The sequence below is a fragment of the Specibacter sp. NPDC078692 genome, assembly GCF_040686835.1.
Classification (GTDB): domain Bacteria; phylum Actinomycetota; class Actinomycetes; order Actinomycetales; family Micrococcaceae; genus Specibacter.
In genome coordinates, this window is the sequence record NZ_JBFBLV010000021.1 from 1 (window position 1) to 57,671 (window position 57,671).

The 57,671-nt window shown below is 55.5% G+C and carries 47 protein-coding genes and 3 pseudogenes (1 of these 50 running past the window's edge); 21 read left to right on the plus strand and 29 right to left on the minus strand.

All coding sequences use genetic code 11. From position 1 onward, the window contains the following. Positions 1-156 precede the first annotated feature (156 nt). Positions 157-351: pseudogene (locus AB0O97_RS14020) on the plus strand (iron chelate uptake ABC transporter family permease subunit); the annotation flags it as partial. 9 nt (positions 352-360) lie between these two features. Here the strand turns inward: AB0O97_RS14020 and AB0O97_RS14025 are convergent. Beyond that, positions 361-966, minus strand: a pseudogene (locus AB0O97_RS14025) (alpha/beta hydrolase); the annotation flags it as partial. 12 nt (positions 967-978) lie between these two features. Continuing rightward, entirely contained in the window at positions 979-1,119 is a 141-nt protein-coding gene (locus AB0O97_RS14030) for a hypothetical protein (RefSeq protein ID WP_363883477.1), read from the minus strand. On the opposite strand from AB0O97_RS14030, the gene AB0O97_RS14035 reads away from it, so the two are divergent. Together AB0O97_RS14035 and AB0O97_RS14040 are read left to right on the plus strand one after the other, a co-directional pair. Next, positions 1,118-1,402 (plus strand): hypothetical protein, encoded by a 285-nt coding sequence (locus AB0O97_RS14035; RefSeq protein ID WP_363883479.1) that lies wholly within the window; start codon positions 1,118-1,120, stop codon positions 1,400-1,402. The genes AB0O97_RS14030 and AB0O97_RS14035 overlap by 2 nt on opposite strands. Positions 1,403-1,426: 24 nt before the next feature. Then, a pseudogene (locus AB0O97_RS14040) lies at positions 1,427-2,131 on the plus strand (aminotransferase class I/II-fold pyridoxal phosphate-dependent enzyme); the annotation flags it as partial. On the opposite strand, the gene AB0O97_RS14045 reads toward AB0O97_RS14040, so the two are convergent. Continuing rightward, on the minus strand, positions 2,105-2,944 hold the full coding sequence (locus AB0O97_RS14045; RefSeq protein WP_363883481.1) for an IclR family transcriptional regulator: 840 nt from the start codon (positions 2,942-2,944) through the stop codon (positions 2,105-2,107). The pseudogene AB0O97_RS14040 and the gene AB0O97_RS14045 overlap by 27 nt on opposite strands. A 94-nt stretch (positions 2,945-3,038) precedes the next feature. Here AB0O97_RS14045 and AB0O97_RS14050 point away from each other — a divergent pair, with 94 nt between their 5' ends. Further along, entirely contained in the window at positions 3,039-3,239 is a 201-nt protein-coding gene (locus AB0O97_RS14050; protein ID WP_363883483.1) for an iron chelate uptake ABC transporter family permease subunit, read from the plus strand. A gap of 145 nt (positions 3,240-3,384) precedes the next feature. Here the strand turns inward: AB0O97_RS14050 and AB0O97_RS14055 are convergent, their stop codons facing one another. From AB0O97_RS14055 to AB0O97_RS14075, 5 genes are all read right to left on the minus strand, one after another. Continuing rightward, on the minus strand, positions 3,385-4,494 hold the full coding sequence (locus AB0O97_RS14055) for a glycosyltransferase 61 family protein (protein WP_363883485.1): 1,110 nt from the start codon (positions 4,492-4,494) through the stop codon (positions 3,385-3,387). 133 nt (positions 4,495-4,627) lie between these two features. Then, positions 4,628-6,748, minus strand: coding sequence for a glycosyltransferase (locus tag AB0O97_RS14060; protein ID WP_363883487.1), 2,121 nt, complete (start codon positions 6,746-6,748; stop codon positions 4,628-4,630). Between the two features lie 76 nt (positions 6,749-6,824). Then, complete coding sequence (locus tag AB0O97_RS14065; protein WP_363883488.1) at positions 6,825-7,727, minus strand: hypothetical protein; 903 nt, start codon at positions 7,725-7,727, stop codon at positions 6,825-6,827. Between the two features lies 1 nt (position 7,728). Then, positions 7,729-9,018 (minus strand): UDP-N-acetyl-D-mannosamine dehydrogenase, encoded by a 1,290-nt coding sequence (wecC, locus tag AB0O97_RS14070; RefSeq protein ID WP_363883490.1) that lies wholly within the window; start codon positions 9,016-9,018, stop codon positions 7,729-7,731. Between the two features lie 12 nt (positions 9,019-9,030). Next, complete coding sequence (locus AB0O97_RS14075; protein ID WP_363883492.1) at positions 9,031-11,001, minus strand: glycosyltransferase; 1,971 nt, start codon at positions 10,999-11,001, stop codon at positions 9,031-9,033. 261 nt (positions 11,002-11,262) lie between these two features. On the opposite strand from AB0O97_RS14075, the gene wecB (AB0O97_RS14080) reads away from it, so the two are divergent. From wecB (AB0O97_RS14080) to AB0O97_RS14115, 8 genes are all read left to right on the plus strand, one after another. Continuing rightward, positions 11,263-12,405 carry a UDP-N-acetylglucosamine 2-epimerase (non-hydrolyzing) gene (gene wecB / locus AB0O97_RS14080; RefSeq protein ID WP_363883494.1) on the plus strand — a complete coding sequence of 381 codons (1,143 nt, stop codon included), beginning with the start codon at positions 11,263-11,265 and terminating at the stop codon, positions 12,403-12,405. 53 nt (positions 12,406-12,458) lie between these two features. Next, entirely contained in the window at positions 12,459-13,640 is a 1,182-nt protein-coding gene (locus AB0O97_RS14085; protein ID WP_363883496.1) for a hypothetical protein, read from the plus strand. Positions 13,641-13,688: 48 nt separating this feature from the next. Beyond that, complete coding sequence (locus tag AB0O97_RS14090) at positions 13,689-14,276, plus strand: ElyC/SanA/YdcF family protein (protein ID WP_363883498.1); 588 nt, start codon at positions 13,689-13,691, stop codon at positions 14,274-14,276. A gap of 49 nt (positions 14,277-14,325) precedes the next feature. Continuing rightward, positions 14,326-15,456 (plus strand): UDP-N-acetylglucosamine 2-epimerase (non-hydrolyzing), encoded by a 1,131-nt coding sequence (gene wecB, locus AB0O97_RS14095; protein WP_363883500.1) that lies wholly within the window; start codon positions 14,326-14,328, stop codon positions 15,454-15,456. 201 nt (positions 15,457-15,657) lie between these two features. Beyond that, on the plus strand, positions 15,658-16,356 hold the full coding sequence (locus tag AB0O97_RS14100) for a phosphocholine cytidylyltransferase family protein (protein ID WP_363883501.1): 699 nt from the start codon (positions 15,658-15,660) through the stop codon (positions 16,354-16,356). A 147-nt stretch (positions 16,357-16,503) separates the two neighbouring features. Further along, a complete protein-coding gene (locus AB0O97_RS14105) occupies positions 16,504-20,403 on the plus strand; it encodes a CDP-glycerol glycerophosphotransferase family protein (protein WP_363883502.1) in 3,900 nt (1,299 codons plus the stop codon). 498 nt (positions 20,404-20,901) lie between these two features. Further along, positions 20,902-21,297, plus strand: coding sequence for a transposase (locus AB0O97_RS14110; RefSeq protein WP_363883504.1), 396 nt, complete (start codon positions 20,902-20,904; stop codon positions 21,295-21,297). Beyond that, positions 21,294-22,151 (plus strand): transposase, encoded by an 858-nt coding sequence (locus AB0O97_RS14115; protein WP_363883506.1) that lies wholly within the window; start codon positions 21,294-21,296, stop codon positions 22,149-22,151. Before AB0O97_RS14110 ends, AB0O97_RS14115 begins: the two co-directional genes overlap by 4 nt. Here the strand turns inward: AB0O97_RS14115 and AB0O97_RS14120 are convergent. From AB0O97_RS14120 to rfbA, 3 genes are all read right to left on the minus strand, one after another. Next, positions 22,148-24,175: a putative transposase gene (locus AB0O97_RS14120; RefSeq protein WP_363883508.1), complete on the minus strand. Its 2,028-nt coding sequence runs from the start codon at positions 24,173-24,175 to the stop codon at positions 22,148-22,150. The genes AB0O97_RS14115 and AB0O97_RS14120 overlap by 4 nt on opposite strands. Then, on the minus strand, positions 24,147-24,440 hold the full coding sequence (locus AB0O97_RS14125) for a hypothetical protein (RefSeq protein ID WP_363883510.1): 294 nt from the start codon (positions 24,438-24,440) through the stop codon (positions 24,147-24,149). Before AB0O97_RS14125 ends, AB0O97_RS14120 begins: the two co-directional genes overlap by 29 nt. Before the next feature lie 682 nt (positions 24,441-25,122). Further along, entirely contained in the window at positions 25,123-25,989 is an 867-nt protein-coding gene (rfbA, locus tag AB0O97_RS14130; protein WP_363883512.1) for a glucose-1-phosphate thymidylyltransferase RfbA, read from the minus strand. Positions 25,990-26,123: 134 nt separating this feature from the next. On the opposite strand from rfbA, the gene rfbB reads away from it, so the two are divergent. The 3 genes from rfbB to AB0O97_RS14145 all read left to right on the plus strand — a co-directional run bounded on the left by rfbB (position 26,124) and on the right by AB0O97_RS14145 (position 30,514). Next, positions 26,124-27,122 (plus strand): dTDP-glucose 4,6-dehydratase, encoded by a 999-nt coding sequence (rfbB, locus tag AB0O97_RS14135; RefSeq protein WP_363883514.1) that lies wholly within the window; start codon positions 26,124-26,126, stop codon positions 27,120-27,122. Between the two features lie 3 nt (positions 27,123-27,125). Continuing rightward, complete coding sequence (locus tag AB0O97_RS14140; RefSeq protein WP_363883515.1) at positions 27,126-28,562, plus strand: bifunctional dTDP-4-dehydrorhamnose 3,5-epimerase family protein/NAD(P)-dependent oxidoreductase; 1,437 nt, start codon at positions 27,126-27,128, stop codon at positions 28,560-28,562. Positions 28,563-28,717: 155 nt separating this feature from the next. Next, positions 28,718-30,514 carry a glycosyltransferase 61 family protein gene (locus AB0O97_RS14145; RefSeq protein ID WP_363883517.1) on the plus strand — a complete coding sequence of 599 codons (1,797 nt, stop codon included), beginning with the start codon at positions 28,718-28,720 and terminating at the stop codon, positions 30,512-30,514. A gap of 86 nt (positions 30,515-30,600) precedes the next feature. Here the strand turns inward: AB0O97_RS14145 and AB0O97_RS14150 are convergent, their stop codons facing one another. From AB0O97_RS14150 to AB0O97_RS14200, 11 genes are all read right to left on the minus strand, one after another. Next, entirely contained in the window at positions 30,601-30,843 is a 243-nt protein-coding gene (locus AB0O97_RS14150; protein ID WP_363883518.1) for a hypothetical protein, read from the minus strand. Between the two features lie 535 nt (positions 30,844-31,378). After that, positions 31,379-31,675: an ATP-binding protein gene (locus AB0O97_RS14155; protein WP_363883582.1), complete on the minus strand. Its 297-nt coding sequence runs from the start codon at positions 31,673-31,675 to the stop codon at positions 31,379-31,381. A 136-nt stretch (positions 31,676-31,811) separates the two neighbouring features. Continuing rightward, positions 31,812-34,955, minus strand: a complete 3,144-nt coding sequence (locus AB0O97_RS14160; protein WP_363883520.1) for a CDP-glycerol glycerophosphotransferase family protein — start codon at positions 34,953-34,955, stop codon at positions 31,812-31,814. A 14-nt stretch (positions 34,956-34,969) separates the two neighbouring features. Continuing rightward, positions 34,970-36,271: a UDP-N-acetyl-D-mannosamine dehydrogenase gene (wecC, locus tag AB0O97_RS14165; RefSeq protein WP_363883522.1), complete on the minus strand. Its 1,302-nt coding sequence runs from the start codon at positions 36,269-36,271 to the stop codon at positions 34,970-34,972. Beyond that, entirely contained in the window at positions 36,252-38,153 is a 1,902-nt protein-coding gene (locus AB0O97_RS14170) for a glycosyltransferase (protein WP_363883524.1), read from the minus strand. The genes wecC (AB0O97_RS14165) and AB0O97_RS14170 overlap by 20 nt, the downstream gene beginning before the upstream one ends. Further along, positions 38,154-39,038, minus strand: a complete 885-nt coding sequence (locus AB0O97_RS14175) for an ABC transporter ATP-binding protein (RefSeq protein WP_363883525.1) — start codon at positions 39,036-39,038, stop codon at positions 38,154-38,156. It abuts the gene before it with no gap. After that, positions 39,031-39,918: an ABC transporter permease gene (locus tag AB0O97_RS14180; protein WP_363883527.1), complete on the minus strand. Its 888-nt coding sequence runs from the start codon at positions 39,916-39,918 to the stop codon at positions 39,031-39,033. Before AB0O97_RS14180 ends, AB0O97_RS14175 begins: the two co-directional genes overlap by 8 nt. Beyond that, positions 39,915-41,669 carry a glycosyltransferase family 4 protein gene (locus AB0O97_RS14185; protein WP_363883529.1) on the minus strand — a complete coding sequence of 585 codons (1,755 nt, stop codon included), beginning with the start codon at positions 41,667-41,669 and terminating at the stop codon, positions 39,915-39,917. Before AB0O97_RS14185 ends, AB0O97_RS14180 begins: the two co-directional genes overlap by 4 nt. Beyond that, positions 41,666-42,904 (minus strand): glycosyltransferase family 4 protein, encoded by a 1,239-nt coding sequence (locus tag AB0O97_RS14190; protein ID WP_363883531.1) that lies wholly within the window; start codon positions 42,902-42,904, stop codon positions 41,666-41,668. The genes AB0O97_RS14185 and AB0O97_RS14190 overlap by 4 nt, the downstream gene beginning before the upstream one ends. 7 nt (positions 42,905-42,911) lie before the next feature. After that, positions 42,912-43,568 (minus strand): hypothetical protein, encoded by a 657-nt coding sequence (locus AB0O97_RS14195; protein ID WP_363883533.1) that lies wholly within the window; start codon positions 43,566-43,568, stop codon positions 42,912-42,914. Between the two features lie 348 nt (positions 43,569-43,916). Then, positions 43,917-44,624 (minus strand): hypothetical protein, encoded by a 708-nt coding sequence (locus AB0O97_RS14200; RefSeq protein WP_363883535.1) that lies wholly within the window; start codon positions 44,622-44,624, stop codon positions 43,917-43,919. Between the two features lie 77 nt (positions 44,625-44,701). Here AB0O97_RS14200 and AB0O97_RS14205 point away from each other — a divergent pair, with 77 nt between their 5' ends. The 3 genes from AB0O97_RS14205 to AB0O97_RS14215 all read left to right on the plus strand — a co-directional run bounded on the left by AB0O97_RS14205 (position 44,702) and on the right by AB0O97_RS14215 (position 47,855). Beyond that, complete coding sequence (locus AB0O97_RS14205; protein ID WP_363883536.1) at positions 44,702-46,366, plus strand: glycosyl hydrolase family 28-related protein; 1,665 nt, start codon at positions 44,702-44,704, stop codon at positions 46,364-46,366. 306 nt (positions 46,367-46,672) lie between these two features. After that, on the plus strand, positions 46,673-47,371 hold the full coding sequence (locus AB0O97_RS14210) for an acyltransferase (protein WP_363883538.1): 699 nt from the start codon (positions 46,673-46,675) through the stop codon (positions 47,369-47,371). A gap of 160 nt (positions 47,372-47,531) precedes the next feature. After that, a complete protein-coding gene (locus tag AB0O97_RS14215; RefSeq protein ID WP_363883540.1) occupies positions 47,532-47,855 on the plus strand; it encodes a hypothetical protein in 324 nt (107 codons plus the stop codon). Between the two features lie 351 nt (positions 47,856-48,206). Here the strand turns inward: AB0O97_RS14215 and AB0O97_RS14220 are convergent, their stop codons facing one another. Then, a complete protein-coding gene (locus tag AB0O97_RS14220; RefSeq protein WP_363883542.1) occupies positions 48,207-48,659 on the minus strand; it encodes a hypothetical protein in 453 nt (150 codons plus the stop codon). A gap of 214 nt (positions 48,660-48,873) precedes the next feature. On the opposite strand from AB0O97_RS14220, the gene AB0O97_RS14225 reads away from it, so the two are divergent. After that, positions 48,874-49,362, plus strand: coding sequence for a DUF3515 domain-containing protein (locus AB0O97_RS14225; protein WP_363883544.1), 489 nt, complete (start codon positions 48,874-48,876; stop codon positions 49,360-49,362). A 77-nt stretch (positions 49,363-49,439) separates the two neighbouring features. Here AB0O97_RS14225 and AB0O97_RS14230 read toward each other — a convergent pair whose 3' ends face one another. From AB0O97_RS14230 to AB0O97_RS14250, 5 genes are all read right to left on the minus strand, one after another. Next, complete coding sequence (locus tag AB0O97_RS14230) at positions 49,440-50,474, minus strand: LCP family protein (protein WP_363883546.1); 1,035 nt, start codon at positions 50,472-50,474, stop codon at positions 49,440-49,442. Between the two features lie 72 nt (positions 50,475-50,546). After that, a complete protein-coding gene (locus AB0O97_RS14235; protein WP_363883548.1) occupies positions 50,547-52,223 on the minus strand; it encodes a hypothetical protein in 1,677 nt (558 codons plus the stop codon). 145 nt (positions 52,224-52,368) lie between these two features. Continuing rightward, on the minus strand, positions 52,369-53,538 hold the full coding sequence (locus tag AB0O97_RS14240) for a class I SAM-dependent methyltransferase (protein WP_363883550.1): 1,170 nt from the start codon (positions 53,536-53,538) through the stop codon (positions 52,369-52,371). 144 nt (positions 53,539-53,682) lie between these two features. After that, positions 53,683-54,231, minus strand: a complete 549-nt coding sequence (locus tag AB0O97_RS14245) for a hypothetical protein (protein WP_363883552.1) — start codon at positions 54,229-54,231, stop codon at positions 53,683-53,685. Positions 54,232-54,325: 94 nt separating this feature from the next. Further along, entirely contained in the window at positions 54,326-55,027 is a 702-nt protein-coding gene (locus AB0O97_RS14250; RefSeq protein WP_363883554.1) for a hypothetical protein, read from the minus strand. A gap of 446 nt (positions 55,028-55,473) precedes the next feature. On the opposite strand from AB0O97_RS14250, the gene AB0O97_RS14255 reads away from it, so the two are divergent. Then, positions 55,474-56,148, plus strand: coding sequence for a helix-turn-helix domain-containing protein (locus tag AB0O97_RS14255; RefSeq protein WP_363883556.1), 675 nt, complete (start codon positions 55,474-55,476; stop codon positions 56,146-56,148). A 226-nt stretch (positions 56,149-56,374) separates the two neighbouring features. After that, positions 56,375-56,899 (plus strand): hypothetical protein, encoded by a 525-nt coding sequence (locus tag AB0O97_RS14260; RefSeq protein WP_363883558.1) that lies wholly within the window; start codon positions 56,375-56,377, stop codon positions 56,897-56,899. Between the two features lie 189 nt (positions 56,900-57,088). Here AB0O97_RS14260 and AB0O97_RS14265 read toward each other — a convergent pair whose 3' ends face one another. Then, a protein-coding gene (locus AB0O97_RS14265; protein WP_363883560.1) for a D-alanine--D-alanine ligase family protein crosses the window boundary here: on the minus strand, positions 57,089-57,671 show its 3' portion. 551 nt of this gene lie beyond the right edge of the window; only the last 583 of its 1,134 coding nucleotides appear in the window; the start codon falls outside the window, past its right edge; it ends in the stop codon at positions 57,089-57,091.

The window sequence follows — 57,671 nt, forward strand, 5'->3', positions numbered from 1 at the left end:
TGACTGTGGTAAGCCATATTTTCCCCTAGAAGACGGGCATTTCGTGTTTAAAACGCCGAGCAGCCCCCGAACTTTATCGGTGGATCAAGGCTAAGGACCATGGATCTGGCTGTTGATGTGCGGAAGCCTCTGAGCGATACGCGGATCGTAACTACAGCCGCCCGGGCCTTGGTGGGCGCACGGCATGGCCGGCTGATCCCGGTCTCGCTGCTATTGGGCGCGTTACTGGTCTCCGTCGCCGATATTCTGGGCCGCACCCTCATTTCGCCGGCCCAGATTCCAGCCGGGCTGATGATCGCCCTGATTGGCGGCCCTTACTTTGTAAGGCTGCTCCGGCGCTCGCGCGGGTAGCCTGCCGCGTCAGGCGTGGGCCAGGAAGTCCCGAATCAGGGTGCTGATCAGTTCCGGGCGCTCAGCAATCAACCCGTGGCCGGCGCCGGGCACGATGGCGAGCTGCGCCCCCGGAATCGACGCCGCAATCAGCAGGCTGTGCGCCGGCGGGATTGAGTCCCGGCCCCCCGACATGATGAGCGTCGGTGCGCTGCCGGCGGCCCGATGGGCCGGATCGAGGTTCGGCTCGCTGGTCCACAGCCGCATGAGTTTAGCCAGGACCGCGTCTGCATGCCCGACACCGTCCGGCGAGAGCCGCCCATAATGCATCCGCTCCAAATCCGGCTTCGATTCCCCGGCAATAGGAGCCGACGGCGGGGAGTCCAGTCTGGGGCCATTGCCAGCTACGGGGGTGAAGACGCCGGGATCAAGGTTGGCGCTGATAGCTACCAGCGAGCGCACCCGCTCAGGATGATCCATAGCCAGCATCAGCCCAATGATCGCGCCGTCACTGTAGCCATTCACATGCACCAATTCCAGGCCCTGGGCGTCAAGAAAGGCGAGGGTTTTGGCTATGCCGCGGGCGTAGCTGTAATCCGCGTCAATGTCGGCCGAACGCCCATGGCCTGACCGTTCAAAGGCGAAGACCTAGTAATACTCCATCAACGCATCGGACTGTACACGCAGAGACTCCAGGGAACAGAAACCGCCATGCAGCAACAGGGCGGGATCTCCCGCACCGGTAACTTCCACATACAGCTCTTCCCCGTTGATACTCAGGTATGTCATGGGATCCCACCATCTTTCCGAACCGTTTTACGCGTTGCACTGCTGGGCCGTTCTGCCCGTCAGAGAGTACCACCGTGCCAGGCAGGGCGATCCCCTGATCACTGCGCTCAGCCGCGAGCTGGGCATCGAGGCGGACCAGATCGCCACCGGCGCGGGATCCCTTGCCGTGCTGGCGCAACTGCTGACGGCGTACGCGGGTCCCGGCAAGGAGGTGGTGTTTGCGTGGCGCAGCTACGAGGCTTACCCCATCCTGGTCCGACTCACGGGAGCCCGCGATATCTAGGTTCCGCTCACCGCCACCCACACGCACGATCTGCCCGCCATGACCCGGGCCATCACCGCCGACACGGCTGCCGTCATCCTGTGCAGCCCCAACAATCCCACGGGTACCGTGCTGGATGCGGCGGAACTGGCCACTCTGCTGGCGCACATCCCCGCCCCTGTGCTGGTGGTCCTGGACCAGGCCTATCTGGAATTCATGGACGACGCCGTATCCTCCTCCCAGCAGAGCCTCACCCTGCTCGCGGCTCATCCGAATCTGATCCTGCTGCGCACCTTTTCGAAGGCGTACGGCTTGGCTGGGCTGCGGGCTGGCTATCTGGTGGCCCACCCCGGCATTGTGGCCGCGGTGCGGGCGGTCTCGCCTCCATTTGGCTTGAATAGGGTGGCTGAGGCTGCCGCTGTTGCCGCACTCGCGGACACGGAAGCGCTGGAGGCAAATGTGGCAACGGTACGCAACGGCAGGGATGCCCTGCGCCCCGTCTTGGCCGCCCGCAGCATTGCCGTTCCCAACAGTGGCGGGAACTTCCTGTGGCTTCCGGTGGGTGCCGGAGCGGCTGCGCTGGAAGCGGCGTGTTTGGCTGAAGGCGTCAGCGTCCGCAGCTTTGCCGGCGAGGGTGTGCGCGTCACGCTCGGTTCCCGGGATGCGGAGGCCGCGGTGCTGCGCGTTGTGGACACCTGGCTGGGCAGCGCGGCCAAGGCTGTATCAGGCGAAGGGACGCAGCCGCCGTGAGATTTCGGCCGCGCAGCGGGACACCTCGGGCAGCCATCGTTCCGCCAATTCCGCAACGTCAACGGTGCGCGCCTGAATTATGCCCTCTGCGGTGTTGCGGGCCGCGGCAGCCGGGATGAGGGCGGGACGGTTGGCCACCGTCAGGGTCACGCTGGCCACGGCCAGCCCGCTGCGGTCCAGCACGGGGACAGCAATGCTGGAGAAGCCGTCGGTAACCTCGTCCTGTTCCCACGAGAAGCTTCTCGCCCGGATTTGAACCAGCAGCTCATTCAGCGCGGGCACCGAATTGACACCCGTCTCGTAGCGAGAAGGAAAGGCCTCAGGCCCCGGATACAGGGCGGCCAGCTGCTCAGCCGGCATGGCAGCCAGCATGGCGCGGCCACTCGCCGTCAGGTGGGCCGGCAGCCGAACGCCCGGATTAGTCACCAAGTCAGTCTGCCGTTTGGCCCGTTCCTCAATGACGTAAATGACCTCGCGCCCATGCATGACAGCCAGGTGGGCCGTCCGCTTCGTCCGTTCCACCAGCTGTGCGAGAGGAAAGCGGGCCAGCCGCTGCAGCGGAGCCTGCCGGGAGTACCCTGTGCCGAGCTCATGGGCGGTGACACCGAGGGCGTACTTGCGTTCTTCGGGAAGGTGCACCACAAAGCCGTCATCCACCAGGGCTGCCAGCAGGTGGTAGGTGGTGGAGCGGGGCAGGTCCACCTCGCGGGCAATGGCAGCCGCCCCCACAGGGCCGGCCTGCGCCGCCACATAGCGCAGCACGGACAGCACATTCCTAGCGGCCGGAACCTGCGGCAAATTCTGTGTACCCATGCAGCCATGCTAACCCCGGAGCGTCCGTGCCACCGCGGTCTTTCACCAAAAGAAACCCCGAGATATCAACGAACTCATAAACCCGTCACCGAGCGTGTCCGTTGCCCTGGACTCGGCTGGCACACAGCATGGCCAGCTGACCCCAAACTCGATGCTTTTGGGAGCGCTGCTGGTCTCCAAGGCCGATGTTCTGGGCCACATCCTCATTCCGCCGGTCCAGATTCCAGCCGGAATGATGATCGACCTGATCGGCGGACCCTACTTCTTGTGGCTACTCAGGCGCTCTCGCGGGTAACGGCCCCGCGGTAACCTCAAACCTGAGCTAGGAAGTCCCGAATCAGTGCGCTGATCAGTTCCGGCCGCTCAACAACAATGCGGCTATGGCATCGTCCAACGTTGCAAAGCTGACACCCTTTCACCGATTCAGCCCCTGACGGACCTCACTTTGGGACCGATTGAAGGAACAATTGCATATCTTTCAAAACAGCGCCATAAAAAGCTGCGTAGTCGAACAATTTGGGATCTATATCCTCGTCAAATTCAGTGAGCTGAATCAAAAAAACTTCCACATCCAGTATCTGCAACCCGGAAGAATGATTTTCCCCGGGTAAGTTCACAGCTGGTTCATGAATCGTCATGGAATTTACGTATGGTTCCACGGTGTCACTAAACGCCTTTAATGCGCTAGTTGCAGAACGCTGAAGTACAAGAACATCCACCCCATTCCTGCCCAACAGATTGAACGCGTGCAAAGCAGAGCCTTGCGTTGAAATGGCTTTTGAGGCCGTGGCGGCAATCTGTATTTGCTCAGCACCCGAGAGCTTTTCAGGGAAGACAGCTAGGTAGCCGCAGGTACTCAGGAATGTTGCGATGTACTCCTCGCCGGCGACCTTCCCAGTGGGAACATTCTCGGGACGCTGGTAGAAGACCTTCGCTTTCACCGCCGCTTTCCCTAGCATTTCAATCCGTCGGGCAGTTAGGATGCCGAGGTAAGTCTCGGAGTGGGATTCTGAAAAAAGTATCCCTCCTTGCTGGGGCACAATAAGATTTTCGAATATGGACATTGAGCGCACAAAATGTAGGCGTTCGGTTCCAAAATATCGAAAGATGTCCTTTTGCCAACTCTGCAAATTATCGAAACAAAAGCTATCACGGTCCGCAATAGAGTCAACCTCTGGCAAGACAACTAATTCCAAATCGGGCGAAGTGGCGAGAAGTGAGTACCATATGCGTGTCATCGATTCGGTCACAAAGTGACCGAAGTGGCGATGGAGCGGACCCAAATAAATATATGTTCCTGAGAAATACGCGGGCAGTTCGCCTTTGCGGCCGAATCCTGTTGGGTCACCGTGTCTGAAACGGTTCAGGCTGACGACTTCTCCGTTGACCTGCCTCAGCTGGTTCATGAAAACTGGAGACCCATCAACCGGGGCTATGCCTCCTCTTACGGTGCCGTTCGAGCTTGTCAACGCTCCCGGGAGGACCTTGGCATCTCTCATGGTCATGTATTTCAAGTCGCCAATCGTACTCACGTCGAACTGCTGATCCATAACTATCCACTTCCCATATAGTTGCCGAACTCTCGAAGCCACCTAACGTCATTTTGGCCAAGACTGTTTTCATGCCTCCAGAGCATTGGACGTTCGAAGGGGCTGCTCAAGGTCCGACAGATCCGAGCTCTTGTTACAGGATCTCTTCTAGCCAGCTAGTCACGACCGTACCGGCTTCGAACCTTCTGCTGTATGCTCTGGCAGCCGACGATTCTATTGATCGGGTGCTCTCATCCAGCGCCAGTGAGTGAATCTGATTTACGGCCGATTCAGTGTCATTGATTAGCCATCTGTCACCAAAAATTCCTTCAACTCCTGGCCTGGGCCAGAAGACGGGAATTGCCCCACTAGCCATGCCCTCAGCTGGTGCCAGGTGAAAGCTCTCATCGGAGCTGGGGGAAAGCATGAACCCGATTTTTCTCATCCACGAGCCCATGTCCGCACCGAACGGTTCGAAGACTATAGCTTTACGTAGCTTTTCATCAGCACCTATGTCCGCAAAAATCTGCCGGTAGGCTAGTTGCTGAGTCGGCTTGTTCCATTCATAGGAGTACTCCCATGGCATGCGTCCCCGAACATGAAGGGTATAGCGCTCGTCTCGTTCCAGCAGGCCGGAGAGCAGGTCCACGGCACGATCAAGGCGCTTTCGAATCGGGACAATGCCAACAATACCTAAACGAAAGTGGCTGCCATCGAGCTTAGCGCGGAACAGATCGTGCCCATCCACTGCGTTAGGAATGACACGAATGTTGGCATCTTCCCAACCGGGCGTTGCTCGGACTCGTTCCTCGTACAAGTCTGAGACACAAACCAAAGTGTCGATCTCATCCACATCAATATTTTGCAGCCAGGGCCCACGTAGCTCGAACATATGCAGCCGGACAATTAGCTTTTGACGCCGCCGCTTGTTGTTTGAGTACCAGACCGCGTTTGGGCCGGCCCATTCGCAGATTATGACATCTGCCCAGTCGAGCATCTCCTTGGAATGACTCTCTTGATGGGTGTGCAGCGAGGTCCACCGATCAAACCTTAGTTCTATGTCCTCGCGAGACGACAACATGTTTACTAGTTCGCCGGCGAACTTGAAATCATGGCTGACCAACAGAACGCGGGTCTTCTTCTTCCCTTTAGGAACTATTGAGTAGTCTGCTTCTGTAGCAACAAAATACTCTTCCAAGCGAGCCGCCGAGGAAGAGATCGAGTACGGTTCCACGGACCGACGCACACGTTCTCGTAGTGACCTGCTGACAGAACCCAATGATGAAATGGTTTTCACGACCAAATTTTCATCGTCGTCTTCCAAAAAAAGAGGATAGTCAGCCCCGAAAATCTCCTCATGTGAAGCCGTCCTATTAATCACTGGCGGTACCGCCATTGCTGCCGATTCTAGGACCTTTGTGGAGATCTCAAAGCTGTCGTCCATATCCCTACTGCGCCAGCTTAGCGAAACGTCGTGTCGGGCCACCTCCAAGGCCGCTTCGTCTCTAGGCATACCACCGAGCCAATTCACTCCATCATTGTGAATGGCGTCTTGCATAAGCGACGCCCAGTTCTTGTCCGCAGGATTGTCCTGAAACTTGTCACCAATCATGGTTATCGACGACGACAAGCCGGCCGCGCTTAGCGCATCGGGCAATTCGCACATCTCAAGAGTGCGCCAATCCTTGGCAAATTTCCCCGAGTAGACAATCCTCGTTGTGTCATCATCAGATTCCCTAGGCAGGTACCGGTAGTACTCATCCGGAACCATGGGATTTAGAATGAGTGTCTTGCCACAGGCTTCAGGAATAGCTGCTTCCAAGTACGATTGTGCATCCCTGGTCTGAGCAAAAATTCGCTTGCATGTCCCGATGGAAGCCCGCAGCTGCTGCAACCGTGCTTCCCCAATTTTTTCCACGGGGTGCGGAATATCCGTCATGTAGATCCAAGATTTGGAGCCCAGCTGTGCAGAGGCAGCTACATGGGCGCACACCTTGGAACCACGGCAGATGACGATGTCTGCGGCGATGACCTTGTCTATTTCTGCAAGTTTCTGGGCCGCGGCACGAGGCGCCAGTTCGGCATCGCTCGAGTCTGGTCTTCCCGAGAACGGTTCAATGATGTCAACATTGCCCAGCTTCGCTATGCGGCCCAAAAAGCCGTCTCGTGTCACACGCGATTTAAGCAGCAATGTCACATGGGAGTTTGTCGCAGCTAAGGCTTCGGTCATGGACATCAACCAGATGGCGGACCCATCTATGATATTCAAATTCACATCTCCATAAAGGAGAATTCGTCGGCCAGACGCCGTGACTGACCCGCTGGTCGCATTAAGTTTCTCGTTTAACATCTTAATTTTGAACTCCTGCTAAATACTCATTGACGGCATCAAGAAATCTGACGGAGAGCCCTTCGTCCCATGCCGCCTCGGAGCTGTTAAAACCGAAGACGGAAGTGGCCAGTCTGCGGTATTCGTTCGTGTAAGGGCTCGGGACGGAATCTGTTGCAATAAACCACACGGGAATACCCGAACTCTTGGCGAGCTCGATGGTGGCTGCCAGCTCCGTAAAAAGAAGAGTTCCCGTAGCGGCGTCCGCTCCGAACCAAGCGCCCGATTCGAATGCCCTCTGGTCAATCACCACCTGAGTAGGTCCGGACCGGGCAATCTGCTCCCTAGCGACACTCGGGGAGAGTTCAGTGACCTGGTACTGACCCTGCAAAACGTCTTTCAGCTCACGAGAAAGGACACCTGTAAGGTTTGGACGCGAGCCACCCCTTGATCCATGGTTGAGAAGATCAAACAATACTGATTGGCGTTGCACTGATTCGGGAACACTGGCGGCGGTACGCCCAATGACTAGTTGGCCTGTGGCACTGGGCATGACAGGTGCATTCTTGGCCGCGACAGGGGCATGCTTGACAGGGCTGGCTTTCTCAATTGTTGTTGCAGGGCCAACAACAGATGGTTGGGCCCTAAACTCATTTCGAAGCAGCTGTTTGAGCGAATCAAACCGCGCGTCAAGTTCAACATTTCTCGTGTTAATTGACTTCGCAGTGGTCGCCACCTTCCATTCAAGCTGGATCACTCTCGATGCCAAAATTCCAACAATCAGCGATAGCAGGCTGATACCCATCGCGGGGAGAATCCGTGCACCAACGGACATGTAGACAACAGCGGCGACAATCACCAACGCTAAAAATGAGGCGATGATCTGAAGGAACCGGCTTTTACGTAGGTGTACCAGTTGTTTCACCTCAGGACACCAACATTGCTGTGCTGAATGCGCTCTCAGTTGAATTCACGATACCCCGTGTATCAACCACTGCACGTCCAGTAAAAGCGAGCTGATCAATTGCCTTCACTTCATCGTGATCAACCAGCACAGCTACTACTCCAGAGCGCTTAATGGCTTCACCGACACTGACCAGAGTTACGTTATCGGTTTCATCAAATGCTTGGGGCAAGACGCTAATGTGTGGTTCTGCAACATTGATCATTCGATTGGGCAGACGTCGAGCCAGATCAAGGGCAATCTCCACTGAAGGTGATTCGCGCAAATCATCAATATTGGCTTTGAAGGCCAACCCCAAGACCGCGATTTCGGCGTCCTCCGGGAACGATTTCAGCCCGGCTAAGACCTGCTCTACTACCCAGCGGGGTTTGGCGTCGTTTACCTCACGAGCTGTGCGGATGAGACGGGATTCCTCGGGTGCACCCGCCACAATAAACCACGGATCCACGGCGATGCAGTGGCCGCCTACGCCAGGGCCAGGCTGAAGAATGTTGACGCGGGGGTGGTGGTTGGCCAGCCTGATCAGTTCCCACACGTTGACGCCGAATTTCCCGGAGATTACAGAGAGTTCATTGGCAAAAGCAATGTTGACATCCCGGAAGGAGTTTTCCACCAGCTTGGCCAGCTCAGCGGTAGCAGCATCGGTGATGAGCAATTCACCCTCACAGAACACCGCGTACAAGTCACGGGCAAGTACCGCCGCCTCAGGCGATACACCGCCAATGATGCGGTCATTACTCACCATCTCTTCCATGATCTTCCCCGGCAACACGCGCTCCGGGCAATGCGCCACGTGAATGGCAGGCTTCCCTTCACCGTTACGCAGCGACAAGTCAGGGCGTAATTCAATCAAGAACTGCCCTAGTCTTTCCGAGGTCCCAGGGGGCGCCGTCGATTCCAAAATGATTAGTTCCCCACCGCGCAGCTGAGGAGCAATACCCTCTGCTGCTGCATGGATGAATCGCACATCCACGCTTTTGTCAGCTAGAAACGGCGTCGGCACGGCAACGATGTAGGCCTCTGCTGCTGGAGTTTCGGTGCCCGCCGTGAGAAATCCTCGGTCGACGGCGTCTTTGACCACGGCGCCTAGCCCGGGCTCAACAAACGGCACTTCACCGGCGTTAATTGCGGCGATGGTCCTTTCGTTCAAGTCCACGCCACTGACCCGGACACCCTTACTAGCCAGAATTGCGGCCGTTGGCAGGCCAATGTAACCCAAGCCAACAACGGCTACGTGGTTGATGGTATTCATGTCTTCTTACCCCTAAAAGAAAATATTTGATGTGTGGACAGCAAGTGCAGTGTCAGCAGTTCCAGCTGACGCCGGCGAAGGCTGCTTACCCTGCGTAAGGCGAAGGTAGTTGAATCGGTCTGCCGAATAGATGGTGCCGCCACCTTGATGCAGCCGGTCCAGGAATTCCTGTTCTGGACCCTGCTCCTGCAAGCGGAAAGGTAGCGCTGCGAAAGTCTCTGACGTCGCCGTGACAGTGGAGCTAAGCACCGAAGTGGTCCAATGGTGCTCGCTTTGGCGCGACTTCCAGTTCCCCTGACCGGTCCTTCGATTAAAGGCATAGTGTGTCTGTTTGCCAACCACGTCGGCACCCGAGTAACCCAAGGCGAACAGCTGGTCACAGAGATAGTGGGGGCCGTAGTGATCGGCGGCATCCATCAGCGCTATAAAGTGTCCGTTCGACGCTTCGATGGCCAGATTCAGGCATTCGCCGCGGCTGCTCGTTGCATCAGCTCTCAACCCCGTGACGGTCAAGCCCTCATAGCCCGCTCCAAGATTCGTAATCTCGTCATCGCTGAGGCTGAAACCGCGAGTTACAAGCAGTAACTCCAGATTCACACCAAGTTGACCGCCAGCTGTTTCCAAAACATGTTGTATCTGAGCCATTTCGTCCACAAGCACGACGGCGGTAACTTGGCGCGAGCTCTCTCCAAGAGCCAAGTGCGGGGCAAATGCCGCTAGGACGCTCTCGCAGCGGTGACGGTATGTGTGTCCATCCCAGATCCGGCGCTGAGCCAGATGCAGCCCCCTTTCACCGGCGAAAGGATCCCGCGTTAGGGCAGTCACGGCCTCTTCGACTTCGTGTTCTGTGGCGCAGACATGAATTTCACCGGGTTCAAATAGCTGCGAAAGAGCCTTGCTCGGCGTGGAGATGACGTTTGTGCCGGAGGCCAGGATTTCAAAGACTCTCCGCGCGCACATGGTCGAGGATTCGGTGATGGTGTTGACGTTCAGCATTGCCTTGTAGGCCTTGTAAGCCGTGAGCATTTGGGGATATTCAAGGCTGCCTACAACGTGTCTGGCCAAGTCATTCGGGAATTGATATTTTCCAGCGCCGCCAAGCTGCCGGGAAAAGATCTCCAAGCCATGCTCCATATTGCTTGAGAGCCTGGCCGCCGTGCCGAGGAGGAGGTCCATTTGTGCACGTCGTGAGTCATATTTTTCACTGAAATACATGCCCCCAAAGGCAACATCACGTTCGTGCCAGCCCGTATCTGGGCGTATCGGGTTGTGGAGTCTGGGCTGTGCGGCAAAGGGCAAGAGCCCAACCTTGTCATGGCCGAGTTCCTGCAGGTAGGCCGGGATCCTGTCAGCATCGGAGGTAAAGACATGGTCGAAGAGGCGGGCCGCGGCGAGGAAGTCGCCAAAGTGCACCGGATCTTCCTTGTTCCAGAACACAGTAGGAATTCCCTTGCTGGCAAAGTAAGCGACGATGTCCGCAAGTTCGGAACCCTGGTGACTGCCACCGTCGAGCTTTCCAAACCATTCCTTCTTATAGCCGGCCCAAGCAGATTCCACGAAGAGTAGGTTGAAATCCGCGGCCTCAACCTGATCCCGCCAAGACTTTCGGGACAGCTGGGTGCAGTGCCACTCGCTACTGAAAGCCAAATTTGAGAAGTCGTCAAGAATAACAGCGGCCCGAACCTGAGGATTCCTCGGGCCACACTGGCTTTCAACGGAGGCCGGAGCGAATTCCAGGCGACGGTCGCTCCCAGTTCCCACCCAGGCTCCGGTAGCCCCAGAGCGTTCCTTCACGGCGGGCTCATCGCTTTGCAAGCCTTTGGACTGGGCCCAAGTACGGACCTGGCTCAAACCGCCTTTGCGAAGATGCCAAAGTGCCGTCCGCATCGTGGTTGCCACATCCTTGCGGGGAACAGCAGCAGTGTCCGTCGGCTCACGGCTTGAATGGTTTGGCAACTGGGGACCTTCAGTTTCGATGTTCATGGTGTGGCCAGCAGGTGCTTGCCATCGCTGCCATTCAGTCAGTCAGAATATAATGAACTTCAGTTGAACGCAAAGAGCCTCTTCGGGGTTGCCGAGATGAAACTCCGAGGAACGCTTGTCATATCCATTGGCAATGGCGCATTCATGCTCTAGTTGCCCAGTAGCGTGAAGACATATTCTGTGCCGGGCCGGCGCATATCCGGCGTAGCTACCCTTCGATTCCAGAGCGATCGTGCTCCTCGCAAACCACAAAGGTGAACCATGTCTGTTGTTATGCCTATCTATGGCACTCGTCCGGAAGCCATCAAGATGGCCCCCATCGTTGCGGCGCTTAAGGCTGACCCAGCTTTTGAGTGCGTGGTGACAGTCACTGGACAGCACCGTGAAATGCTTGATCAGGTCAATGATCTCTTTGGCATCACCCCAGACCATGACCTGAACATCCATCAGGGTGGACAGTCCCTATCAGACATCCTGACTCGCACCATCACCGGACTCGATGAGCTTTTCAAGTCGGTCCGACCGGACATCGTCATTGTCCAAGGAGATACCACCACCTCCACGGCTGGCGCGATCGCGGCATTCTACGCGGGCATCCCTGTGGTCCATGCCGAGGCTGGACTGCGATCTCACAATCTGTTCTCTCCGTTCCCGGAGGAGGCAAACCGCAAAATCACCACGCAAATCGCATCTTTGCACTTGGCCCCCACCAGCACCTCCAAAGCCAACCTTCTCGCCGAAGGCGTCAATCCTGACCACGTTGTGGTCACGGGCAACACCGTCATAGATGCCTTGCTAACCACCGTCGGCAAGAACATTCCCTTCACCGATCCTGCGTTGGAAGCCCTGGCAGTTTCCGGCCGACGCATTCTCCTCGTCACCACCCACCGGCGCGAAAATCAGGGTGACGCCATGAGAGGCGTAGGGCGAGCGCTTGCCACTCTGGCAGACTCACACCCAGACCTGGTCATAGTTCTTCCCGCACACAAAAACCCGGCCGTTCGAGAAGCTGTTCTCCCCGCCTTGGAGGGCAAGGACAACGTGCTAGTAACTGAGCCACTCCCCTATGGTGAATTCACACGACTCATTTCATTGGCACACGTGGTTCTCACCGATTCCGGCGGAGTCCAGGAAGAGGCTCCCAGTCTTGGCAAGCCTGTCTTAGTTATGAGAGACAACACCGAACGCCCGGAAGCCGTTGTGGCCGGCACGGTCAAACTTATTGGCACTGATGAATACGTCATCGTCAATGAAGTCAACCAGCTTCTCACCGACCAACACGCTTTCAACTCCATGGCCAACGCAACGAATCCCTACGGCGATGGCGAGGCAGCCGCCCGGACCGTGGCGGCCATCAGCCGGCTTCTGGGACAGGGCGAACGCCTACCGGAATTCGGGCAGTAAGGATATTTCTTCCCTCTCAAAATCATCGAAGCCCCCAATCAGAAGGCACTCTCTTGAACGTTCCGAACTCCATCTCCTTCAGCAACATTCGCATGGCTGGAGGGATACGCATCGATCTCGATTGCGTGATAATTTCAGCCGATGGAACCACAGATAGCCACGCCTTGTGGTTTGAGTTCAACAAGCCTGTCCACTTGGACGACAATATGTTGGCTGTGGCCCTCTCAACTCTCTGCGGACAGACATATCGGAACATCTACATGGATTTGTCGCCAGCCGCGAGGACTGTGAAGGAGATAGAGGTCTTCACCTCTGCGTCTGTCACCACAAACGGTTCAGGCTATTCCGTGGACGTCCGCCGCGAAGGGCACGTGCTGAGTTTTAGCGGCGGTTTTGATTCGCTTGCGGCGCTGTCCCTAATGCCGGACGGCACAGAGCTGGTGTCCATGGACTTCGGCGGCCGCTTCGGCCGGGAACGCACCTTCTTTGAGAATTTCGATACCACTATCGTCTCTACAAACCTCCTAGATACGCCCCTGAAGAAAAACTCTTGGTCATTCATGGGCGCCGGAGCTATTCTCGCCAGCTCACACCAACGCCGTGAATTCCACACTTTTGGCAGCATTCTGGAGGCGGGGGCTGATAATTTGCGTAGCAACCCCGTGGCTGCGGCCGGAGGTACTTTCCTGCCGTTCAAATCTGCTGGGTTCCAGAATGCACCCTATGTCCTCGGACTAACCGAGATCGGCACGCTGTTGGTTTTGGCCCGGTACCAACGCGAGCACATTGGCAACTCGCTGTTGTCGTTGGCCAGCCCGGGTGAGGAAAAGCTGTATCGAAAGCAGGTCCTTGCGAACATCATCGAGGACCGGCTGGGTACCGACCTTCACATTCCTATAGTTCAGAAGCCTGCGCGTCCCCACTTTGCCTTCGGTGAAAACTTCGCATTGGATTTCCTGACCATATATGTCGCCAAATACGCCGGTCATGACATCGCCAACGATTTGGTCAGGGATATTCCACCCGAGATCCTGAATCTAGGATCCCAGCTGGATCTTACTTTTTACGAGCGGGCCAACAGCACCTTGTACGAAAATTTTCCGGCACCGCTGATGGGCGGGCTGGCTGGGAAACTGGCAGGGGCCAAGATTCCGTTCTACGTGGAGAGGGACTGGAATGACTTTTCCAGAGTCCGTGAAGCTCTGGCCAAGTACTACCCCGTCGTCGCCTCCTAACGTTTGTGAGCGGAGCGTCCCAGAACAATGGCCAGTTAGAATTAGCCGATGCCTCCCACCGCAACCCCATTTCGCCGCCATCTCAAGCACGTGATCGTGGCTGTGCTGGCTGTTGTAGTGCTTTGGCTGCTTGTGGCAAGTCAGTTGTTTTACAACGTACACACCCCCACACCACAAAAAGCCGAGGCCGTAGTGATGCTTGGTGGTGCAAGCAAGGAACGGTTACTCGAAGCCTTATTGCTCCGAGATGAACTGGATGCGCCCTACTTGGTGCTTTCAAATACCGGAACCCCAGGCAATGCCAGCGCCGATGACTACTGCGATACTCACAGCAACAAGGCCATCTATCCAGATGTCATCTGCTTTACCCCAGATCCCATGAACACCCGTGGTGAAGCGGACGCTATCGGGTTGTTGGCCACCGAACGTGGGTGGAAGTCGCTCGCGGTGGTGACTTCCAAATACCACATAGCCAGATCTGAACGGCTCCTGAATCAGTGCAGCCCCTCCAAAATCCAGATGGTTGCAACAGATCCTGATCTTTCCCCCAAGGAATGGCTCCGGCGGTTCGTCATTGAGACTGGTGGATTGCTGACCGTATTCCTCAGTCCCGAGTGCAACTCCCCTATCCGGTAAGCTTGCCGGATATCCAATTCACTTCTTTGGGGGAACTTTGCCTGTTGTCATGCCCATCTATGGGACCCGTCCTGAAGCCATCAAGATGGCGCCTATTGTTGCTGCACTCAAAGCATCAGAAAAACTCGATTGTGTGGTGACAGTTACAGGACAACACCGCGAGATGTTGGATCAGGTCAACGAACTCTTCGACATAGTCCCGGATCATGACTTGGATATTCTGCAACCTGGCCAATCACTTTCTGATATTCTCACGCGGACGATCACCGGACTGGACAAGCTCTTTGCGCAATCTAAGCCGGACGTAGTAGTGGTCCAAGGCGACACAACCACGTCCACGGCCGGGGCCATTGCCGCTTTCTATGCCGGCATCCCTGTGGTGCACGCCGAAGCCGGACTGCGCAGTCACAACCTGTTTTCGCCCTTCCCTGAGGAAGCGAATAGGAAGATCACCACCCAGCTTGCTAGCCTGCACTTGGCACCTACCAGCACAAGTAAGCAGAACCTCCTCAATGAAGGCGTGAATGAAGCCGACATTGTGGTCACGGGAAACACAGTCATCGATGCCCTCTTGACGACGGTGAACAAGCAAATTCCCTTTACCGATCCAGCTCTGGAAACCCTCAGCTCAACGGGTCAGCAGATCCTCTTGGTGACAACCCACCGGCGTGAAAACCAAGGCGACGCCATGCGAGGAGTCGGGCGCGCACTCGCCCGCATCGCGGACGCATACCCAAAGATGATGATTGTTCTCCCGGCGCACAAAAACCCGATCGTGCGGGAAGCTGTTCTGCCGGCCATTGCGGGCAAGACCAACGTACTAGTCACTGAACCGCTGGCGTACGGTGAGTTCACACGCTTGATCTCCATGGCCTACATGGTATTGACCGATTCCGGTGGAGTCCAAGAGGAGGCACCGAGTTTGGGCAAGCCCGTACTTGTCCTGAGAGACAACACCGAACGCCCCGAGGCCGTACTGGCGGGAACCGTCAAACTCATTGGCACAAATGAGGACACTATCGTCTCGGAAGTAAATCGCCTGATTCAGGATCTGGAATATTTCCAAACCATGGCACTCGCCGTGAACCCCTATGGCGATGGCAAGGCCGCTGCGCGAAGCGTTGCCGCCATAGAAGCGTTGCTTGGGCTTGGCCACCGCCAAGACGAGTTCAACGCATAGCACATCAAAATGTGCTCCTTGACACATTCCCATTAACATGACAAGAATTTTTTAGACTTTCACCATCGATAAGATAAAATCCTTTTTGGGGGATTCCACGCACGCCAACTCGGCACCAGCACTGGACTGCCCACTTCATGTGGACGATGGTCATGAATTCCCCTAGTTAACTCACCTATTTAGGGGAAGATCCGTCACATAATGACTATTCAAGCTGTAATTTTGGCCGCAGGTATGGGCACTCGGCTGGCTCGTCCCCATCCGAAGCCACTGACTGAACTCAGTGATGGCCGCACCATCATGCACCAGCAACTCCACAACTTGCAGACGTCCTTCGGCAAAAAACTGCGTTTGGCCATCGTTGTGGGCTACAAATTGGAGCAGGTCATGGAACACGTTCCAGACGTTTCCTTTGTCTACAACGAGAACTTCGATCAGACCAACACCTCCAAGAGCCTCCTCAAGGCGCTGAAGAACTCTCCCAAGGGTGGCGTTCTTTGGATGAACGGGGACGTTGTATTCGCACCAGAAATCCTCCCGATGCTCCGCCCCTACATGAAGGCTGGAAAGTCATTCATCACGGTAGATAAGTCCTCAGTTTCCGATGAAGAAGTTAAGTACACCGTGGACGCTGACGGATTCATCGATCTTCTTTCAAAGCGCGTACCTCAGGACACGGCCCTGGGCGAAGCTGTCGGTATCAACTACGTCTCCAAGAAAGACAAAAAAGCGCTGATCAAGCGTCTGGAACAGGTCGAGGAACAGGACTACTTCGAAGGTGGCATTGAGCTCACCATCCAGGAAGACGCAGTTCAGTGGCTCCCAGTTGATATCAGCGAATTTTACGCGGTGGAAGTAGATTTCCCGGATGACTTGATTCGCGCCAACGCCAGCATCTAATCACGATTCGTAGCAGGGGGATAGTTCCGCGAGGGAGCTATCCCCCTGCTACAGCATTAATGAATACCATCCGACGCTACGCAAATTACGTATCGTCAAACCTCGAATTCACTGGTCGCTTGATCAAGAAATACACTAGGACAAAAAATGATCGGTTGGCAAGCGGCATTTCTCGCCGCCAAGAAGCTTGAACAAAAGAAGCAATGGCATCGTGCAGAAGCAATCTATTCCAAGGCCTCTGACTTCTCACACCAGAAAAATGCAAAGCTTCTATTTCATCTTGGTCACAGTCAGTTTATGCAAGGCAAGGATCAAGATGCTATCCAGAACATTTCCAAAGCAGTAATCTTGTCACCAGATAGTTCAACTTGGCACTATCGGCTGGGATTCATCCTTGAACGCCAAAAACTCTGGGATCAAGCACTAGTCTCATACGAGCAAGCTATCCTTTTAGATTCCACGAAAGATCAATGGTATTACCGCCGAGGACTAGTGCAAAACTACCTAGGCCTACACGAAGCGGCATTGGCGTCATTCCAAATAGCCCTTCAGAATAATCCAGAAAATCCTCGCTATAGCGAACTCACTTCAAAAGTCGCCCGACAGCACGGGCGTCGCTGGCAAGAACTCAACACCTTGCGAGAAAATCTAGGTGCAAACAAAACAAACATTCAATGGCTTGATCGACTCGGCGAATCAAGCATGCTCATGAATGATTTCTCAGGGGCTGCTGAAGCTTTCGCTCAGGCAAATAAAGTTAAAGCCAATCGCCCCATGTCGCATTATGATGAAGGTCTCGCTTATGAAAGGGCAGGTAATAGCAAAAAATCCGTGGAAGCCTACAACCAGGCTATACTTCTAGACAGAGAACTCAACAGCAATATCGTTGGAATCGGCGCTTTTCATCAAAAAAGGGCGAACTGGCCAGAGGCCGTTAGTGCATATAAAGAAGCGACTCAGAATAATCCACATAATTCTGACCTGCATTACCGCTTGGGACTCTCTTACGAGAAAATAATGAAATGGGATGAAGCAGCCACGTCATACCAACTTTCTGCATCCCTTTCTGAAAATACACCACGCATTCACTACAAGTATGCAACCATGCTTGAACGCCAGAAAAAATGGTCGGATGCAGCAGATGCTTACCAGTATGCTATTACCCTCGACGGCAGCAACCGAAAAGACTGGCGCACAAGACTTGCATACGTAAGTTTCTGTGGTGGCAATTACGAATACTCTAGTCGCCTTTTCCTGAATCGCGAATCGGAAGTCAAACTCGACTACTCAGAGATTACTGACATAACCCATGATGAAAACGCTACAGACACAACATCAACGTTGGATTTACATACCTACCAACAAAAACAAATCGATGCATTAGCTGAACTCTCACGCCGCTCTAACAGTAGAGAGATCTACGCGCGACTAGGAGATCTGCAAAGCGAAGCGCAACAATTGGACAAAGCAAAAGTATCATACGGGAAATCTATTGACCGCCAGTCCAAGGTCTCTTTCTCAGCAGTTCAAAAGCTCGCCAACATTCTTTACGACGAACACAAATTTGAAGAAGCCAGTTTCATATCTTACGAATCGAAATTACTGGACATTGAACTTGCACAGCAAGTCGGGAAGAAGAATGGTCTCACTTCACCGCAAGAAAATAGGCTTTCTTATCTGCAGTTTTACAAAAATCTAAGTATCAAATATAAGCACGTATTTTTTGAAAGTAACCATGGGGCATCTCTAACCTGTAGCCCATTATCCATCCTCGAATCACTTCTGAATGACGATAATTACATCGACTACACATTCGTGTGTGTCGTTAATGACCGACATAAGACCCCTCAGAATATATTTCAAGATTCACGAGTAATTATTGTACAAAAAGATTCCGAATCCTATCTTCGGTATTTGGCTACGTGCAAGTACCTTGTTAATAACTCCACTTTCCCTCCCTATTTCATTCGGAAAGACGGACAGAGATATCTGAACACTTGGCACGGCACGCCACTTAAGGCTATGGGAAAATATGTCAAGTCTGGAGCATTTGAGCACAAGAATGTCGCCAGGAACTTCCTACACACAACTCACCTAATCGTCCCAAACGACCACACCGCTGAAGTCCTCATTGAGGCCCATGATGTTAAAGGTCATTTCAAGGGAAAGATTGGTCTCACCGGATATCCACGGATTGACAAAACAATGGATACCAGTCACGAAAAACGTATCAGGATGCTGCAATCACTTGGCATTTCGCCCGATACGGATAAGCCGGTCGTATTCTACGCGCCCACTTGGCGCGGGGGTTTGGCCGTAAAAGATCGCGAATTTGACGACGGCCAGCTTCTTCAGGATATCCAAGGTCTAGTTTCTGATAGATACCATCTGGTTTTTAGGGCACATCATTTCGCTGAAGAATTCATTTCATCCTCGAACATCGACGCGATAATCCCGTCAGGTGAAATCGATACTAACGATATTCTGTCTTTAGTGGACGTTTTGATCACCGACTACTCAAGCGTATTTTTTGACTATATGGCCACAGGGAAAAAAATGATCTTCTATGCCTACGACCTGGATGAGTACAGGGACAGCCGTGGTTTTTGTTTAGACATTGAGGATATGCCTGGTCCAATCTGCAAATCACTTAGTGATGTTTGTCTGGCCATCGATTCGGCACTGGCCAAATCAGTTCCCTCCGAAAACTACAGGCACTGTCAGTCAATCTACACACCCATGGAAGATGGTAATGCCACGGAAAGGGCGATCGCATTCTTCTTCGAGGATGACGACACCCATCGAATTCCACCCCGTGTAGACAATCGAAAGAAGCTGCTATTCTATCAAGGCTCCTTTATGCCGAATGGTATTACCACAGCATTTGGAAACCTGATCGCCTCCCTAGATCCAGATAAGTACAACGTCACTATTGTGATTGAACCTAACACTGTGTATGGCGATCCCGAACGTCTTAATAAATTTTTGCAGCTACCTGAAAATGTACAAGTACTCGGCCGAGTTGGGGTGCAACTTCTTTCATCCGAAGAAAATTGGGGTCTCGGGAAATTCAATTCTAGAATGAAATTTGATTCACCTGCTCTGGCTGATCTCCATCAGGAAATCTTTGATCGTGAATTCCTTAGGCTATTTGGAGATGCCGAATTTGATGCCATTATTGACTTTGAAGGCTACTCCCGTTTCTGGGCAGGAATTTTTTCAACTCAATCCACGCGCGTGAAGAAGCGACTCATCTATCTGCACAATGATATGAGAGCCGAATGGCTAACAAGGTTCCCTGATCTAGAATGTGTTTTTAGTCTCTATTCGAGATATGACGAATTTATTTCTGTAACTAAGAGTGTTATGGAAGAGAATTCTTTGAATCTTAGCGAGATTTGCTCGATGGATGAGAATGTTTTTTCTTATGCGAATAACCCTATCGAAATAGAACGTGTTCCATACCTTTCCAGTCTACCCGCGGATAGTTCTTGTACGGCGCTGGTTGACCATGATGGAATAACGTTCATTACAATGGGACGCCTCTCACCGGAGAAGGACCATCAGAAGTTGATCGATGCCTTTTCTGTCATCAATCAGAAAGTACCAAACACACGCTTACTGATTCTCGGCGAAGGCCCTCTTCGTGGAGACCTGGAACACCAGATCAAGACGCTTGATCTTGAGGGCCAAGTCACGCTGGTAGGTCTTGTCGATAACCCATTCCCGCTACTGGCTGTTGCTGACTGCTTTGTATTCTCTTCCAACTACGAAGGCCAAGGCTTGGCAGTCATCGAGGCCCTGCAGTTGCGTATTCCTGTTGTCTCCACTGACGTAGTGGGCCCCCGGAGTGTTCTGGAAGATGGCTATGGACTGCTTGTTGATAACTCTACCGATGGCCTCATCCAGGGAATGCTGGAGTTCATCAGCGGTAATCTGGATTTCAAAACCTTCGATCCCAATGTTTATCAAAGAAATGCTGTGGATAGTTTCGAAACTATTCTGAATAGGGATTCGCTACCACACCTAACTGCATCGATACATTAGCCTCGAACTTTCATCACGCGGGGTTTGTGGTGGATTAGAGCCGACTGTCTGCCTCATGAAAAATCGAGACTGGTAGACGAGCGCCTTGCGGTAGCAAGATCAGAAATAGACTTACTGGTTCTCCCTCAAGGCCCTCGCCTTAGTTGGCTCTCCGTGGTTCGTGGTGAAATCTAGTTTCGTGTAACTGAACGAAAGTGGGTCGTAGCGCTGTCATCGATGGATGCTCTGACGCATTCATCGATGACAGGACTCAGGGCTCCTGACTGTGATGATGGTAGTAGGCCGTCAGTCTGGTGTGGCCCAGCTCCTGACTGACACCCTGAGTGGTTGTCCTGAAGATGATCAGTCCATCGGGCTGACGGCCAGCACCAACCATGTTGCCCGGCCGGACATGACTTCATAGGAGCTCGATCTAGGAGTCCCATCACAGTCCTGTCTGCCCGACCGGACACCACGAGCCACCCTGTTGCTTGAAGTTTCAGAGGAGCTTGTTCCATCATGACAAATGTACAGTTCAAAGTCATCGCCGGGATCGACACTCACGCCGATACCCACCACGTCGCACTCATCACCGACTATGGAAAGAGGCTGGGGGATCGTAAGTTCCTGGCTATCGGATCCGGGTACCAAGAAATCGCTGCGTACCTGACCAGCCACGGTCCCGTCACCGCTGTTGGCGTCGAGGGAACCGGCTCCTACGGGGCCGAACTGACTCGTGTCCTGGCCGGCCACGGATTCACCGTTCGGGAGATGAACCGGTCCAACCGTGCCGAGCGTCGTTTGCACGGAAAATCAGATCCTCTGGATGCCTACCAGACTGCCGAATCCGCCCTGGCGGAGCGGGGCACCTCCACGCCCAAATCCGCGACGGATTCGTTGAAGCCCTGCGCGTGATCCGCACCGCTCGGTCCAGCGCTATGAAGGCCCGCACCGCCCTGCTGAACCAGATCAGCGGGGCCCTGGCCTCAGCTCCGGAGCAGGTCAGGGCCAAATACCGTGGCACGAGCAGTGAAGGGCGGGTCAAGACCATGGCCGTCAGCCGTCCCGCCGGAGACCCTGCAGACCCGGTCGTGGCGACCCTGCTGACGCTCAGGCGACTGGGTGCCCGGCACCGGTTTCTGAGCGATGAAATCGCCGAGATTGATGCAGAGCTGGCCTTCATTGTTTCCGCTCATGCTCCGGAGATCTTGGAAGTCAATGGGGTCGGCGCCGTCGTCGCATCTCAGCTGCTGGTGACGTTCGGTGACAACCCGGAACGGATGGTCAGCGAGGCCTCCTTTGCCGCCTTGACCGGGGTCGCCCCGGTCCCGGCATCCTCGGGCAAAACGAGTCGCTACCGGCTATCTCGGGGAGGTGACAGGGAAGCAAATTCCTCGCTCTACCGTATTGTTCAGGTGCGCATGTCCAAGGACAAACGCACCCGCGACTACGTGGCCAAACGCACCGAAGAAGGCAAGAGTAAAAAGGAAATCATCCGTTGTCTCAAGCGCTATGTTGCCCGGGAAATATACCGGGTCATGAGCAACCCGCGGCCGGCGCCACTGACCAACGACCTGCGTTCGCTGCGTCTGGCGCTGGGTTTGACGCAAGTAATGGTGGCCGTCGCTTTGGGGACCTGGCCAACAGCGATTTCGAGGATCGAGCGCGGCAACTGCAGAGACCTACAAGTCATTGCCGAGTACCGGATCTGGCTTGAAAACGAGCCCAAGAAACCAATTGACAAAGATAGGAACATCATCACGATTTAATTGATAAGAGCCGCGGTCTTGGTATTGATGGCGTATTTGAGGATCAGGTTGCTGCCGGGGTAGCGGGTTTCGGCGGCGGTCAGGTGGTTGCAGAGGTCGGCGGCGGCCGCAGTTTTCGCTGTGGTCGGTAGCGGGTCCAAGGTGATGGTTAAGTATCCGGGCTCAGTGGTGTCGATGTCGCCACTCTGATGGAACATCTGGCGCATGAGGGCGTGGGCTTCCTGCTTCGCGCGCCGGTAGCCGGTATTGGTGCGGATCTCCCTAGCGATCGTCATGGCCGTGTTGTAGGCGGCCATCCGGATGCCGGTGTGGATCATCTTCACCTCGGTATCCAGGACTTGCTGGCCCGGATTCAGGTCACCGAGGCGGATCTTCGCCGGGATTCCCTGATGAATCTTTTCAGCAGCAGCCAAGGCATTTTCTGCTTCCCATACTGGTGCCATGACGTGGTTGTGCATGGCACTAGTCACCGTGACTTCGTCAGTACCTTCGGTCGGGGTTTTCAGCGCCAGCAGGTTCAGATCAGCCACGGCTGCTGCTTCTGCGTGGTGGCGCCGGGCGGCAACAACTTTTTGGTAGGCACGGGCCTTCGCCGGTTCCGGCACCAAACGGTCCTCGTTGTCATCACTGGAACTGTAGGAGTCATGGGAGTCGAGCTCGAAGTGCATGCGGGCGTAACGGAACTGGTTTTCCTGCCGCCACCTGTTCCCCATCCGATACACGACCTCGCCCGCAGGGAGGGTCCGGTCGGTGGTGAGGATGTGGATTTGCCTGGTGCCACCACCGGTGGTGCCCACAATGCGGCTGATCTGGCGGATGTTGAACACTTCCCCAGTTTTCTTGGTGGTGTTCAGGGGCAGGTCAACGAGCGTGTCAGCGATCGGCCAGGACCGTGTCTGGCTGTGTTCATCGGTATGGGAGACCTCTTTGAAGAGATCTTCCTTGATATCGGCCGTTGTGCCCTTGCGCCAAGAAAGCACATCAAAACCAGCCGCATCCATGTGTTTGAACAAGACCGGAGACCAACCGCCACGGTCAAAACCAACCAGCACCCGGCGGTCGTCCCCAATAGCGGTGCGCAGTTCCGGCAGCAGGTCGCGGAGTTCCGCGGCCAGGGACGCACCCGGTGCGGCCATGACAACGAACACGGGGGCGCCGTTCGCGTCGGTGACCCAGGTTTCCTCGGTCGCCGGGACCGGAAACTTCAACCTTGTGGAGTAGAGTCTCCCAATCTTTTTCGTGCCCTGATAGGCGCGCACATGCCCGTCAACGTAGAGGAGCGCTGCCAGGTCCTCACCACCAGGACCGGTGCCGGCCAGATGGTGTTTGGCCAAGGCGGCGATCAGTTCCTGGACTTTGCCGCTCTCGGCGAGTTGGCTGATCCGGCGGCGGAAGGTTTTCACTTCCGGGGCCCGATCCAAACCCAACACCCGCCCCAGCTCTTGGGGGTCAAAACGGGTGGAGCCCTCGGCCCGGGCTTCCCCAGCCAATGCCCGCAGCACACTATCGATCAGGACGGTTTCGAGGCAGCAAAACCCGTTCGGTAGCGCTCCGTAAACCTCCTTCGCGCAGGCGAGCAGGCCGGTGGTTTCCAGTGCGGGGAATGCCAGAAACAGCCCGGCGTGACGGAAATGTGCGGCCGGGGCAAACGCCGGAGCAGCGCATTCGAGCATGCTGGCAGCTGCTCGCTCGGCCGTGCGGGGTGCCGGGGCCGGCAAGAGCGGTAGTTCCCGCTGTTGCGCAACAGCGGGTGCTGGTTCTAGGGGCTCAGGGTTACCCGCGGCGGCTATGTCTGCAGCGTCAGTAGTGGCTTGTTCCGCAGCGATTTTCAGGGCCCGGCGGACGCTGAACTCAGAGACGCCTACCGCGTTGCCGACGGCCTGCTGGGACAGGCCCGTGCTGCGCAGTTCCACGATCCGGGTGATGACAGCGCCGGTGAGTAGGGAAGCTTTCTTTGGCCCCTTCTTTTCCGGCACTAACGCGATGATGCCGCCATCAGCCAGCAACTGCTTCCATAACCACACCGTTGACGGGGTGACGTAACCACACCGTTGACGGGGTGACGTCAAAGACGGCAGCGATCTCACCGACTCCGGCGGCCTTCATCGCCGCTAGTTTCACCGCTGCCCAGCGGCGGCCGGCCTCGTCCCCCGCGTCCCAGGAAAACGAGGCTTGGCCGTGAAGAAAAACGGTGCCACCACCATCGGCGTCCCTCACCAGTTCTCCGGCCAGACCCAGCGGCACAGCATCCAGAACCATCGCCACAGGAAGATGAGGTTGAGCAGTCATAACACTCATCATTTCACCCGTCCAAGAGACACTGTTTCTTGCATCTATTATATCGAAGAGTGGGCAGAATTAACAGGGTTACATCAAGGGAAATCCCGAAAAAATCAACGAACTCGAAAACCCGTCACCCGAGCGTGTCCGGAGTCCTGAGCTCAGCGTTTCCCAATGAACCAGTACGCAGCAGCGTTCTAGCCTGTTCTTTCACGTCCCAAACACCCTTGTGAATATTTTCTCTTTGGTGCCAGCAATATTGCGGTTGGGGCCCACCCGTAGCATTGCTGGGAGCCACGCAATAGGCTCCTTCCATCATGTGATAGCCACATGGTCGAAGGAGTACTGGTAATGGTACGGACGATCAAAGCGAAGTTGGTTTTGCAGCTACGCAATCAAAACCTGTCGCGTCGAGCGATTGAATCAGCGCATAAGATATCCCGGCACAGCATTTAGGCTGTCCTTGATGCGGCGCAGCTGGCAGGACTTGCTTCCGATGACGTTGCCGAATTAGCGGTGGCCGAGGTATGCACGGCGTTGTTTCCCGGCCGCGGGATCCGTGAAAGCGTGTTCTTGCAGACTGACTGGGCTGGGGTGCACACCGAGCTTCCGCAAGTTGGTGTGACGTTGAAGTTTTTGCACCACGTGTATGGGGGCGAAAATTTCCCTGGCAATTGTTTCATGGCGAACATTAGCTACTACTCAACAGCCCAAGAAGGTAGGCACCGTAACCGCTTTTTGCCAGTGGCTCGGCCCGTTGACGAAGCTCATCATCGGTGAGAAAGCCTTGACGCCATGAAACTTCTTCGGGCGCGCCGATTTTGAGGCCCTGCCGATTTTCGACTGTCCTGACGAAGTTTGATGCGTCGTTCAAGTCTGTAAAGGTCCCAGTATCCAGCCATGCCGTTCCGCGCGGGAGAATTTCTACCTGCAGCTTACCCTTCTCGAGGTAAGTGCGATTTACATCGGTGATCTCAAGTTCGCCTCGCGGCGACGGCCTAAGGTTTCGAGCAATTTCTACGACGTCATTGTCGTAGAAGTAGAGGCCTGGGACGGCGTAATGACTGCGAGGTTTGGCAGGCTTCTCTTCGAGAGAGATTGCCATTCCGGAGTCGTCGAATTCAACCACGCCATATGCCTGCGGGTTTTGAACCCAGTATCCGAATACAGCTCCACCGACTATGTTGCTGTGACGTCTTAGCTGCTGCCCCATTCCGGGACCGTAGAAGATGTTGTCGCCTAGAACTAGGGCAACGGGTTCATGGCCGATGTGCTCGGCGCCAATTGTGAACGCTTGGGCTAGACCATCCGGCGAAGGCTGTGACTTATAGGTCAGGTTGATTCCGAACTGTGATCCGTCGCCCAGTAAGCGGCGAAATTGCTCAGCATCGCGTGGGGTAGTGATGATCAGAATGTCGCGAATACCAGCCAGAATTAGTGTTGACAGCGGATAGTAGATCATCGGCTTGTCATAGACGGGAACCAGCTGCTTGCTGATGCCATGGGTAATGGGATGAAGTCGTGATCCGGTTCCACCGGCAAGTATTATTCCGCGCACGAGCACCATTCTCTAACGAAGAATACGTATTTCCTAATTCTGATATTCTTATTCACTGTGTATGAGACGAATCCAACGTCCGCTACATAGTAGTTCGGATCCTCTGTTCTGCCCTCGTTAGGTAGGTTTGTAAGATGAAAAGTATTTTGGTTACCGGTGGCGCCGGCTTCATCGGCTCCAATTTTGTCCATTATGTCCTTGAATATACCGACATGCATGTCACGGTGCTGGACAAGCTTACTTATGCCGGTAATTTGGCGTCCTTGGACGGTTTGCCGGCGGATCGGTTCACGTTCGTGCAGGGTGATATTTGTGATGCCGCACTTGTTGATGGACTGGTTGCAGCCGCTGACGCGGTGGTTCACTATGCTGCTGAGTCCCACAATGACAATTCGCTGCACGATCCGCGCCCGTTCCTTGATACGAACATCATTGGCACGTACACGTTGATTGAGGCGGCCCGGAAACACAGTAAGCGTTTCCATCACATCTCCACGGATGAGGTGTATGGGGACCTTGAACTGGATGATCCGCAGCGCTTCACCGCAGAGACGCCCTACGCGCCGTCGAGCCCGTATTCTGCGACGAAGGCCGGCTCGGACATGTTGGTGCGTGCATGGGTGCGTTCCTTTGGATTGCAGGCCACGATCAGCAACTGCTCCAACAACTACGGTCCGTACCAGCACGTGGAGAAGTTCATTCCCCGCCAGATCACCAATGTCATCGACGGGATCCGCCCCAAGCTCTACGGGAAGGGTGAGAATGTGCGGGACTGGATCCATGCGAACGACCACTCATCCGCGGTGCTGGCAATTCTAGATCGGGGCCGCATCGGCGAAACGTACCTGATCGGCGCTGACGGCGAGAAGAACAACAAGGACGTTGTTGAACAGATCCTCACCCATATGGGTCTGCCCGCCGACGCCTATGATCACGTTATCGATCGCCCGGGTCATGACCTGCGCTACGCCATTGAATCCGAGAAACTGCGCACGGAGCTGGGCTGGAGCCCGGAATTCGCTAACTTTGATGCCGGTATCGAGGACACCATCAAGTGGTACCGGGACAACGAGTCATGGTGGCGCCCACAGAAGGCCGCTACCGAAGCAAAATACAAGGAACAGGGCCAGTAGATCATGACGATTGAGTTCTCCAAACAACTCAAAGCCACCACGACCCCCATTCCCGGTGTTGTGCTCTATGATCTTCCGGTCCATGGCGACAACCGTGGCTGGTTCAAGGAAAACTGGCAGCGCGAGAAGATGATGGCCATGGGCCTGCCTGATTTCTCTCCGGTTCAGAACAATATTTCCTTCAATGAGAAGTCCGGCACCACTCGCGGGATCCATGCCGAGCCGTGGGATAAGTTCATCTCGGTTGCAACGGGCAAGATCTTTGGCGCCTGGGTCGATCTGCGCGAAGGTGAGTCATTCGGTGCTGTTTTCACAGCCGAAATGGACCCCTCCCAAGCCATTTTTATCCCCCGCGGGGTGGGCAATGCCTTCCAAACCCTCGAGGATGACACGGCGTACACCTACCTCGTCAATGACCATTGGTCTGCCGACGCACAGGGGCAGTACACGTTCTTGAACCTGGCCGACGAGAGTGCAGCCATCGCCTGGCCCATTCCGTTGGAGCAGGCCGAGCTTTCCGATAAGGACAAGGCTCACCCGCGGCTGGCTGAGGTTGTCCCGATGCCGCCGAAGCTGACACTGGTTTTGGGTGCCGATGGTCAGCTGGGTAAGGCGTTGCGGGAAGTGTACGAAGGCGATGCAAGCGTTGAGTTTGCCACTCGCGCCGATTTTGACCTCACCGCGCCGGACTCCTATGCCGACCGGAACTGGAAGAACTACTCCACGATCATCAACGCCGCCGCCTACACGGCCGTGGACACTGCCGAAACACCCGAAGGGCGCACCAAGGCGTGGGCTATCAATGCCACCGCTGTGGCGTCCCTGGCCAAGGTTGCCACCAGCCACGGGATCGCCCTGGTCCATGTTTCCAGTGACTATGTCTTTGATGGCACAGTCCAAACCCACGGCGAAGACGAAGCGCTCTCGCCGTTGGGTGTCTACGGCCAAAGCAAGGCTGCTGGCGACGCCGTCGTGTCAACAGTGCCCCAGCATTACATTGTGCGCACCAGCTGGGTCATCGGTGAGGGCAATAACTTCGTTCGCACCATGGCTTCGCTGGCGGACCGGGGCATTTCCCCGAGCGTGGTCAATGACCAGATTGGGCGGCTGAGCTTCACCAAGGACATCGCCGCAGGCATCGTGCACCTACTCGAATCCGGGGCGGACTACGGCGTTTACAACCTCAGTAACGACGGAGAGCCGCAGTCATGGGCGGATATCGCCGCCGATGTGTACGAGCTTACCGGTCACAGCCGCGACTCCGTCACAGGCGTCAGCACTGAGGAGTACTTCAAGGGCAAAAGTGCAGCACCTCGGCCGTTGAACAGCACCCTAGACCTCGCCAAGATCAAGGCCATTGGATTCATCCCCGCAGATGCGGTCCACCGCCTTACCGAGTATTTTATGAGCAGGGCGCACAATTCACACTGCAGTTGTTGAGTTTCGAATTTGTAGCCATCAAAAAATCACAATCAATCATTGAATGCTCAACTGAATATTATTGTGGAAATAATCTAATACCGAATGACCAAATATTTTGCAACTCACCGAGTATCCCGCAACGCCAAACACTGGGCAAATTGAAATGAGCAAATATGAACTTCACGTCAAGTACTAGTACTAGTTCTTCCATTTCTACCAGCTCTTCTCTCGATGAAATAGGACTCCAGCACGGTTTGGATCAGAGCTCGCAACATCACGATTATCTCAAGATTTACGCGAAAGAACTCAGCCAATATCAGAATACAATATCTTTTGTCACCATCATTACAGCTCAAGACCCTATTGCATTTGGAAATTCATTTGGTAGCTATTTTTACAACTCTAAGATCACCGTAATAGCTCTCGGAGATAACAAGACAGCCACCGTTTCGGCGTTAGGCAACGTACAGATCATTTATTGTAGCAATTATAATGCTATGCATGACGCGATGATGCTCGGTCCTAGGCCAGATGTACTGATCGAGGACGGTAGTAACAAGAAGAGTCAGAAGCTTGATATCTTTAAGGAGTTCTTTCTCTATCTGAAAGAGAATGGAAAGTATGTTATTGAGGACCTACATGCATCGTACATAGATTCTCTAAATGATGTAGAAGGTGAGGATGTACTCGGCCTTGTGGCCCGCCTCATAGACCAAAAACGGCAAACTAAAGCCGCAATGAAGAAACTATCAGGTGACGAGCGAGAACTTTCGCTAGCGATTCAAAGCTACACAAATTATGGCAAGTTGGCTTTTGTGGTAAAAGCAGGAAATCACTTAATCAAATTGCGTGACAGCCAAGCCAATTTGTGTCTCACTGAACGCTATGGAAATGAATGGGGAAAAAATATATTTTCGAAATTTCCTTTTGAATGGGAACTCAAAAATTCCCCCAAGACCAATGATAAACGATTCGACAAGCGTTTCAAAAATCCAATCCCCGTTCCTGCAATGAATGTAAGAATCTACAATAACGTAGATTGCTTTGCACGAAAAGTTTGTGTTCTAGGTGACTTTATTCTTCCTGACTCATTTCGACATGGTGGAGCCAGACGGCTTGGCAGCACGGGATTAATTGATGCGACCCCCATATTTGCGAGTCTGCCTCCTGTTAGGAAAATTCGAACTCTCGAAGGGCGCTATTACTACCTGGACACTGAGTACCCTGGACACTTTGGTCATATTATGACCGAAGTCGTTTCGCATCTGTGGGCCTGGAAGGAAGCTCTCCATCTATATCCTGATTTGAAGGCACTTGTAAGCCTACCGAAGAATAAGAAATCAATACCTACGTTCCAGGCAGAGATCTTTGATGCATTTGGCATAAATCGCGATCGGATCGAATACATAGAATATGACGAAAAGGTGAGCGTCGAGTTTCTGATCGCCTGTACGCCTCAATTGAGTAATCCGAACTGGGTACATCCTGAGGTAGTCCAAATATGGGATGAAATTGCGCAAAAAGTTATCTCTGAGTCAAAGGTTTTCCCTAAGAATATTTTCGTTTCACGACCCTACGCGGACGAGCGATCGTGTAATAATACATTGGAAGTTGAACATTTCTTTTCAGACCATGGATTCGAGATCGTCTACCCCGAGACTATGACCTTCAGCGAACAATTGTCCTTGTTCTCCGGTGCGAGAAAAATAGCCGGATTTGGTGGCAGCGGATTATTCAATATGATGTTTTGTGCAAATGAGGGAATGCGAATAGTCATTTCTGGTGAAACTTATATCGCGGCCAATGAGCATTTGATAGCCGCGGCAACTGGCGCAGAACTACACTATTTTTGGTGTAAATCTGACAAGCAGTATCCGGTTGGTCGATGGACGGCTGAGGCATTTAGATCGAATTTTACGTTTGATTTTGAGCGTGACGGACATGCACTGTCTCGTCTCTTGAAGGAATAATTCACGGGTAGCCCTGTTCTACTTTTTACCGGCTCTTCCAAATTGAGAGCGTATCGGGGGCTGCGGCAGGGCGTCTGCAAAGTCGTTTAGCTGGTAGTGATGACTGATAGCTTGGGTGCCCGTGCGGGGTATTTTCGGGCTGCGCGTGTGGCGTTGGCGAGGTGGGTTTCGCCGTGGAGTCTCAGAATCGTGATGGCGATGTCGCCTAGGGGGGCCATGACCCGTTGCACTGCGCTGTTTCTGACGTGGCTTTGGTCTTCTATCCAGGTCACGTCGCGCCGGTAGTGAAGTGGCTCTTTGTGGTTCGTGGTGAAATCCACTATTGTCATGGATGATTCACCGCTGTTCGGGCGATGCTCCTGAGCACAATACGAGTCGTACAGTTAGCGCTATTGACGAATGAGCATTTGAGGCTTTGTGTATAGCAGAGGCATTTGGTAGCACCTGTGGGTCGACCGGATAGCACTCGCGGGTGGATCGGGTAGCGCTTTGGTCGCGCCGGCCGATGTTTGCTTTCGTCCGCGAGAGTGGGGCCGTGGACGGTGAGGGGAACCCACTGTACGGGCTGACTGCCAGCACATCGTGTACTTGCTGGTGCGCGGATGCCCATATCGGCAGGTTGAGGCCTTGGCGGCGCCGCGACACCCACACCAGATCGGAAGGGACAGCCAGCCCAGCTAAAACCAATGCCGCCCCTGGCAGCCAAGGTGCTACCCGATCCACCCACGTTCGCTACCGAAAGCCTCGTCTAAACAGCCTTTGAGGCTTTGAGCACCACCTAATCGTGTGATTCAGCACCAGCGTTCGTACGAGAGAGCGCCAGTGGTGGTGTGGCTGGGATCCACCGGCGCCCTCAGTCATGGATTACACGTTGGCCAGGGCGGTATGTTCCCTCATGTTGTAGGTGCCGGTCTCGACCCAGATCGTGTTGTGGATGATCCGGTCCTTGATCTCATCCGCGTGAACACCGGAGCCGATGCGCGGATGCCAGTCCTTGTGCGAATACTGGGTGCAGAACACCGTTGACGTTTGGCCGTAGCGGCGCTCCAGCAACATGCCGCGCATCGATTCCGTCGGCCGATCCAGCAACCACGCATCAACCACGAGCAACCTGAACGCAGCGTACTTGCGCAGGAACTTCCCGGACCCGCCACGTCTCAGGGCTCCTGACCCGCTAGTTGTTCAGGAAAACTCTATCGTTCTACGGGGCGCGACCCAATAAAGTGACTCAAATTTATAGCCACTTCGTACTTTCTGAAATATTCGAGAAAGTGACCATATAAAGAGTAAGACAATTTTATTGGAAGAAATTTTTAAGACAAATACTTAAAGACTCACCCGACGTCCTCTGATTAAATCGCCTTTTAAAATTTGCTCTTTCTACAGCATCATATTCTAGGCCATTTTTCACCAAATGGTCAAAAAAGTCTTGTTTATCTGAGAATTTTGGAAATGGTATTGTCAATCGATAGTCTTCATAGAATCCCCTAGTCACGGTACCGTAGCTATCAATATCCGGAACCAATGCATAAATCGGATTCTTCAAAAGAGCATAATCAAATATAATTGATGAGAAGTCTGTCACAAGCAGATCTGAGGCAAGCATCAGATCGTTGATCTCCGGATAGCTGCTGACTTCAATGACATTCTTTGAACGTAGTTCGGCCCCTCCCGGGGAGTTGTGGTGTCCACGATTCAGGAGAACGAACTGGTTACCCAGATTTTTCCTCAATGAATCCCCGTCAAGGTATCCCACAAAATTACGACTGCCGTTTTTCGCAATAGCGTTGTCACGCCAAGTGGGAGCGTAGAGCACCGCAACCTGCTCGTTTGCAATGCCAAGCTCATTGCGCACCACTGCCCGCCTTTCGAGTGCAGACGCTGTGATGAGAGCATCGTTGCGCGGATAAACACATTCGAGAATCGGCCCATTGTAGCCGAACGCGGTAGGAAAGACCCTAGCCGAGAAGGGATTCTGGGCAAGCAGCAAATCCCACATCTTCGCTTCCCGATCCATCAACCTCCGGTACGACGCCGAAAGATATTCCGTGGGGGCATCAAGTCCAATCTTTTTCAAAGGCGTTCCATGCCAGGTCTGCAGATAGAACTGATGCGGGTTCTTCCGAAAATAGAACGGAAAGTTATTGTTGTTGATCAGGTGTGATGCAGACTGCACCCTACTAGCCCATTTTGCACTTCCACGGACAATCGGAATGGCGTAATCAGGATAAGGTACTGAGAAATCCGTGATGGAGAAATAGATAGCTTTTTCCGGTTCTAACTTGTGCAGCTGGTCTGCAATGGCCCGAGGGCTGTCCGTGCAGAACTTGCCGTTGAAACTCTCAAATACAAAGTGTCCCGCACGGGGTTGTGTCCTGAAATCCTGAAATCTTTTATGGATGAGTCTCTGACCAAATTTGCTGCGGTCAATCAGATCCAACGGCGGGGCAATGGTGACGGCAAACGCCTGTGAGGTTGTCGACCACGCTGTGAGAGCCGAGTGTTCAAGCAAAAAGTCCAAAGGACCTTGATTCGTGATATTAGGTGACGCCTTGATGGGTTGGGCTTTAGCTGATTCCGCTCCCTGCTGACGAAGCGTATAGGCGCCAGCGGGATAGCTGAAGACAGCTCTGTTCCAGCGGCTGTGCCTAAGTGCAAAGGAATAATTCACCCGTCCAGAGTCACCTGTGGTGACATGGTAAGGATCTATCCGTTCTTGAGCGGTGGAGAGGTAGACTTCCTTTGAAGGTAAAGTGCCAGCCCATTCCACTGAGATGGTGAATTCCTCTTGTCCGAGGTCCACTTCAAAAGCACAGACCAGAGGGGATTTTATCAATGCGGTTTGTGCCAGTTTTTGGAAATCACCAGGAGGAGTACGATGCGTGGTTGACCACTGGGCTTCCGCAACTCCGTGCCCGATGATGAATGACTTGACTCGTTCCGGATTAGGAATGTCTGCCAACAGAATCTCGAATCCTGCCTCTGCGTGAGATGCAAAGGCATCGTTCGCGTCAATATCGATGCGTGCATCCACGACACGGGCGACGAGCAATTCAATCGTGCTGCCGTCAGCGTATTCAGCGGAACATCGGATCGAACTGTTGGATCTTTCAGAATTCAGTCCACGGATGAAGGCATACCCCTTAAGTATTAGCCCTCGGCCGTCCCGCAAATCCCGAAGCTTGATGGCCGATTCAAAAACGAGTGATTCAGGCGTGCAAGTCAACGATTCGAGGGCACCATCCAAGCCAATCTGGGAGGAATAGTTGGGCACAGCGTTGAAGGTATCCCCATCGAGCCGGACTTCGAATCCGGTCCCCGTCTCCTGTCTATCAACAATGACAGCTTCAACCGCATCCTTGTTGCCATGCTGGGCCAACGACAAGAAAACGCGAGCATGGGGGTCCAAAGAATTGATCGTGGTCTGAGAAATGACATCCGCGCCAGCGAACAACTGCAGTAGAGACGTGGATCCTTGACACAGATTCTGCCAATAATCATCACCTCTGTTGGCTACAAAGTCGAAGTAGCGAACCATATCACTGCCGAAAAGCCGCTTGTACCAAGTCTGGGCCACCATCGCGTTTGATTCGGACAGGATCAGATGTGACACATCTTGGGCAACAGTCAGCCTATCCTGCAAATTCTGAAGATCAGCTTTTCCTTGGGTGATAGACGAGGAACCTGGGCGCTGCCGCCAGCTGTAGACGTTGATATCGAGGACGTCAAACTGCCTGGCGCGAATAAACGCTCTCGCGGTAGTTTCTTGGTCTTCATAGAGGATGTCCTCTGGGATGGGTCCAACCTTGGTATCCCAGAATTCCCTTTTGAACACCTTGTTCCAAAGGAAAACATCATCGAGTATCTCCGGAAAGTCATTGATGGTGATGGCAACCCGTTTGTTCTCATGCAGGCGTGAAGAAAGCTTTGTGGGAACGTGCTTGTTACCAATGAGCCGGTCAGATGACCCCACAACGAAGTCCGATCCAGATTCTTCAAGTTGCGTCATCATGGCTAAGTAGGCATGATCAGCAACAACATCGTCAGAATCAGCGAATGTTAGGTACTGTCCATTTGCAGCGGCAATAGCAACGTTCCTAGCACGGCCATTGCCACTATGTTCACGTTCAATGATGCTGATTCGTTTATCTCGGCGCGCATAGTCACGTGCAATGGCAAGCGAACCATCGGTTGAGCCATCGTCAACAAGCAGAATCTCGATATACGGGTAGCTTTGAGATGTCACACTGTTGAGACAGTCAGCCAAGAACTCTTCCACATCAAAAATGGGAATGATGACGCTCAGCAGACCTAGATTAGTGATTCTAGCACCCAACGCACGTTGCAGACGGGATCGGCGGGCAGGGTGAACAGCCTTTTTCAAACCCGTTTTTAATCCGGCGGGTAGCCGACGGAACACCTTCCGCGTCACGCCTGTCATTCTCAGTCCCTGTTCTAGCTGGAAACGTTACTGGGCCAGAAGCCGCGAGTATCCACCACGTGCTTGCCAATAAGCAGTTCGGTATCAATTTCGCGGAACTTGTCATGATCTACAAGAAGTGCGACAGCATCAGCCTTGGCCAACGCCTCATCAATGCCAACCAAACGCACGTTAAGCAACCCGACGAGCTCCTTGGGCAGTTTGTCTGTATGGGATTCCACCACAAGGAAAATCGCGTCACAGCGTTCCAGTGCCATTCGGCGAACGATTGCTACTGCAGGTGATTCACGCATGTCATCGATGTTTGGCTTGAAGGCCAACCCCAGGGCAGCAATGACAGGCCTTTCAGATCCCACAAAGGGCGTTAGGATCTGCCGGATAACATGCCCAGGCTTTGCATCATTAACTTCACGGGCAGTCCGGATGAGAGGCGTGTTTTCCAAATCAGCAGACACAATGAACCACGGATCCACAGCAATGCAATGACCGCCGACGCCGGGCCCGGGCTGAAGAATGTTCACACGTGGATGGTGGTTGGCTATGTCAATCAGTTCCCAGACATCCACTCCGAGATTCTTACTGACAATAGAAAGTTCGTTGGCTAGGGCAATGTTCACATCTCGATAGGTATTCTCAACGAGCTTGGAAAGCTCCGCCGTGGCGGCATCTGTTTCCAGTATTTTCCCCAGCGAGAAAATTCGGTAGAGCCGACTGGCCATGGCGGCAGCACCCTCATTAATGCCGCCAATAACCCTGTCATTCGTAACGATCTCAATCATGACCTTGCCAGGGAGGACCCTTTCCGGACAGTGCGCAAAGTACACCACGGGACGTCCATCGGAACCGTCCATGCTTAGATCTGGTCGCACACTCATGATGAAGTCGGCCAGCATCTGCGTTGTCCCTGGAGGCGACGTTGATTCAAGAATGACCAATTCTCCGCCCTTGAGAACAGGTGCTATAGTCTGCGCTGCCGCCAAGATATAGCTCATATCTGCCGACTTGTCTTCAAGGAAAGGCGTAGGGACAGCGATAATGTAAACCGATGCCTCCGGAACAGTCAGTTGAGCCTTGAGCTTGCCCTGTGACACAGCGCCTGCCACATGAATGCCGAGGTCGGGTTCAACGAAGGGAACTTCCCCGCGGTTGACGGCCTCAACCGTTACAGCTGAGATATCTACTCCAATAACGTTGACACCGTTACGGGCCAAAACGGCCGCCGTGGGCAAGCCAATGTAGCCCAGGCCAATCACGGCTACGCTGCTAAATTCTTCCGTGACGGCTTCCGGCTCCAACTCAGATGTCAATGTGTTCATTGGGTCCCCCATAGAATTTCAGTTCACCGGATGCGAGCATCTCGGCGTCGTTCGCTTGCCAGGTGTGTCCATTGCCGGTGCGCACTTGGTAGAAGTTGTAGCGGTCTGTTGAATAGATCTTCAGCCCCGAGCCCCGCGCGTTGCGCAAGAAACCTGTGTCCTCCCCGATCCCTAGCTCCGGAAATGGAACGTCCAGGAAGACTTGGCGGTGGCCCATGATGGTGGGCCCCATGACGAAGTCTGTGAAGCGGTGCTCTTTGTGGCCGAAACGAAGAATAGTGGCGTTTGAGGCCTCGAGGTGCATGTAGTGCGCCTGCTTGCCTACTATGTCCGCCCGCGAATAGTCGAGAGCAAAGAGTTGATCGGAGAGGTAGTTGGAGCCATAGTGATCGTCGTCGTCCATTTTTGTGAGCACCTGGCCCGTGGAAGCCGCAACACAGCGGTTGAGGCACTCCCCTAGGCTGACGTCTCTGCCCGCGGTCAGTAGGACCACGTCCGCTACTCCATATTTTTCCTGCAGTTGCGCCAGTTCCGGGGCAGGAAGTTCAAAGCCGTGGGTCAAAAGGACCAGCTGAGCCCCCACACCAACCTGGTTAGCTAACGTCTTGAAAACGTGCTCGATCTGCCCTGGACGGATGGTGGGTACTAGCGCCGAAATACTGGGCCGATTAGAGCCCGTCACGCGGTTGGGAAGGGCATGCTCCAACACGGTTTCTACGCGGTGCGCATAGGTATGCTGCTGCCAAATTCGCCGTTGTGCCAGATGGGCCGTGCGGTCATTGAGTTCATGGTTGGACACAAGGGCCCGGCTGAGATGCCCAGCCTCTTCCCGAGTGGTGGCGACGGGAACCTCTTCAGCTGAGAAGAAGCTCCTTATAGCCGCGCTCGGCGCAGAGATAACAGGCGTGCCGGCGGCAGAGATCTCAAAGATCCTGCGGGCGCACATGCTCTCCGAATCGACCACGGAGTTGACGTTCAAGAACACCTTGTACGCCTTGTACGCCGACAGCATTTGTTGGTAGGTCAGGGAGCCTACAACGCGAGAATCAAGCGGGGCCGGGAATTGATATTCAGGGCTGCCGCCGAGTTGACGAGAGAATATCTCCAGCCCGGCCTTCATCTTGGCCGAGACATCCATGGCACCAGTGAGGAGCAGGTCCATCTGTTCGCGACGTTCGGGGTACTTGTGGGCAAAATACATGCCTGCAAAGGCTACGTCGCGGTGGTGCCAACCCTTTGACGGGCGTACGGGATTGTGGACCGCTGGCTGGGCAGCAAACGGCAGGACAGCAATCCTCTCGTGGCCGAGGTCCCTGCGGTAGCTTTCAATCCGTCCCTCATCAGAGGTAAAGACAAAGTCAAAGAGCCTGGCAGCGGGGAGGAAATCATCGTAGTGCGGCGGATCTTCTTTGTTCCAGAAGACCGTGGGGATGTTCCGGTGCCGAGCGGCGGCCAGTAATTCAATGAATTGTTCGGACGGGCCGTTGGTACCGGCAATCTTGCCGCGCCATAGACGACTGTTGCCAGCCCATGCCGACTCAATGAACACCAGATCCAGGCCATCGAGCTGTTCCGGTCCCGCGGCAGGATCCAGCGGCACCTGTTCCCATTCGAAGGCAAATGCCATAGCGGAGAAGTCGTCAAGGATGGCGCCAACGCGAAGGTCAGCCAGGCGGGGGGCACCCTGCGGCACTGCGGCTTCGGCGAAGGAAAGCCGGCGCTTCTTACCTTTGCCAATCCAGCCGCCTTCGACCCCTTTGGCGTCCTTGGGGGATGCAAACCCGAGCTCAGACCTGCGCCTGGCCTGCCACTCCTTATACTGGGCTGTACCGCCCTGGCGCAGGTGCCAAACGGCCGTACGGAAATCTTGAGAAGTGTACATTTACCCGGCACTCCGCGTATTCTGGCGCGAAATATCGACGATGCTAACGTTTGCCTGCGAACCTTGGACCTCTGCGCGGAAATTCGCGGCCGTGATGTTATTTCCCTTGGAGAGTTCCTTAGTGAACTTCATGTAGGCCTTGGTAACTTCTTTCGACGGGCCGTCCATGATGAGATCGCCCTTGTCCAGCCACACGGTCCGGCTGGTCATGTCCTTGATCGTGTCGAGGCTGTGACTCACCAAGAGCACACAACCCGCCTCAGACCGGAGTTCGTCCATGCGGCGCTTGCTGCGGGCAGCGAATTGCGCGTCACCGGTGTTCAAAGCCTCGTCAACGAGGAGAATTTCCGGGTTGGCGCAAGCGGCAATCGCAAAGCGAAGGCGGGAGCCCATACCGGAAGAATAAGACTTCATGGGCAGGTGAATAGACTTTTCCAGGCCCGAGACTTCTACAATCTCATCAAACCGTTCAGCAATCTCCGCGTGGGTGAGCCCCATGGCGAGGCAGCCGAGAACCACGTTCTGGTCTCCGGAGAGTTCCGGAACAAGGGCGGCATTTACACCGAGCATGATCGGTGTACTGGATGCGTGGATGGCCCCGGAGGTGGGGCGAATCTGACCGCTGACAAGCTTCATCAGGGTACTTTTACCGGATCCATTGCGGCCAATTACCCCGACCGATTCGCCCCGATTGACCACCAGGGAAAGTTCATTGAGTGCGTGCACCGTCACCGTGTTAGGCAAGGGATTGAGCATTCTCAAGAACTTCATGTGCGGGTACCGAGTGTCCTCTGGAACCTCAGTTGATGGCACCCGGTACCTCATGGCAACATTGTCAGCCACGATGCAAGGGGTGGGCGTCAGGTTGGTGAGCAGATCAGCCACGGACATAAGACTCTTCCCCTTTCCAGAAGTAAACACTGCCAACAATCAATACGGACAGCGACCAAGCAGTAAGTACTATCCACGACTGCAACGCCGGCGTGACGCCATATAGCAAGCAGTCTCGAGTGATGTCGATAATGATGAACATGGGGTTGGCTTGCATGATGCTAAGCAGTACAGGATGGTGAATAAAACGCTCATAAGAGAAGAAAATTGCCGAGAGGTACATCATTGCTCGCAACGCAAAGGGCAACAGGTGGGTGACATCATTGACCCGAGAAATAACTCGGGCCAGAATCATCCCGACTCCCAAATTGAAGAGGAACTGAAGCAGCAGAACCGGGATGATCAACAGCCAACGCCAGGTGATTGGCTCAGTAGGCGGAATGAAAAGTACCAACAGCAACATGGCCAGGATCATGGGGACATTGACCATGGCCTCGCGGATGTTCACGCCCAGTGGCAGTGCCGCGCGTGGGAAAGTAAATCCCTGGACCAAGGCACGATTTTGTTGGATGGATCGAGCACCACCAGTAATGGCGCCAGAAGTCATCTGGAACATGAACACGCCTATGGTCAAATACCCAATGAAGTTGGGGATTCCCTTGCCTGTTCCCAACAACAAACCAAAGATAACAAAGTAAGTCACACCGTTGAAGATGGGGTTCAGCAGTAGCCAAGCACTGCCCAGTTTGTCGCGCCGGGTGCCGCTCTTCACTCGTGCGCGTGCATCGTAGATGATGAAGTTGCGGAAGTCCCAGAGCTGGACCAGATAGTCCAAGAAGGCCGGGCGGGCACCGACTCTGCTGAGGTGGCTTAGGTTGATGGGAAGGATCTTCGCTGCGGCCGGAACTATGGTGCCTTCTTCCGTTTGTGTCATCGCGATGCTCCCGTCCTTGCTTGGTGGTTGATCAATTCTTGGTACTTGTCCTCGTAGCGTTGGGCGTTGGCAGCCCAAGTTCTGCCATGCAGTACCTTCTGCCGGCCGATATCCCCGAGGCGCCGCCGCAACTCTTCGTCGCCCAGTAGCGTAGCCAACGATTCAGCGAGACTTTGTGGATCGTCAGCCGGACTCAGTAAGCCGTTGACACCATGGTCCACAAACTCCCGAAGTGCAGGTAGATCGCTGGCAACCACTGGACGGCCACTGGCTAGGGCTTCAACTGGCTTGAGCGGAGTGACTGCCCGTGTAACGTCGAGGTCCTTACGAGGGACCACAAAAATATCAAGCGCTTGATGGTAGGTGGAGGCTTGTTCACGTGGCACACGTCCGGTGAAAATCACCTTGTCCGACAGGCCCAGCCGTGCGGCCTGGGCTTGCAGAGCTGGGGCTGCTGTTCCGCCACCCACCAACAGCACGCGCAGGGACGGGAACTCGGGAGCCAAAATAGCAAAGGCCTCAATGAGGTGATCGAGTCCCTCGTAGTCGACCAGCGAGCTGACAGTGCCAATGTAGTTGAGTGCTGGGTCTAGGCCGAGTTTTTCCCGAGCAGCCGCGGGTGTTCCGGGTTCCAGCAGGAAATCGCCACCAACTGCGTTGGGACCGAGCACCACCTTGTCCGAGGCGACTCCCTGACTGACGATGCCATCCAGCATGGCTTTGCCCAAAGTCACTATGGCGTCGGCCTCCTGCATGACCTGAGCCTCCGAGGCCTGGAACTTCACATAACGTTCGCTTGCCTTGGCAGCATCGTCACGTGTGGAAGCCCAGGTATCTGCCAGCTGGCCGCGCACCTCATAAACCCACGGAATATTTAGGGCTCGGGCCACTGCGCCAACCACCAAGCCGTTGGTGAAGTGCGTGGTGGTGTGCATGATGTCCGGGCGGAACTCAAGCGCTACCTTGAGTAGTTCCTCGGCTTCCTGCTGCAAGCGCGCATCGGGGGTTGGCGCAAGACTGGACGGAATCATCCTGCGGTAGCGTACGCCGTCGACCAGGTCTTCATCCCCTGCAAGAATCTTGCCAACTTGAACCGGGTAGCCAAGGCGGGTCACGGCCAAAACTTCACGGCCGGCTTCCTGCTGGGCGAGCAAGATGGAATGGCTGCGCTGAGCATAACCGCTACCCGTGTGCGGCAGAGAATTTGTCAGGAGGTGAAGTACACGCCCCTTGACCGGAACCATGGAAGTTTTGGGCAAAACCGGTGTCCAGCCACTAAAAGTGCGGCTCTCCCCTACCAGCCGATCCTGGTGCCGTTTCATTGAACCGTGCTGACCGGCAAGGGCAGCGATGGCACCTTCCATGTCACCGTGGTACCACCGGTTGCGAGCAAGGGTTGCAGGAAAACGCTTCGATAGCTGTGCCAGTGGCAGGAACTTCTCCGCCCATGCGGGCTGGCCAGCGGCCAGAGCAACATCTGCGGCAAGCCGGGCGCGAATGGCCTGCAGCTCAGAGCTCAGCGCCGCGGCGAGCTTGGACTCAAGCCCTGCTGTATCCCCTGTCATGTAGGTTGCCAAAAGCGCAGGGGTGGACGTGGAGCGAGGGCAAAGCCTCGTGACGAGCTTGGCAGCGGGCATGACCACAGCGGACGGCAGTCGCCGGGAAATCTGCAAGGCCAAAACCACAGGATCATCCGCCAGGTGATTTACGGCAGTACTGGCGGCCAGAGTTAGATTCTTTAGCAGGCTCATGCGTCAACACCAACCTTGCCGGTGACCGAATCGATGACGCGCATGTATTTCGCAGCCAAGACAGGATAATTCGCGTGCGCACGCACCCAGTCCCGACCCGAGGTGCCTGCGTCCAAACGGCTGCGATCTGCAGCCAACTCGCGCCAGAGCTCGGCAATCGCTTCAGGCTTCCATGCGACAACGTCGCCAGCATCAGCGTCCTTGACGATGCGGGCAGCCTCGCCACGCACAATGGCCGTAATGTGACGCCCGATAGCCAAAACCTCATACGTCTTGGAGGGAACGGTTGCCTCGAAGGACTTCCAGTCATCTCGCAAGGAGACAATGCAGCTATCCGCAGATTTGTAGCGATCAAGAACTTCTTGACCGTGCAGCGAATCATGAAAAGTCACCGGGGCGTTGAGCTCGGCGGCCAGTTTGATCAGGGCCGGGCGGTGTGTTCCGTGGCCCACCATGTGCAAATGCATGCCCGAACCTACCAAGGCGCTTGCCTTGATCACCGCATCCAACCGCTGGCTTTGGCCATGGTTTCCCAGGTACAAAACCTCGAGGGTTTCCTTGTTCAGGGCGGGTGCCTCAAAGCTGGGGACCGAGTCAACGTCAAGACCATTGCTGACCGTGACCACATTCTTCACGCCGCGAGCTCGCAGCGTTTCGGCGAATCCCTGGGTGACGGCAATGACCACGTCGGCACGGAACTGGATGGCCTCGACCACACGTTCAATGACACTTTTGACGTTGCCTTTGACGAGCCGGGCGTCTCTGGCCAAATCCGGCCAGGCATCGCGCATCTCAACGATAAGTGGAACACGCCTGACTCTGGCAACGACGTATCCAGCCACAAGAATGGGGAGGCTTGGCGCCGTCACGATGACTGCATCCGGCTTGCGCCAGAAGATTCCAGCGGGAATGGACATGGCCGCCGAAAAAAGCTGGTCAATCAGGCGTGCGGGATGGAAATTTCCGCTGTGCGGCAGATAGGGGATGCGCAGAATAACTTCGCCATGAGGGCCCTTTTGGCTGCGGAACACCATGCCAGCAACCTCACGAGGAAGGGTGCGTGTCCCCTGTGGGAAGTGGGCTACGGGGACAACAGCGTCCACCTGCCAGCCAGCTGCGCGGAACTCGCGAATCAGCGACGACCAGCGGCGTTGAGGCGGGCTGTTCTCGGGCCAATACGAATGGGCCAGAAGCATGATCCGTGTGTGTTTGCCACTCTTTGCATTTTTGTTCATGTGTGGTCTATTTCACCGGGCCCGTTGCGGCGGCACCAAGGTGCTTGGCACCGCGTTTCATGAACCGCAGGTAGGCCAGACCAATCGCCAACAGTAGGCCGATAACCAGCAGCTGCAGTAGCAGGGAATTACTCGGAGCTGCCGTGTTTGACGCGCTTGACTTGATAGGCAGTGCCTGCGCCGTGATGCTCGGGCTCGGGCTCGGGCTGCCGACTGTGGGGTGAGTGGTAGCCGGAACGGTAGTGGGAGCTGCAGTTGCTGGCGCAGCCGTGGTGGTCTGCACTTCCGCAGGTACCTCTTCCGCGGTCACTTCGACTGGTTCCTGGGTGTTGTCAGCTTCGGCCGCTGGGGTTGCCGGAGCCGGTTTGACTACGGGTGCCGGGGCTGGTTTGGGAGCCGGCTTAACAACAGGCGCAGGGGCTGCGGGCGCCGGTTTGGGGGCCGGTTTGACAACGGGCGCCGGAACGACGGGAGCAGGTGGGGGTGTGTACGGCGGCGTATAAGGAGGCGTGTACGGGGGTTCCGGAACGGGTTCGGGCTCCGGAGCCGGCTCGATTCCAGGTAGCGTGACTACGATTTCACCAGTGTTCGTATTGCCGTCATCGGCGGTAGCAACGGATGCCTGAGGAAGAACAAGAAAACCCAACAGCAAAATAGCTGCCATCAAGGCAATTCGGGCATAACTCCTGCACCCACTGATCATGCTGAGACCGCCCTTACTTCCCCATAGGCAATGAACCGGGCGGCACATCTGCGATGTGGTGCGCGACACATATTCACGGAACTGAAGGGCATTACAATTAGCCCATCCGGTAGATCATCTCACGAGCACAGCAAATTCACTGGATTTTGGGTGAAAACTGTTAGCTTTGTCATGTCCTTTTCTGAGTCATAATCGGTGAATCTTCCTCACAGCTGAGATGAGCCCCTGTCGGGCTTAAAACAAGCAGGGCCCCACTCAAGCGGTCGGGCCCTGCAAGGCTGCGCCGGGCCGGACCGACTCAGCTAGCTTTTAGTACTTGAAATTCATGACGGTGACTGTTCCTGCTGTGAGCGAGAAGGTCTGGGATTGCTGGCCCGGCTTGAAGTCCATGGGTGCGGGGCGCTCGGAATCAGCCTTGGGAGCACCGGCTTCGCCGTCAATCGCCACACCGTCCTGAGCAGAGTAGCTACTGCCCGTCATTTGCGTCATGGTTCCCGTGGCGGGAATGATGGGCAGCTTCAGCGTCACCTTGGTTTGTGGAGCCGTCTCCGGGTTGTTCTGATTGATCAGAACAACAGTGGTTCTGCCGTCCGCCTGCTGGAGGGCGTATGAATAGGCCAGCCCGCCGCCGTCGTTCTGCAGTTTGAGGAACTCTCCCCCACCAATGGCGCCAACCATGGACAAACCGAAGTAGTTGGCTAACGGCTGCATCTCACCGTTCGGCTTGAGGTACTCACCGTCGAAGCACACCACGGACATGGGTGGCCCACCCTTCCAGGTGATGAGTGAGCTATGGAAGTCCAACTGACTTACCCCAACCTGAGCGGAACCGAGCGCATAGTCTGCGCTCCACATTGCCGAGGCATAGGTTTTGGTGGTCTCATTGCCACCTACGCAAGCGGAGATTCCCGTTTCATCAACCCAAATGGGCATGTTGGCATCGTTTCCCGTTGTCACAACTGAGGAGTGGTAGTTGATGGAGCGGTCACGCATATTGGGCGCCATGAGATTGGCCATGGTGGGCTGGTCAGCGGCAAGTCCTGTGCTGCAGCCCGTCAGCGGATAGTTGTGGAAGGTGAGAATTTTTTGGCTGTTTGAGATCCAGGTCCACCCAGACCGAGGCCCAATCTGCCGCTTATGCGCCCGACAACGGAGGAAAGCCTGTCGGCAAGGGTGAGCTAGCTTTCAATGTCAGGGACTATGGAGCTAAGGGCGATAGCGCCACCGATGAAACCGCAGCAGTTCAAGCAGCCATGAACGCCATAAAAGTTGCAGGAGGTGGAGTGCTGTGGTTCCCCAATGGGGAGTATGTGATTCATGGAAACGTGATCCTCTGCGACAATGTGAGCATCACCGGCGCCAAGGGTGCGGTGATTCGAAAGACGACAGGTTCCATAAACTACGCAGTCTTTGTCGGACTTGCTGGGGCGAATCTTGGTTACGGCGGAGGTGTCAAAAACGTTTCACTCACAGGGCTAACCTTCCGCGGCAATCTAGGGGCAGGGGTATCAATTAGCGCAATGACACTCCACCGCGCCTCCGATGTCTATGTAAGCAACTGCCGATTCTTGGAGACCTCCCAGAATGGGCACGTCTTTGACCCGCTCGGATGTGACAACATCTTCATCGAGCGCTCAGAGTTCCGTGGTGTAAAACTGGTTACAAACCGCAGCTATGTTGAGGCCATTCAGTTGGATTCATCTGTCAAGTATGGGTTTGGTGCGCACGACAGTCTAAAGGCTGGCGAGGTTTTCGACGGCACAGCAACACGGAACGTCACGGTACGCGCCTGCACCTTTGGGAGCATCACTGTTGGCGGCATCAAGTACCTTGCACAGCCACCGCTCGGGTCACACTCATGGGTAGAGGGAAACTACTACACCAACATTGTCTTTGAGGACAATGACGTGAGCGAAGTTCAGGAAACAACCGCGGACAGTTACCCTGGCATTCTTCACTTTGTTGCCGCTAAGCAGGTTTATATTCGCAATAATCGCATCGACGGTAGCGGGATCAGCAACCACTTCGTGAGGACTATCAGCCACGCAACCGGGACTCTCCTTGCTGACATAAACCTTGATGCACCAGAACTTAAGCCGATCCCCGCGTACACGCCAACGAGTGACCTCTATGTTGAAGGTAACGAGGTACGCAACTGCACCGGCGTGCAGGTAATTTATATGTACGGGATTTCCGGAAAGTCCCTGACCAACGTCAACATTAAGAACAACACCCTAATTAACTGTCAGGTCGGGATGGGCAGTAACTACATCGCCCATTTTGCGTTTGTTGATGGGCCAGTTATTGCAGGCAATCAGTCGCGTGGATGCGGTGGCGGCTTCGTTTTCCTTAACAACTGCAACACTTCTTCGGTCAGCAACAACACTTCCGACAAGAACGGCTGGTACGCGGTAACAACGGGTGGAACCAACCAAGGTATCGAAATTGTCAACAACACGTTCAAGGCACAGGCACAACAGATCGTGCTGAGCGGGTGCACTAACCCCGTGGTGCTAGGTAACCGTGTTGAGCTGACAGTCGGCAAATCTGCGATCGTAATTTCCGGCACACCCGCAATACCCGGCGTTGTGAGCGTCCAGGGAAACACGGTTTCGTGCACCACTACCTCAACAGAGGGTGGCATTGGTATCGCAGCGGGCTACACCAAAGGGATCGTGCTGGGGAACATCGCACTAGGCTACCCAAGCGCTTCTTCTCAAGCGGCGACCGTGAACGCAGCCAATAACATCTTCGTCTAATGAGGCTGTTTCGGTGACAATAGGACGCCTATTTGATGAGGTCGACTACTCCGCTTATAAGCTTGCTGTCTTTGTTCCCGAGGGTAGACAGAACAAGGTTTGCCTTCGGGGACAATTGGCGTAACGTTCGGAACAGGGGCGACAGGAAATTTATTCGTAGGGAACTTGGCGCAAGGATTCACGCCAGCAGTGTTCGCAGACACCTCGTCGGGTTCGACCATAGGCGTGAACGCCAATAACCTGACATAGCGGGCATGGCAAGCCTAGACGTCGTTAGTGGTGGCCGTTCACGGGTATGGTGAATTAATGACAGAAATAAAGGCCCTGAAATCCTACAGCGATGACCGTGGCAATGAAATTATCTGCCCAACAGCTGGCGAACAACCGGTAACGGTGAACTTCCGTGGCTCGAACAATCGGCTAGCAATTTCTCCAAATGCAAAGATCCGTCACCTCAATGTCCAATTCGACTGCGATAACGGATCGGTCGAGATCGGATCTCATTCAGGGGTTAGCCCGCTCAGGCTTTTTGCACGCATCGGGCAAGACTCGACGGTGCGGCTCGGCAATAATGTATCCACCACGGACAAGTTGACCATCACTGCCGTCGAGGGCGCCGACGTGACCATTGGCGATGACGTCATGATCGCGACTGACGTCGAGATTCGCACTGACGACGCCCACCCGATCTTTGACGTGACAACCGGGCAGCGCGTGAATCTGTCTCAGCCGATCACCATCGGCAACCACGTATGGCTGGCCAAGCGAGCAATCATCATGGGCGGTGTATCCATCGGCAACGGTTCCGTCGTTGGATTCGGAAGCATCGTCACGAAAGATGTCCCGAACAATGCGATAGCCGCCGGCACTCCGGCGCGGGTCATCCGAAAAGACATCGCATGGGAGCGTCCCCACCTGTCAGGCGCCAAGCCCTTCTACAAGCCAGACGCTGACACGGTGACCAAATCGCAATATTGGAATCTGACAGCGGAGTCACACGAGTAGCAGGCGCGCCAGAGGAACTCAACGCAATATTGAAAGGCCACGACCCCGTGGCCTTTTTTATACCCTACCGCGCCCGTCCAAGGGCCACATAGGACCGGTTAAAGGCACCATAAAAACGGGGCTGTAGTGAACCTTGCTACAGCCCCGCGGGTTAGTATCCGTGGATGACACCACAGAACAGGGATTCCCCGACCCGGCCGACCTTGAGTGCATCCTGGCCGCGCTGCGCCTCCTCACCGAGGCGCAGCACCAGGGCGAGACGTCCGCGGCAGACACGCTCAAAGATGGCGCCTCCGTGCGGGAAGCCGCTGCCGGTGCCGGGATCTCCACCAACACCGTCCAGCGCTGGGGATGCAAGCACGGCTGGCCCACCACCGAGCAGCGCACAGGATGGGAAGCCGACAGGGCTAAGCGTGACGAGTGGACGGCTCGCCTCGAGGCAGCATCCGCCGTGTTCGCCCTTCTCGGCGAAGTTGTGGCATAGGAAGCCACACCCGAAAACCCCTAGCCGCATCGACGCCGGCCGCCCCTGAGCGACCGGCCGTGTAGCCGTTGGGTCGTAGCGCATGGGCCAGGACCATGTTGGGGTCAAAGCCGTTGGGTTCATTGCCAATGGAGACGGCCACCAGACGCTTGCCAAAGATCCGCGCGCCATGTTTGACCAGGTCCGCCGCACGCTCGGGGTTGTAGTCACCCAGGTTTACCGGCAGGCTGATAGAGGCATCCGCCTTTCCAGCAGGCCGCTGATGCTCTTCAGATCATCTGGACCCACGGCACGGGCCGGGAGTTTTTTGGTTTCCACGTAACTGGCAGGAAGGGCCTGGCCAGTGGACGTTCAGAAGAAGCTGCGGTCTACGGATTTGCCACCGAAGCGCAGCATCGGTTTGCCGAGCCCCTTAAAGGTGGCCACCACGGATGCGTTGTCACCATTCAACAACGGGTCGGCCCAATCGGTGGACTCCAGCCAGATCCCAACCTGCGTGGGGCTGGTCTTGGTTCCCACCATGGCACTGCTCACGGTCACCGTTTGGGGAGCCACTGCTGTTAGCGGCGAACCTGCAGGCGGGCCGGCTTGCTTATAGAAATTAGTGACGGCCGTGTAGCTGCGGGCCGGAGTGGCCGTTGGCGCAGCCTGCGTCACGGTGGGCTCCACTGTGTCTGGCTCTCCAGCGAGGAGTGGCGGCACAACGAATGCACCGACAGCCACTACCGCAATGGTGGCACCGGCGGAGACAAACCAGGCTGCCCTTTTGCGGGGCCGGCCCTGCTTTTGGCTTTGCGTGGGCAAGGGGTTTTGTTCAGGCGACTCGGCCAAAGGGGTACTCCAAGATTTGTGAGGTCTTACCGGTGGAATCAAACGTCATCAGCGTGTTGTCCGCGTAATCTCATCATGGCATCCACCGGGCACCGGCAACCAGCCCACCAGCGCGCGCAGTTTAAGTGCCGCCCACCAGAGCCATGGTCCGGAGAGCATTCCCAGCTTGAACGGATAGGCTGATGACATGCCTCTGATTTCCCGTTCCTGGCGGACCGCTGTGCCTTTTGCCGCCGCCGCGCTGCTCGTCCTTACCGCCTGCGCGCCATCCGTCACCATCAATGAGGCCACGGATGCAAACAATCCAGCCTGCGCCCCCATGATGGTGGCGCTGCCAGATTCCCTGGCAGACACCAAGCGCCGCACCACCTCCAGCCAAGCGACTGCCGCATGGGGCGACCCCGCAGTTGTGCTCTTGCGCTGTGGCGTTCAGGTCCCTGGCCCCACCACCGATAGGTGTGTGACAGTCAACGGCGTGGACTGGGTCATCAAGGAAGGTGAAACGTCCTGGACGTTCACCACCTATGGGCGTAACCCGGCCACCGAGTTGATTCTGGAGGAGAACAAAGTCCCCTCAGACACGGTCCTGACACAAATCTCAGCGGCCGCAGCAAAGATTCCCTCGACCGGCGGCTGCATTGGAATCGACGACGTGCCCACATCAGCGGCGCAGTAACAGCAGCTGCTGAATGCAATAAAAGGGACCGGGCAAGCGCCCGGTCCCTTTTATTGCATTCAGTTGTTACGTCAGCCCTAGCGCAGACCGTTGTTGTCCATGTGTAGGACCAGTGTGTCCGAGGCGAGGGCATCAGCGATAGCCGCGATGGCGGCGTCGTCCTTGATGACAATTGACTGGCCATCAGCGCTGGTCCCCGTCCCCAAATTGGGAAGCGTGAAGGACAGGACATTGGAGCCGCGGACATCGCGGAGACTCACAGCCATGCTGGCCATCGCTGCTGCATCCAGACCTTCATCAACGGAAACAAAGGGTGAAACCTGGCTCACGAGATCGCTGATCTTGCCAGGGTTAGTCAACGTGGCGGGCGTCAGCGCCGTGTTCATGACCGATTTAAGGAACAGCTGCTGGTTCCGTACTCGCTGGTAATCGCCGTCGCTGAACGCGTAACGCTCACGGACAAACGCCAGCGCCTGATCACCGTTCAAAACCTGCGGGCCGGCATTAAACGTGTGCTGTTTGTTGCCGGTTGTGAATGCCATGGGGACATTTACCTTGACGCCCCCGAGTGAATCGGTGATGGCCTTAAAGCCCTCAAAATCAACAATGGCCACGTGGTCGAGCCGGCTCTTGAACAAACCCTCAAGGGTCTGCACCACCAGAGGGACTCCCCCGTAAGCCATGGCAGCGTTGATCTTGGCTTGACCGTGACCGGGAATGTCTACCCAGGTGTCGCGCATGATGGACATCATGACGATGTTCTTGCCGTCACCCGGGATGTGGACCCACATCATGGTGTCGGAGCGTTGATCGGACGCCTCACCTTCGCTGGCCATGTCCACAGAAGCGGCGCGGCTATCACTACCCAGAACCAGGATGTTCTGGGCTTTTGATGCCGGACCCTCTGTAGCTTTGACGGGCCGCGTGGACTCCTCGGGGAATGCCTGGGCGATCTTCTGAGTCTGGCTGTTGAAGCTGTTAGCCAAGTTAACGACAAAGACCCCACTGACAATGGCTGCCACCACGAACAGGCCTAGGATCACCAGCAGAGTATTGCGCCGGGTTTTCTTGGCCTTGCGGGGACGCAGATCCATCTCAGTTTCATCAATCATGGAGGCCATCCTTACACGTTTAGATGGGAACTCCCCGTGTGACGCTATGCGTCCCCGGGGAAGTCCGTTCCGTCAGTATTTGAAGTTCATGACCGTGACAGTGCCGGCGGTCAACGGGAAGGTCTGCAACTGCTGTCCTGGCTTGAAGTCCATGGGAGCTGGACGTTTGTCATTCGCTCCGGGGGCGGCATCCTGACCGTCGATCTTGCTGGTGTCCTCAGAATCGTAGCTGGTGCCCGTCATCTGGGTCATGGTGGCCGTGGCCGGAATGTTGGGCAGCTTCAGAGTGACTTTAGTTTGCGCCGCAGTCTCCGGGTTGTTCTGGTTGATCAGGACTACTGTGGTGCTGCCATCAGCCTGTTGGAGGGCGTAAGAATAGGCCAGCCCGCCGCCGTCGTTGGTCAATTTCAGGAACTCGCCGCCGCCAATGGTGCCAACCATGGACAAACCAAAGTAGTTGGCACGGCCTTGCATTTCGCCGGTGGGCTTGAGGTACTCACCGTCAAAGCACACGGCGGACATGGGCGGGCCACCTTTGCAGGTGATGAGTGAACTGTGGAAGTCCAGCTGGCTGACGCCAACCTGAGCCGAGCCGAGGGCGTAATCGGCGCTCCACAACGCTGACGCGTGAGTCTTAGTGGTCTCGTTACCGCCAACGCAGGCCGAGATCCCTGTTTCATCAACCCAGATGGGCATGTTGGCAGCATTGCCCGTGGCCACAAAGGTCTTGTGGTAATTGATGGAGCGGTCATGCATGTCGGGGGCAAGAAGGTTAGCCATGGTGGGCTGGTCCGCGGCGAGGCCCGTGGTGCAACCCGTCAGGGGGTAGTTGTGGAAGGTGAGAATCTTGGTCTGCTTGATGTCTAGGTCAACCCAAGCTGAGGCCCAATCCGCAGCATAGGTGCCCGGGCCGGAGATGGGGACGTTCGGGGCCACCTTGTAGATGGCATCAGCGTAGACCTTTGCTTCTTTCCCGAAGTCAGCCGAAGTGTAGCCATTGGGACGGAGCGCATGCGCCAGCACCATATTGGGCGCAAAGCCATTGGGTTCATTACCAATGGTGATGGCCAGTAGGCGCTCGCCAAAGATTTGTGCACCATATTTGGCTAGATCTGCTGCACGGTCCGGATTGTAGTCGCCCAAGTTCACGGACAGGCTGATGTAGGCATCTGCTGCTTCCAGCAATCCATTGACCCGAGTGAAGTCATCGGGACCGACTACTCGAGCAGGGTTAGCTTTGGTTCCGGCATAGCTTGACGGAAGGGCCTCGCCAGTGGACGTCCAGAAGAAGCGACGATCAACCGCGTTGCCGCCGAAGCGCAGAACTGGTTTCCCTAGTCCTTTCAGGGAGGCGACCACGGATTTGTTGTCCCCGCTTAACAGCGGGTCCGCCAAATCGGTGGCTTCGAGTGAAAGTCCGACTTGAGTGGGACTGAGCTTGGTGCCCACTTTGTCTGCGCTGACGGTCACTTTTTGAGGTGCCACTGGCGTCAACGGCGAACCTGCCGGAGGACCAGCCTGCTCGTAAAAATTGGTGACAGGTGCGTAAGTTTTGGCGGGAGTGGGGGCGGCCGTGGGTGCTGCAGAGCTCTCCACCGCAATGGGATCACCTGCGAGCATCGGAGGAACAACAAATGCTGCAACAGCCAATACCGCTACTGTGGCGCCTGCCGAGACAACCCACGCCGCCTTCTTACGAGGTTTCTTCTTTCGTGTGGGCAGCTGAATTTCTTCTGGCGTCTCAGCCATAGGTGTACTCCATAAATCGTGATGGCATACCGGTGGAATCCATCGTCCCCAGCGTAATGTCCACGCAAACGCGTGTCGGCACCCACCGGGCACCAAAGAAATATCTTAGCAGTGGGAGATTTTCTTAAAACCTCTCAGGCGCTCGCTAGCCCTTGACACCTAGTCGCCACAGGGAGGTGATTTCCTTTGATCTGGCATCGAAGAAGGGATCAGTTTTATCCATGGACCGCGGGTGCCTTGCGGGCGTTTCCACGGTGCCTTTAACTTCAAGTCCGCCGGCCGCGATCCAGTCCGTGAGTTCCTCGCGGGAGCGCAGGCCTAGGTGTTCGGCCAGATCCGAGATGATCAACCAGCCCTCTCCACCGGGTTCTAGGTGCTTGGCCAATCCGCTCAGGAAGGCTTTGAGCATGCGGCTCTTGGGGTCATAGACGGCGTTGTCCAGCATGGTGTTGACGGTTCCGGGTAGCCACGGCGGATTGCAGACTACCAGCGGTGCTTTCCCTTCCGGGAACATATTGATTTGAACGGCTTCGACTGTGTCAGCCAGTCCCAGATTTTCCAGGTTCTGCTGTGCGCAGGCAATGGCAGCTGCTTCGCTATCCGTGGCCACAACGTGCTTGACCCCGCGTTTGGCCAGGATGGCTGCCAGTACGCCCGTACCGGTGCCAATATCGAAGGCCAGCTCCGTGGACGGCAGTTCCACGCTGTCCAGCAGTCCCAGATATTCGCTGCGAACGGGCGCGAAGGTGCCGTAGTGCGGGTAAATCACGGCATCGAGTTCTTGGATGAACAATCCATTGCGCCGCCATTCCAAGGCACCAACTGCACCCAGCACATCCTGCAACGGCGCCACAGACGGCTCATCAACGGGGCCTGCGGCGAGCAGCCAGGCCTCTTTCAGATCTGGGGCCCGGCGCAAAGGCACTACCGGCCCGGGAGCCAACGGCACCAACACGCGTCCCAGCATCTTGGCTCGTTGGGTCCGACCCTGGCGGTAGCGGTAGAAGGACTGGGCGACGGATTCGCCGTCGAGCCTTGAAAAGACGGGCAGTCTGCGAGCCATGGCCGAGAGTAGCTGGCGGGCGTTGTGATAGTCACCTTGCCACAGCAAAGCCGTGCCTTGGGCGGCGAGACGGTAGGCGTCGTCGGCCGTCAGAGAGTCATCCACCGCCACCACCTTCTTGGGCATGGCGGCGCCACTGGCACTAATCCACAGCGCCGACTGTTCGGCATCAGGGCGTTCGGTGCCAGACTGTTCGCTGCCACGGGGCATCCAGCGCAGGATGTTCGGCTGCGGCGCAGACTCGGTACTCATGGGGAAGGCTCCTAAAATATCGCCTGCGCCAAGCGTGGTGGTGATTTCTGCTGCAGGACAAGACCAGCGCCCAGTTTATCCCCTGAAAGGGGCAGCGTTCGGTGACTCGGTCCGGCGTCGGGCTTCACTAGTGTTAGCTCCAGCTCAGCTGAGGCCTAGCGCAGCAATGAGCTGGTCCAGCGTTTCAGGCTGTGCAGCGATTTCGATAGTGCCTTCATCCGTTGCGAACGTCATCGCCTGAAGCCCGTAGTCAGGAATGTATTTGCGGTCCTTGCCGCCCACTTTTCGGCGCTCAGGAGAAAAGTTCTGAATGGCGATCGTCGTGTCCCGTCCAAACGGCTCCAGGGTGTCATAGAAGGCTGGCTGGAACTGGATGGAACTGGGGCTGGGGTTTGAACTGGGCGTCGCGATCCCCTGGCTCCAGATGCTGCTCAGTGAACCGGGCCGCGAGTCAGGGTAGCGGAGGTAGACCATCATTTGGCCTTGGTCCTGGAGACTGAGTGTGGCGTTTCTTCTGCGCCGTATTTGGGTGAGCGCAATGAGCCAATAGAACAGGGTCCACACGAACGCGGTGAACAGGGCATACTTCAGGTCCCGTCCGGCTACGATCCAAATCCCGGTGCCAACCGCAAAGAAGAGCACGTATCCCATGGCTAGTGCCTGATAGGGATGGACTCGGATCCATTCCTTCATGGAGTGTCACTTCCTTAGGTGTTCACTTTTCCTACTGTAGGAGCAGAGCAGCACCCAGTGTAGCGGCGGGTTTATCCGCTTGATCAGCCGCTGATCATCCGCTGAAGGAGGCCAGCATTTTTTGGAGGGCCGTAAATTCGCTGCCTTTGGTGTATCCTTTAGCGGCTTCCATCGAATCAAAATCACGCAAGGTTGCGAAACTGACTTGTCTAGACGTTTCACTCCCGAGGTAACTCGGTACACCCGTTTCCACCGTGACCGTGCTTGTCAACAGCTCTGGCTGCATCTCCTCGGGCGCGTTCGCCGTACCTGCACTGATCGAAACACCCACACGAACATTGTTTGTCCAACCGTTGCGAGCCTGTGCCTGTGGCCGTCCGGACAAATCCATTGCAAGCGTCTGGACCGTAAAGTCCTTGGTTTTTGAAAGCAACTCATGGCCAGGAATGACTGCAAGAATCTGCACCGGTAGGATGTCCGGGGGTTGCCGAAACCCAACGACGTTTAGAACTACCAAGGTTGCCATGCGATCGCCGGCGTGGTTGTTCACTTCCAAACCGTCTGGCTGACCCGGTTGTAAGCCTTCTGGGCCCTCGACCACACTCCACAGATCTGGGTATTCAAAGCTGATCTTTGCCGAATTGAGTGTCCCAGAATATGACTTCAATTGCATGTGGCCGTCGGCACCCGCTGTGTCGACCTTTTGTTCTGATTGGGTTGACTCTGAGGCTGAGACTTCGATGCTGTCCGACTGGGAGGCTGTGGCAGTACAACCCGTGAGCAGCGCGACGAACATGGCAAATGTGGTGACAAGTGCCACCTTGGCCGGAAGCGCTGGCTTGGCGGCGGCAACCGTCCGTGGTTTCGTCCGCCGTGGAGTTTCACTGAAAAGAGCGAGGGGATTCATGGGTTGCTGCCTCTCCGGATAGAGGTGAGAGTCACTGGTGTCAGTGTATGGCTCATTCTGCTCCGCGGTATCAGCGAAGACAAGGTGCCGACGAGGCTCAACTAGAGTGGTCGCGAAGCCCGGCCCACCCTTGGCGCAGCAACTGGAGCTGCGTACGACTTTTCCGGATTCCGTATCACCGACGTCCCGCCTATGTGGACGAGAACTCAGGTAGACCCGCAGGCGAAGAATTAGTTGCGTGGCATCGTCTTCCTCCTCCCAGACTTCTATTCCGATAGCGGAACGATAATGTCAGTTTTCAGCCTCTTTTATTCCGTTGACGGGATAGTAGTGTCATGGAGCGAAGTGTCGCGGAATATGCGCAAGAGGCAGGAATATCGGAACGGCGTGTGCGAAAGTTAGCCGAGTCCGGCCAGATCGCAGCTAGAAAGTACGGCAATTCCTGGGTTATCTCAGAGCCATCAGTCTTGTACGCCTCACACCGGCAGGGTAGCGGCAGACCGCTGCAAGAAGCGGCCGCTTGGGATCTTGCCCTGATGCAAGACGGTTACATATCCTCCTCACAGGGCCGAGCCAGAACTCAGGAGCGAGCCACGCTTCTGAGATCGTTCAGTAGCGAACAGGGCTATGATCCGCAGCTCGAGAAACTGGCAATGCGGTGGCTGCACAAGCGCGCGACAACCAAGTATTTCCGAGCCGTTGCTGGCGACCTGAATGACATACGAAACGACCCGAGGCTTCAGGCCACCGGCGTCTCCCACCCCAAGTCAGGCCTCTTGCAAGCCGAAGAATTCGACGCCTACGTGCTCGGTTCAGACAGCCTTCAAATAATCGACGACTACATGCTCATGGACACAACAAGAACCCGCGCCAATGTCACCTTGCGCCTCATAGACTCCACCAAGCTCCCCCGCGTGATCCCTCGCCTACTCATTGCCGTAGTCCTCCTAGAACGAGGAACAACCAGGGAAGTCTCTGCAGGGAAACAACTTTTGGAGGAATCAATTTGATCCAACTCGGAACCCTCCCCGATGAACGGCAAGCGGCTTGGCAAGCCCTCTTTGAACTGCACGCTGTGTTCCCCGCGATTGGGTGCTTGTTGGCGGCCAGAATGTCTACCTCCACGCGATAGAACGCGGGGCTGCAATCGTCAGACCGACCACTGATGCCGACATAGGCTTGGATCTCCGCGCCAGTCCACACATCCTTAGAGATTTCACGGCGACACTAATTGATATGGGGTTCGTTTCCGCCGGCCAAAGCCCGGACAGACACGAACACCGATGGGTCCGCGGCAGCGCCATCATCGATGTGCTTATCCCCCGTGGCACTGGAGAATGTTCCTCCAGCCGCCCAGGGAGCACAGGATCCACGACCATCGAGGCCCCTGCTATCCAGACCGCTATTGACCGAGCTGAAACTGTGGAAGTTTCTACTCGCGGCAGCAACGGCAACATCAACAGGGCCAACATCGTAGGCGCACTCATCGGAAAAGGCGCAGCCTTGCGAATCTTCCATGACCCTAAAAAGGACCGCCATCTCTCCGATGGCATGACCCTGTTGAGCGTCATCGCCGCCCGAGAACTTCGGCGCGATGACTACCAGCCAGCCGAGCGGGCGCACCTTGCCCTACTGCTCAGCCAGCCCGCGGCAAATATGCGGATCGTGAATTCCTTCGAGGACGGCCAAGCTCATCTGGAACGCTTGCGCCGGGTGGCTGGAAAGTGGAGCGCAACCGACCCAAACGCGAGACTGCTCTAACAGCAATGCCGTTCAATTTCCCGAACAAATTTTGGACTAGGCACTCATGGCAAACGCTCCCCCACTTATGTGAGAGTGCGTTTGGCAGAAGCCCGATTATCCGGGACCTGATGGAGCGTTTGAGAAAAAGGGCCGTTTGGTGATGCGGCGTTGGGGAAAAAGCGCCGTTTGGTGATGCGGCGTTGGGGGTTAGCGGAGGCCTACTTTGCGGGTCAGTGCCAGCTGCAACAACTCATCGATCAGCTCCGGGTAACTCAGACCCGAGGCCTGCCACATCTGCGGGTACATGGAACTGGGCGTAAAGCCGGGCATGGTGTTGATCTCGTTGATGATCAGCTCGCCCGCTTCCGTGTAGAAAAAGTCCACGCGGGAAAGCCCCTCAGCCCCCACGGAGTCGAACGCCACCGCTGCCAGCTCACGGACTCGCTCGATGTCAGCATCGGGCATGTCCGCCGGGCAACTGAGGTTCACGGCATTGCCCTGAACGTACTTCGCTTCGAAATCATAGAAGGCGTGCTCGTCGTTGGCCATGGCAATTTCACCAGGCAAGGAGACGCGCGGGGTTTCACTCCCCCGGCCTTCAAGAACAGCAACTTCAATCTCGCGCCCCACAATGCCAGCCTCGATAACCAGCTTCAGATCGTGCTCGCGAGCCTCGGCAATGGCAGTATCCAGCTCGGCCAGCGAATCCACTTTGGAGATTCCCATGGAGGAGCCAGCACGGGCGGGCTTCACGAACACGGGGAAACCAAGCGCGGCAACGCGTTCGCGC

Excerpts from the sequence above, each read along its gene's own strand:
- AB0O97_RS14035 (WP_363883479.1), top strand. The coding sequence starts at position 1,118 with ATGGGATCCCACCATCTTTCCGAACCGTTTTACGCGTTGCACTGCTGG.
- AB0O97_RS14030 (WP_363883477.1), bottom strand. The coding sequence starts at position 1,119 with ATGACATACCTGAGTATCAACGGGGAAGAGCTGTATGTGGAAGTTACC.
- AB0O97_RS14045 (WP_363883481.1), bottom strand. The coding sequence starts at position 2,944 with ATGGGTACACAGAATTTGCCGCAGGTTCCGGCCGCTAGGAATGTGCTG.
- AB0O97_RS14055 (WP_363883485.1), bottom strand. The coding sequence starts at position 4,494 with ATGGATCAGCAGTTCGACGTGAGTACGATTGGCGACTTGAAATACATG.
- wecC (WP_363883490.1), bottom strand. The coding sequence starts at position 9,018 with ATGAATACCATCAACCACGTAGCCGTTGTTGGCTTGGGTTACATTGGC.
- AB0O97_RS14075 (WP_363883492.1), bottom strand. The coding sequence starts at position 11,001 with ATGAACATCGAAACTGAAGGTCCCCAGTTGCCAAACCATTCAAGCCGT.
- wecB (WP_363883494.1), top strand. The coding sequence starts at position 11,263 with ATGTCTGTTGTTATGCCTATCTATGGCACTCGTCCGGAAGCCATCAAG.
- AB0O97_RS14090 (WP_363883498.1), top strand. The coding sequence starts at position 13,689 with ATGCCTCCCACCGCAACCCCATTTCGCCGCCATCTCAAGCACGTGATC.
- wecB (WP_363883500.1), top strand. The coding sequence starts at position 14,326 with ATGCCCATCTATGGGACCCGTCCTGAAGCCATCAAGATGGCGCCTATT.
- AB0O97_RS14100 (WP_363883501.1), top strand. The coding sequence starts at position 15,658 with ATGACTATTCAAGCTGTAATTTTGGCCGCAGGTATGGGCACTCGGCTG.
- AB0O97_RS14105 (WP_363883502.1), top strand. The coding sequence starts at position 16,504 with ATGATCGGTTGGCAAGCGGCATTTCTCGCCGCCAAGAAGCTTGAACAA.
- AB0O97_RS14110 (WP_363883504.1), top strand. The coding sequence starts at position 20,902 with ATGACAAATGTACAGTTCAAAGTCATCGCCGGGATCGACACTCACGCC.
- AB0O97_RS14125 (WP_363883510.1), bottom strand. The coding sequence starts at position 24,440 with ATGACTGCTCAACCTCATCTTCCTGTGGCGATGGTTCTGGATGCTGTG.
- rfbB (WP_363883514.1), top strand. The coding sequence starts at position 26,124 with ATGAAAAGTATTTTGGTTACCGGTGGCGCCGGCTTCATCGGCTCCAAT.
- AB0O97_RS14140 (WP_363883515.1), top strand. The coding sequence starts at position 27,126 with ATGACGATTGAGTTCTCCAAACAACTCAAAGCCACCACGACCCCCATT.
- AB0O97_RS14145 (WP_363883517.1), top strand. The coding sequence starts at position 28,718 with ATGAACTTCACGTCAAGTACTAGTACTAGTTCTTCCATTTCTACCAGC.
- AB0O97_RS14150 (WP_363883518.1), bottom strand. The coding sequence starts at position 30,843 with ATGACAATAGTGGATTTCACCACGAACCACAAAGAGCCACTTCACTAC.
- AB0O97_RS14160 (WP_363883520.1), bottom strand. The coding sequence starts at position 34,955 with ATGACAGGCGTGACGCGGAAGGTGTTCCGTCGGCTACCCGCCGGATTA.
- wecC (WP_363883522.1), bottom strand. The coding sequence starts at position 36,271 with ATGAACACATTGACATCTGAGTTGGAGCCGGAAGCCGTCACGGAAGAA.
- AB0O97_RS14170 (WP_363883524.1), bottom strand. The coding sequence starts at position 38,153 with ATGTACACTTCTCAAGATTTCCGTACGGCCGTTTGGCACCTGCGCCAG.
- AB0O97_RS14180 (WP_363883527.1), bottom strand. The coding sequence starts at position 39,918 with ATGACACAAACGGAAGAAGGCACCATAGTTCCGGCCGCAGCGAAGATC.
- AB0O97_RS14185 (WP_363883529.1), bottom strand. The coding sequence starts at position 41,669 with ATGAGCCTGCTAAAGAATCTAACTCTGGCCGCCAGTACTGCCGTAAAT.
- AB0O97_RS14190 (WP_363883531.1), bottom strand. The coding sequence starts at position 42,904 with ATGAACAAAAATGCAAAGAGTGGCAAACACACACGGATCATGCTTCTG.
- AB0O97_RS14195 (WP_363883533.1), bottom strand. The coding sequence starts at position 43,568 with ATGGCAGCTATTTTGCTGTTGGGTTTTCTTGTTCTTCCTCAGGCATCC.
- AB0O97_RS14200 (WP_363883535.1), bottom strand. The coding sequence starts at position 44,624 with ATGGCCAATCTCATGGCGCCCAATATGCGTGACCGCTCCATCAACTAC.
- AB0O97_RS14210 (WP_363883538.1), top strand. The coding sequence starts at position 46,673 with ATGACAGAAATAAAGGCCCTGAAATCCTACAGCGATGACCGTGGCAAT.
- AB0O97_RS14225 (WP_363883544.1), top strand. The coding sequence starts at position 48,874 with ATGCCTCTGATTTCCCGTTCCTGGCGGACCGCTGTGCCTTTTGCCGCC.
- AB0O97_RS14230 (WP_363883546.1), bottom strand. The coding sequence starts at position 50,474 with ATGATTGATGAAACTGAGATGGATCTGCGTCCCCGCAAGGCCAAGAAA.
- AB0O97_RS14235 (WP_363883548.1), bottom strand. The coding sequence starts at position 52,223 with ATGGCTGAGACGCCAGAAGAAATTCAGCTGCCCACACGAAAGAAGAAA.
- AB0O97_RS14240 (WP_363883550.1), bottom strand. The coding sequence starts at position 53,538 with ATGAGTACCGAGTCTGCGCCGCAGCCGAACATCCTGCGCTGGATGCCC.
- AB0O97_RS14245 (WP_363883552.1), bottom strand. The coding sequence starts at position 54,231 with ATGAAGGAATGGATCCGAGTCCATCCCTATCAGGCACTAGCCATGGGA.
- AB0O97_RS14250 (WP_363883554.1), bottom strand. The coding sequence starts at position 55,027 with ATGTTCGTCGCGCTGCTCACGGGTTGTACTGCCACAGCCTCCCAGTCG.
- AB0O97_RS14255 (WP_363883556.1), top strand. The coding sequence starts at position 55,474 with ATGGAGCGAAGTGTCGCGGAATATGCGCAAGAGGCAGGAATATCGGAA.
- AB0O97_RS14260 (WP_363883558.1), top strand. The coding sequence starts at position 56,375 with ATGGGGTTCGTTTCCGCCGGCCAAAGCCCGGACAGACACGAACACCGA.